This window comes from Halobacillus litoralis, from assembly GCF_009856415.1.
Lineage (GTDB): Bacteria > Bacillota > Bacilli > Bacillales > Halobacillaceae > Halobacillus > Halobacillus litoralis_C.
In genome coordinates this window covers 575,998-633,668 of the sequence record NZ_WMEZ01000001.1, presented here as the reverse complement: position 1 = coordinate 633,668, position 57,671 = coordinate 575,998, and the positions used below count along the sequence as shown (strand labels likewise).

At 42.7% G+C, this 57,671-nt stretch carries 64 protein-coding genes and 1 other RNA gene (2 of these 65 only partly in view); 7 read left to right on the top strand and 58 right to left on the bottom strand.

What is annotated here, in order from left to right; all coding sequences use genetic code 11:
- On the top strand, positions 1-201 hold the 3' portion of the coding sequence (locus tag GLV98_RS03445) for a ribonuclease HI family protein (RefSeq protein WP_160912113.1). The gene continues 207 nt to the left of window position 1, outside the view; the window shows 201 of its 408 coding nt (coding positions 208-408); its start codon lies beyond the left edge, outside the window; its stop codon occupies positions 199-201.
- A gap of 10 nt (positions 202-211) precedes the next feature.
- Here the strand turns inward: GLV98_RS03445 and GLV98_RS03440 are convergent, their stop codons facing one another.
- From GLV98_RS03440 to GLV98_RS03425, 4 genes are all read right to left on the bottom strand, one after another.
- Positions 212-499: a DUF6123 family protein gene (locus tag GLV98_RS03440; protein ID WP_160912111.1), complete on the bottom strand. Its 288-nt coding sequence runs from the start codon at positions 497-499 to the stop codon at positions 212-214.
- Between the two features lie 156 nt (positions 500-655).
- The gene (locus tag GLV98_RS03435; protein WP_160912109.1) at positions 656-829 is read right to left on the bottom strand and encodes a hypothetical protein; all 174 of its coding nucleotides are present in this window, start codon (positions 827-829) and stop codon (positions 656-658) included.
- A gap of 90 nt (positions 830-919) precedes the next feature.
- Positions 920-1,429, bottom strand: coding sequence for an isoprenylcysteine carboxyl methyltransferase family protein (locus GLV98_RS03430; RefSeq protein WP_160912107.1), 510 nt, complete (start codon positions 1,427-1,429; stop codon positions 920-922).
- A 1-nt stretch (position 1,430) separates the two neighbouring features.
- Positions 1,431-2,510: a type III polyketide synthase gene (locus GLV98_RS03425; RefSeq protein ID WP_160912105.1), complete on the bottom strand. Its 1,080-nt coding sequence runs from the start codon at positions 2,508-2,510 to the stop codon at positions 1,431-1,433.
- 112 nt (positions 2,511-2,622) lie between these two features.
- Here GLV98_RS03425 and GLV98_RS03420 point away from each other — a divergent pair, with 112 nt between their 5' ends.
- Positions 2,623-3,036 (top strand): chemotaxis protein CheX, encoded by a 414-nt coding sequence (locus GLV98_RS03420; RefSeq protein ID WP_160912103.1) that lies wholly within the window; start codon positions 2,623-2,625, stop codon positions 3,034-3,036.
- Positions 3,037-3,166: 130 nt separating this feature from the next.
- Here GLV98_RS03420 and GLV98_RS03415 read toward each other — a convergent pair whose 3' ends face one another.
- Positions 3,167-3,934, bottom strand: a complete 768-nt coding sequence (locus tag GLV98_RS03415; RefSeq protein ID WP_160912101.1) for an SDR family NAD(P)-dependent oxidoreductase — start codon at positions 3,932-3,934, stop codon at positions 3,167-3,169.
- Between the two features lie 124 nt (positions 3,935-4,058).
- Here GLV98_RS03415 and GLV98_RS03410 point away from each other — a divergent pair, with 124 nt between their 5' ends.
- Positions 4,059-4,613 (top strand): hypothetical protein, encoded by a 555-nt coding sequence (locus GLV98_RS03410; RefSeq protein ID WP_160912099.1) that lies wholly within the window; start codon positions 4,059-4,061, stop codon positions 4,611-4,613.
- A gap of 41 nt (positions 4,614-4,654) precedes the next feature.
- Here the strand turns inward: GLV98_RS03410 and GLV98_RS03405 are convergent, their stop codons facing one another.
- The 7 genes from GLV98_RS03405 to GLV98_RS03375 form a co-directional block, all read right to left on the bottom strand.
- Entirely contained in the window at positions 4,655-6,121 is a 1,467-nt protein-coding gene (locus GLV98_RS03405; RefSeq protein ID WP_160912944.1) for a carboxypeptidase M32, read from the bottom strand.
- 72 nt (positions 6,122-6,193) lie between these two features.
- Positions 6,194-7,363: a THUMP domain-containing class I SAM-dependent RNA methyltransferase gene (locus GLV98_RS03400; protein WP_160912097.1), complete on the bottom strand. Its 1,170-nt coding sequence runs from the start codon at positions 7,361-7,363 to the stop codon at positions 6,194-6,196.
- A 141-nt stretch (positions 7,364-7,504) separates the two neighbouring features.
- Positions 7,505-7,879: RNase P RNA component class B (gene rnpB, locus GLV98_RS03395), an RNA gene on the bottom strand.
- Positions 7,880-7,974: 95 nt separating this feature from the next.
- Positions 7,975-8,283, bottom strand: a complete 309-nt coding sequence (gene gpsB / locus GLV98_RS03390; RefSeq protein WP_160912095.1) for a cell division regulator GpsB — start codon at positions 8,281-8,283, stop codon at positions 7,975-7,977.
- Positions 8,284-8,360: 77 nt separating this feature from the next.
- On the bottom strand, positions 8,361-8,924 hold the full coding sequence (locus GLV98_RS03385) for an SLOG family protein (protein ID WP_160912093.1): 564 nt from the start codon (positions 8,922-8,924) through the stop codon (positions 8,361-8,363).
- An 88-nt stretch (positions 8,925-9,012) separates the two neighbouring features.
- The gene (locus GLV98_RS03380; protein WP_237417023.1) at positions 9,013-9,699 is read right to left on the bottom strand and encodes a spore coat protein; all 687 of its coding nucleotides are present in this window, start codon (positions 9,697-9,699) and stop codon (positions 9,013-9,015) included.
- A gap of 266 nt (positions 9,700-9,965) precedes the next feature.
- Entirely contained in the window at positions 9,966-10,376 is a 411-nt protein-coding gene (locus GLV98_RS03375) for a cytidine deaminase (protein ID WP_160912091.1), read from the bottom strand.
- A 173-nt stretch (positions 10,377-10,549) separates the two neighbouring features.
- On the opposite strand from GLV98_RS03375, the gene GLV98_RS03370 reads away from it, so the two are divergent.
- Entirely contained in the window at positions 10,550-13,597 is a 3,048-nt protein-coding gene (locus GLV98_RS03370; RefSeq protein WP_160912089.1) for an efflux RND transporter permease subunit, read from the top strand.
- Between the two features lie 63 nt (positions 13,598-13,660).
- Here GLV98_RS03370 and GLV98_RS03365 read toward each other — a convergent pair whose 3' ends face one another.
- Both GLV98_RS03365 and GLV98_RS03360 read right to left on the bottom strand, forming a co-directional pair.
- Positions 13,661-14,032, bottom strand: coding sequence for a YppE family protein (locus tag GLV98_RS03365; RefSeq protein WP_160912087.1), 372 nt, complete (start codon positions 14,030-14,032; stop codon positions 13,661-13,663).
- Positions 14,033-14,088: 56 nt separating this feature from the next.
- Positions 14,089-14,355, bottom strand: a complete 267-nt coding sequence (locus tag GLV98_RS03360; protein ID WP_160912085.1) for a hypothetical protein — start codon at positions 14,353-14,355, stop codon at positions 14,089-14,091.
- 579 nt (positions 14,356-14,934) lie between these two features.
- Between GLV98_RS03360 and recU the strand changes: the two genes are divergently transcribed.
- Positions 14,935-15,525 carry a Holliday junction resolvase RecU gene (gene recU, locus GLV98_RS03355; RefSeq protein WP_160912083.1) on the top strand — a complete coding sequence of 197 codons (591 nt, stop codon included), beginning with the start codon at positions 14,935-14,937 and terminating at the stop codon, positions 15,523-15,525.
- A gap of 16 nt (positions 15,526-15,541) precedes the next feature.
- A complete protein-coding gene (locus GLV98_RS03350; protein WP_160912081.1) occupies positions 15,542-18,226 on the top strand; it encodes a PBP1A family penicillin-binding protein in 2,685 nt (894 codons plus the stop codon).
- 37 nt (positions 18,227-18,263) lie between these two features.
- Here GLV98_RS03350 and nth read toward each other — a convergent pair whose 3' ends face one another.
- The 16 genes from nth to GLV98_RS03270 all read right to left on the bottom strand — a co-directional run bounded on the left by nth (position 18,264) and on the right by GLV98_RS03270 (position 32,811).
- A complete protein-coding gene (nth, locus tag GLV98_RS03345; protein WP_160912078.1) occupies positions 18,264-18,923 on the bottom strand; it encodes an endonuclease III in 660 nt (219 codons plus the stop codon).
- A gap of 8 nt (positions 18,924-18,931) precedes the next feature.
- The gene (locus GLV98_RS03340) at positions 18,932-19,627 is read right to left on the bottom strand and encodes a DnaD domain-containing protein (RefSeq protein ID WP_160912076.1); all 696 of its coding nucleotides are present in this window, start codon (positions 19,625-19,627) and stop codon (positions 18,932-18,934) included.
- A gap of 93 nt (positions 19,628-19,720) precedes the next feature.
- Positions 19,721-21,013, bottom strand: coding sequence for an asparagine--tRNA ligase (gene asnS, locus GLV98_RS03335; RefSeq protein WP_160912074.1), 1,293 nt, complete (start codon positions 21,011-21,013; stop codon positions 19,721-19,723).
- A gap of 18 nt (positions 21,014-21,031) precedes the next feature.
- On the bottom strand, positions 21,032-22,216 hold the full coding sequence (locus GLV98_RS03330) for a pyridoxal phosphate-dependent aminotransferase (protein ID WP_160912072.1): 1,185 nt from the start codon (positions 22,214-22,216) through the stop codon (positions 21,032-21,034).
- A gap of 15 nt (positions 22,217-22,231) precedes the next feature.
- The gene (locus tag GLV98_RS03325; protein WP_160912070.1) at positions 22,232-22,759 is read right to left on the bottom strand and encodes a DUF5590 domain-containing protein; all 528 of its coding nucleotides are present in this window, start codon (positions 22,757-22,759) and stop codon (positions 22,232-22,234) included.
- Positions 22,722-22,892, bottom strand: coding sequence for a YpmA family protein (locus GLV98_RS03320; protein WP_089652552.1), 171 nt, complete (start codon positions 22,890-22,892; stop codon positions 22,722-22,724). Before GLV98_RS03320 ends, GLV98_RS03325 begins: the two co-directional genes overlap by 38 nt.
- Before the next feature lie 69 nt (positions 22,893-22,961).
- Positions 22,962-25,766 (bottom strand): ATP-dependent DNA helicase DinG, encoded by a 2,805-nt coding sequence (gene dinG, locus GLV98_RS03315; protein ID WP_160912068.1) that lies wholly within the window; start codon positions 25,764-25,766, stop codon positions 22,962-22,964.
- A gap of 83 nt (positions 25,767-25,849) precedes the next feature.
- Positions 25,850-26,239 (bottom strand): aspartate 1-decarboxylase, encoded by a 390-nt coding sequence (gene panD / locus GLV98_RS03310; RefSeq protein ID WP_160912066.1) that lies wholly within the window; start codon positions 26,237-26,239, stop codon positions 25,850-25,852.
- Between the two features lie 21 nt (positions 26,240-26,260).
- On the bottom strand, positions 26,261-27,127 hold the full coding sequence (panC, locus tag GLV98_RS03305) for a pantoate--beta-alanine ligase (RefSeq protein WP_160912064.1): 867 nt from the start codon (positions 27,125-27,127) through the stop codon (positions 26,261-26,263).
- Between the two features lie 8 nt (positions 27,128-27,135).
- The gene (panB, locus tag GLV98_RS03300; protein ID WP_160912062.1) at positions 27,136-27,957 is read right to left on the bottom strand and encodes a 3-methyl-2-oxobutanoate hydroxymethyltransferase; all 822 of its coding nucleotides are present in this window, start codon (positions 27,955-27,957) and stop codon (positions 27,136-27,138) included.
- Entirely contained in the window at positions 27,950-28,942 is a 993-nt protein-coding gene (locus tag GLV98_RS03295; protein ID WP_160912059.1) for a biotin--[acetyl-CoA-carboxylase] ligase, read from the bottom strand. Before GLV98_RS03295 ends, panB begins: the two co-directional genes overlap by 8 nt.
- Positions 28,918-30,120, bottom strand: coding sequence for a CCA tRNA nucleotidyltransferase (locus GLV98_RS03290; protein ID WP_160912057.1), 1,203 nt, complete (start codon positions 30,118-30,120; stop codon positions 28,918-28,920). The genes GLV98_RS03295 and GLV98_RS03290 overlap by 25 nt, the downstream gene beginning before the upstream one ends.
- Positions 30,113-31,240 carry an N-acetyl-alpha-D-glucosaminyl L-malate synthase BshA gene (gene bshA, locus GLV98_RS03285; protein WP_202409884.1) on the bottom strand — a complete coding sequence of 376 codons (1,128 nt, stop codon included), beginning with the start codon at positions 31,238-31,240 and terminating at the stop codon, positions 30,113-30,115. The genes GLV98_RS03290 and bshA overlap by 8 nt, the downstream gene beginning before the upstream one ends.
- A gap of 16 nt (positions 31,241-31,256) precedes the next feature.
- Entirely contained in the window at positions 31,257-31,661 is a 405-nt protein-coding gene (locus GLV98_RS03280; RefSeq protein ID WP_160912055.1) for a methylglyoxal synthase, read from the bottom strand.
- 15 nt (positions 31,662-31,676) lie between these two features.
- Positions 31,677-32,477 (bottom strand): 4-hydroxy-tetrahydrodipicolinate reductase, encoded by an 801-nt coding sequence (dapB, locus tag GLV98_RS03275; RefSeq protein WP_160912053.1) that lies wholly within the window; start codon positions 32,475-32,477, stop codon positions 31,677-31,679.
- Positions 32,470-32,811, bottom strand: coding sequence for a nucleotide pyrophosphohydrolase (locus GLV98_RS03270; protein ID WP_160912050.1), 342 nt, complete (start codon positions 32,809-32,811; stop codon positions 32,470-32,472). The genes dapB and GLV98_RS03270 overlap by 8 nt, the downstream gene beginning before the upstream one ends.
- Before the next feature lie 341 nt (positions 32,812-33,152).
- Here GLV98_RS03270 and GLV98_RS03265 point away from each other — a divergent pair, with 341 nt between their 5' ends.
- A complete protein-coding gene (locus tag GLV98_RS03265; RefSeq protein WP_160912048.1) occupies positions 33,153-34,025 on the top strand; it encodes a YitT family protein in 873 nt (290 codons plus the stop codon).
- A 59-nt stretch (positions 34,026-34,084) separates the two neighbouring features.
- Here the strand turns inward: GLV98_RS03265 and GLV98_RS03260 are convergent, their stop codons facing one another.
- The 28 genes from GLV98_RS03260 to GLV98_RS03125 form a co-directional block, all read right to left on the bottom strand.
- A complete protein-coding gene (locus GLV98_RS03260) occupies positions 34,085-34,759 on the bottom strand; it encodes a zinc metallopeptidase (protein ID WP_160912046.1) in 675 nt (224 codons plus the stop codon).
- A 63-nt stretch (positions 34,760-34,822) separates the two neighbouring features.
- Complete coding sequence (locus GLV98_RS03255; protein WP_160912044.1) at positions 34,823-35,524, bottom strand: hypothetical protein; 702 nt, start codon at positions 35,522-35,524, stop codon at positions 34,823-34,825.
- A gap of 54 nt (positions 35,525-35,578) precedes the next feature.
- Positions 35,579-36,154 (bottom strand): DUF1405 domain-containing protein, encoded by a 576-nt coding sequence (locus GLV98_RS03250; protein WP_423785002.1) that lies wholly within the window; start codon positions 36,152-36,154, stop codon positions 35,579-35,581.
- An 81-nt stretch (positions 36,155-36,235) separates the two neighbouring features.
- The gene (locus GLV98_RS03245; protein ID WP_337193703.1) at positions 36,236-37,213 is read right to left on the bottom strand and encodes a menaquinol-cytochrome c reductase cytochrome b/c subunit; all 978 of its coding nucleotides are present in this window, start codon (positions 37,211-37,213) and stop codon (positions 36,236-36,238) included.
- A gap of 28 nt (positions 37,214-37,241) precedes the next feature.
- Positions 37,242-37,916, bottom strand: coding sequence for a menaquinol-cytochrome c reductase cytochrome b subunit (gene qcrB, locus GLV98_RS03240; protein ID WP_035504929.1), 675 nt, complete (start codon positions 37,914-37,916; stop codon positions 37,242-37,244).
- Positions 37,917-37,919: 3 nt separating this feature from the next.
- Entirely contained in the window at positions 37,920-38,429 is a 510-nt protein-coding gene (locus tag GLV98_RS03235; protein ID WP_160912040.1) for a ubiquinol-cytochrome c reductase iron-sulfur subunit, read from the bottom strand.
- A gap of 133 nt (positions 38,430-38,562) precedes the next feature.
- Positions 38,563-39,018, bottom strand: coding sequence for a YpiF family protein (locus GLV98_RS03230; RefSeq protein WP_160912038.1), 456 nt, complete (start codon positions 39,016-39,018; stop codon positions 38,563-38,565).
- 106 nt (positions 39,019-39,124) lie between these two features.
- Positions 39,125-39,685 (bottom strand): ReoY family proteolytic degradation factor, encoded by a 561-nt coding sequence (locus tag GLV98_RS03225; RefSeq protein ID WP_089652570.1) that lies wholly within the window; start codon positions 39,683-39,685, stop codon positions 39,125-39,127.
- A gap of 32 nt (positions 39,686-39,717) precedes the next feature.
- The gene (locus tag GLV98_RS03220; protein WP_160912036.1) at positions 39,718-40,971 is read right to left on the bottom strand and encodes a tetratricopeptide repeat protein; all 1,254 of its coding nucleotides are present in this window, start codon (positions 40,969-40,971) and stop codon (positions 39,718-39,720) included.
- 17 nt (positions 40,972-40,988) lie between these two features.
- A complete protein-coding gene (locus GLV98_RS03215; RefSeq protein ID WP_160912033.1) occupies positions 40,989-41,861 on the bottom strand; it encodes a hypothetical protein in 873 nt (290 codons plus the stop codon).
- A gap of 65 nt (positions 41,862-41,926) precedes the next feature.
- A complete protein-coding gene (aroA, locus tag GLV98_RS03210; RefSeq protein WP_160912031.1) occupies positions 41,927-43,216 on the bottom strand; it encodes a 3-phosphoshikimate 1-carboxyvinyltransferase in 1,290 nt (429 codons plus the stop codon).
- 12 nt (positions 43,217-43,228) lie between these two features.
- Positions 43,229-44,329 (bottom strand): prephenate dehydrogenase, encoded by a 1,101-nt coding sequence (locus tag GLV98_RS03205; protein WP_160912029.1) that lies wholly within the window; start codon positions 44,327-44,329, stop codon positions 43,229-43,231.
- The gene (gene hisC, locus GLV98_RS03200) at positions 44,326-45,423 is read right to left on the bottom strand and encodes a histidinol-phosphate transaminase (RefSeq protein ID WP_160912027.1); all 1,098 of its coding nucleotides are present in this window, start codon (positions 45,421-45,423) and stop codon (positions 44,326-44,328) included. The genes GLV98_RS03205 and hisC overlap by 4 nt, the downstream gene beginning before the upstream one ends.
- A 13-nt stretch (positions 45,424-45,436) precedes the next feature.
- Positions 45,437-45,799: a chorismate mutase gene (gene aroH / locus GLV98_RS03195; RefSeq protein ID WP_160912938.1), complete on the bottom strand. Its 363-nt coding sequence runs from the start codon at positions 45,797-45,799 to the stop codon at positions 45,437-45,439.
- Positions 45,799-46,878, bottom strand: a complete 1,080-nt coding sequence (gene aroB, locus GLV98_RS03190) for a 3-dehydroquinate synthase (protein WP_160912025.1) — start codon at positions 46,876-46,878, stop codon at positions 45,799-45,801. Before aroB ends, aroH begins: the two co-directional genes overlap by 1 nt.
- Positions 46,878-48,047 (bottom strand): chorismate synthase, encoded by a 1,170-nt coding sequence (gene aroC / locus GLV98_RS03185; RefSeq protein WP_160912022.1) that lies wholly within the window; start codon positions 48,045-48,047, stop codon positions 46,878-46,880. Before aroC ends, aroB begins: the two co-directional genes overlap by 1 nt.
- A gap of 117 nt (positions 48,048-48,164) precedes the next feature.
- Positions 48,165-48,965 (bottom strand): CheR family methyltransferase, encoded by an 801-nt coding sequence (locus GLV98_RS03180; RefSeq protein ID WP_160912020.1) that lies wholly within the window; start codon positions 48,963-48,965, stop codon positions 48,165-48,167.
- A 378-nt stretch (positions 48,966-49,343) separates the two neighbouring features.
- Complete coding sequence (ndk, locus tag GLV98_RS03175) at positions 49,344-49,790, bottom strand: nucleoside-diphosphate kinase (protein ID WP_160912018.1); 447 nt, start codon at positions 49,788-49,790, stop codon at positions 49,344-49,346.
- Between the two features lie 91 nt (positions 49,791-49,881).
- The gene (hepT, locus tag GLV98_RS03170) at positions 49,882-50,853 is read right to left on the bottom strand and encodes a heptaprenyl diphosphate synthase component II (protein ID WP_160912016.1); all 972 of its coding nucleotides are present in this window, start codon (positions 50,851-50,853) and stop codon (positions 49,882-49,884) included.
- A 16-nt stretch (positions 50,854-50,869) separates the two neighbouring features.
- Complete coding sequence (gene menG, locus GLV98_RS03165) at positions 50,870-51,577, bottom strand: demethylmenaquinone methyltransferase (RefSeq protein ID WP_160912014.1); 708 nt, start codon at positions 51,575-51,577, stop codon at positions 50,870-50,872.
- A 2-nt stretch (positions 51,578-51,579) separates the two neighbouring features.
- Complete coding sequence (locus GLV98_RS03160) at positions 51,580-52,383, bottom strand: heptaprenyl diphosphate synthase component 1 (protein WP_160912012.1); 804 nt, start codon at positions 52,381-52,383, stop codon at positions 51,580-51,582.
- Between the two features lie 91 nt (positions 52,384-52,474).
- Positions 52,475-52,699, bottom strand: a complete 225-nt coding sequence (mtrB, locus tag GLV98_RS03155; protein WP_089652583.1) for a trp RNA-binding attenuation protein MtrB — start codon at positions 52,697-52,699, stop codon at positions 52,475-52,477.
- A 183-nt stretch (positions 52,700-52,882) separates the two neighbouring features.
- Positions 52,883-53,155, bottom strand: coding sequence for an HU family DNA-binding protein (locus GLV98_RS03150; protein WP_008638574.1), 273 nt, complete (start codon positions 53,153-53,155; stop codon positions 52,883-52,885).
- A gap of 511 nt (positions 53,156-53,666) precedes the next feature.
- Positions 53,667-55,145, bottom strand: a complete 1,479-nt coding sequence (spoIVA, locus tag GLV98_RS03145; protein WP_160912010.1) for a stage IV sporulation protein A — start codon at positions 55,143-55,145, stop codon at positions 53,667-53,669.
- A gap of 244 nt (positions 55,146-55,389) precedes the next feature.
- Complete coding sequence (locus tag GLV98_RS03140; RefSeq protein WP_160912008.1) at positions 55,390-56,118, bottom strand: hypothetical protein; 729 nt, start codon at positions 56,116-56,118, stop codon at positions 55,390-55,392.
- 17 nt (positions 56,119-56,135) lie between these two features.
- Positions 56,136-56,333 (bottom strand): DUF2768 family protein, encoded by a 198-nt coding sequence (locus GLV98_RS03135; protein ID WP_160912006.1) that lies wholly within the window; start codon positions 56,331-56,333, stop codon positions 56,136-56,138.
- Positions 56,334-56,867: 534 nt separating this feature from the next.
- Complete coding sequence (locus tag GLV98_RS03130; RefSeq protein WP_089652586.1) at positions 56,868-57,125, bottom strand: stage VI sporulation protein F; 258 nt, start codon at positions 57,123-57,125, stop codon at positions 56,868-56,870.
- 61 nt (positions 57,126-57,186) lie between these two features.
- Positions 57,187-57,671 carry the final stretch of an NAD(P)H-dependent glycerol-3-phosphate dehydrogenase gene (locus tag GLV98_RS03125; RefSeq protein ID WP_160912004.1) on the bottom strand. The gene runs 556 nt beyond the window's last position, so only the last 485 of its 1,041 coding nucleotides appear in the window; its start codon lies off the right edge, out of view — the gene reads right to left on this strand; its stop codon occupies positions 57,187-57,189.

The following is a 57,671-nucleotide window of genomic DNA, read 5'->3' as shown; positions in this document are numbered from 1 at the left end:
GATTCAAAAATCGCCGTAGATACCATGGATAAACGATACACGAAAAATGAGAAATTCCTTCCATTGTTTGAAAAGATCATGAACCTTGAAGAGAACTTTTCCTATGTTTTTTATAAATGGATACCTGACAAACAAAATAAGAATGCAGATCGCCTGGCAAGAGAGTGTCTGCAAACGAAACAAAACCCAGATCAGCAATGATCTGGGTTTTCTATTCGTATGTGGTCCTGGCAATGGAAAGCTGCTTTTCGATGGATTCATAGGCCTTTCTTTTACTAGTGATGGATGAGTTTGAAATAAGTTCTAAAATACTAATGAAAAAACTGGGATCAAAAGACTGTTGAATTTTCAAAGTCATATTTACAGCTATAATGGTTTTCCACTCCGGAGCATTAGAAGAGTTATTTCCAAAATATATAAATTGTACGTCTTCATCACTCAATTTGAATCCCTTACTCCAAAGATCTTCTAAGAAGTAAGCTAACGTGTTTCTATCCATAATACTCTCCTAACCTTTTCCGTCATGTCTATGTATTTTCGACATTTTTCTATATCATAACAAAAAAATTGAGGTTATCGGCACTACGACCTGAATTTTTCACGAAAATTTTGTCCTCTTAACAAGAATTCCAAACATGAGAAAAGCCAGGTGCATTCACCTGGCTGAAATGGTCCGTTCGTATCTATTTTTATGGTAGAAATGAGAACTTTGGTTTTTCATTCTGAACACATTCATGACGGTTTGAGCAGGTACGCTTCCCAACTTAGCTAATACGAAAATCATCAGACTACTGTAAACGGCGACCGTTAACAATATGAAAATCACCATTTTGTTCTCACCTTTCTAATTGAAAATGAATTTCATTTCTAAATAGAATATTAACAGACATCCAAGAAATGAGCAATGTTTTTGAAACATTTATATTCTTTCTTGTAATGCCCTTTCCTCCGCAGGAATTCTCACTGTGAGGACAAGCAAATGTAGGAAAGGGAAAATCAGTGCCGTTAAATACGCATGAAACAATACAGGAATGACCATCAACTCAAAGAAGACGATCACATAATTTGGGTGTTTCACAAACCGGTAGATCCCTTTTCGGATAGGTTCTTCATCGGGTAATACGAGAATCCTCGTATTCCATCGTTTTCCTAATGTCCGAATGCAGGCGATTCTGAGAACCTGCAACACGAAAAATCCTGCCAGCGCCACTGAAAAAAATGGTTGCTGAACATATGGAGTCCACACAAACTCTGCAATGATACATACAAAAAATGAGCTGTGCAAAAGAATGAATAGGAAATAGTGTCCTTGCCCCCATTCTTTCGCTCCCCTTTCCACCATCCACTTACGATTCCGATTAGCTAGAGCAAGTTCGCCCAGCCGCTGAAAGATTAAAAAAGCTAAAATCATCCATAAAAAGATTTCCATTCTATTCCCACTCCAAACTTACAATTTCTGAACTAAACCCAGGTCCAAGGGAAGTCATAATCGATTTCGTCCCTTTTTCATGTTGCGTCTTTAAGACTTCATGCAATACGAAATGTACAGTTGGGGAAGACATATTCCCATGAGAGGACAACACCTTTCTTGGGATCTCTAAAGCATCCTCCTTCAAATTGAATACTTCCTCGTAAGCTTCCAACACTTTTCTACCACCAGGATGAGCGACTATAAAAGGCAGGTCTTTAATCAGCCATCCATTACTGCGTACGATTTCTTCTGCATGTACACTCCAAAATTCCTTGACTAACCGAGGGATGCTTTTATTGAAAATTACTTCAAAACCTGTATCTACAACCCTCCACCCCATGACGTCTGTACTGTGGGCTTTTGTTCTAGAACTTGAATTGATGATTTTCGGAAGGGGGTGTTTCTTTTTCTTCAATAAGGAGGATTCATTCCCCGCCACTAAAACAGCGGAAGCTCCGTCACCAAATAAAGCTGTCCCGACGAAATTGCTCACTCTGGCATCCTCGGCTTGAAAGGTCAAGCTGCAAAGTTCTGCGCAAATGACAAGCACATTTTGATCAGGGTGGCCTAGAAGCCATTCATAAGCCTTTGCGACACCGCTTGTTCCTCCTGCACATCCTAGTCCGAACAAGGGGGTTCGTTTCGTTTCTTCTCTGAAACCGAGTTCATTCATAATATAAGCATCAAGGGTAGGGGTGGAAATGCCCGTGGAAGAAACAAAAATAAGATGATCAATGTCTTCTGTAGAAAATTCATCTCCAGGTTGGTTCGATAAACAAGCACGAATCGCTTGTAAACTGTAATCTAAAGCTTTGGTATGGTATAGATGGTTCCTCTCTTCTAGTCCATGATTTTCTTTAAACCACTCTAATGGAGCAGCGAATTGTCGCTCTTTAATATCGGCGTGTTCAAAAATAGGCATCAACCGTTTTTTCTCGTGATCTTTTAGAGGGAACAATTCATAAACGAGCTTTTGAACATCCGATTGATTACAGGAATAGTCAGCACATTGAATGCCTGAAGAAAGTATGTATGGCATTTTCATCCTCCTTTTTTTTACTATGTACAAAAAAAGAAGAAATTATGTCTGTAAATGACCATCACGGTATGATAGCCCCGTGTCAAATGGATCTATTTTTGAGGAGAATCGTATGTCTTTATATCATTCTATTCCTACCGTTCTGAATGGGGGTATTCATACAGTACACCGCATTATGCCATTTGAATTAACAACCGAACAGCCTTCCCTTCTAAATGAAACCCACTTGAATGATGAGCTTCGGTCTCTAATTAGAATAACCGGTGACCTTACAGGAAAGCTATTGATCGAGAGAAGTGAAGCGAGTTTCAGCATAGTAGGAGAAAAGATATATGGGCTCTCCCTGGAAGGTGAAATGCTTTCCTCTTTTACTGGAGAGCTCGGGAATATGATTGCAGGAAATCTTGCCACCATTGTATCTGAGCATGACCTGACTATTGAGATCACTACGCCGTCAGTCATTGGAGGTCTAAGAAAGATGGAAGGTTTCAATAGAGGATTTATTGTCCCTTTAAGCATTGAATAGGAATATCAACTTTCACTCATTTTAATGATCGAAGAAAAACAAAAGATTACATAAAAAAGCGCCATATTCTTATGGCGCTTTTGCTATATCACGCTATGGAAGATTTCACATTAGTGAATGGAAACTTCGATTAAAACCCGTAAATGGTCATGCCTCCATCGACAAACAGCGTCTGCCCTGTCATATAATTTCCAGCGTCTGAAGCTAAAAACACAGCGGCACCACTCAATTCCTCTAATTTGCCAATCCTGTTCAGCGGTGTTCGTTCAAGAATCTCCTGCACATAGGATTCATCCTGCAAAAGTCTTTCTGTGAGTGAGGTTGGGAAATACCAGGGACCAATCGCATTGACATTGATATTATATTTCCCCCATTCTAGAGCAAGGTTTTTTGTCATTTGGATCAACGCGCTTTTGGTCATGGCATAAACAACTCCCGTACGTAAAGCTGTGTGACCTCCGACGGAAGAGATGTTGATGATTTTTCCCTTCTTGGAGGATTTCATTACTTGGCCCACATATTGAGAGAGAAAGAAAGCACTGCGCATATTTGTGGATATGATCTGATCCCACTCTTCCTCTGTTACACGTTCTGCTTCACTTCTAATGTTCATCCCTGCGTTATTGACCCAAATATCAAGCTCCCGCCCATTCCGAACGCGCTCAACTTCCTGGATGATTTCCTTATAATCGTTAATATCCTTACAAATGATCGATGCTTGTTGTCCAAGATCTTCCACTTCTTTTTTTGTTTGTTCCAGGTCCTTCATGTTTCTTGCGATCACAATCACATCCGCGCCGGATTCTGCAAAAGCCAGGGTGATGGCTTTACCTATACCTTTCGTTCCTCCTGTAATGACAGCGAGTTTTCTTTCTAGTCTAAAGTCTGGTAGATGCATCGCTAAAGCCCCCATTAATAGTGTTGAATTTTCAGTATAGTATAACATTTTTGCAATTTCTTTACATGTGGGAAAGCCTGACATAGAATGAAAATCGTGAATAGAAAAAAAGGGGGTTGTCTGTATGAAAAAATGGTTGTTAGCTTTAGGTCTTTCCGGGGCACTCGTTTTAGCAGGATGTAATGGTGACACGGAAGAAGGCACAAACGCAGACACAGAAAACCAGACAGAAGACACGTCGGAAAATCAAGAAAATGATGAACAAAAGGTGAAGAAAGAATTGCTCAGTGCTCAAATGGCTCTGACGAACACATTCAAACCATATCAACAGCAAATTTCTGCTTACAAAGCAGCCGTCTCAGCTGAAGAACCTGATGCAGAAGCCATTCAATCTGCAGCTGAAGAAGCAAAGACAGCAGCAAGCGAAGCTGCTTCCATGGTCGACGATTACACAATTGAAGCCGATCTACCTGAAGATGTGATGACAAAATTCGAAGAAACACTCCCTTCCCTTCAAGCCTATTATGAAGGTGTTGAGAAAGCATTAAATGAAAACATGGAAAATGCAGACTTTACGGCAGCTGAAGAGAAATTCACAGAATTCAACGATCAATTCAATGAAATCCTTAAAGAAGCTGGCTTCCCAGCAACTCCAGATCTGATGGAAGAAATGTCTTAAATAACACAAAGCCCGGCTTATCCAGCCGGGCTTTTTTCATGTTAAAACTGATAGATTTTTTTATATTTATTTGTTAAATAATCTATAAGATGATCAGGATTCAATCCTTCACCAGTAATGTCATTTAAGATTTGCAGCGGTTTTTTCATTTTTCCATACTGATGAACGTTTTCCGTCAGCCATTCCTTGATTTTATGGAAATCGCCTTCTTCAATAGAACGATCCACATCGATTTCTTCTCTCATTTTAGAGTTCAACTGGGCGGCATACATATATCCTAATGCATAGGATGGAAAGTAGCCGAAATCACCACCGGACCAGTGAATATCCTGAAGGACTCCTTCAGAATCATTTTCAGGGGTGGTTCCCAGGTAATCTTCCATCTTCTGATTCCACAGTTCAGGGAGATCCTTCACTTCAATTTCACCAGCAATCAATGCTTTTTCCAGCTCATAGCGAACCATAATGTGCAAGCAATACGTCAACTCGTCCGCTTCAATTCGAATCAGGGATGGTTTTACTTCATTGACAGCCGGATAAAACTTCTCCAAAGATAAGTTTTGGAAGTGCCCAGGAGCATAGTTTTTGAACAACTCATAATGATTTCTCCAAAAGCCTTCACTACGAGCTATAAAGTTCTCCCAAAACAGGGATTGTGATTCATGGATACCCATGCTCGTCCCGTCAGCAAGAGGTGTAAAAGCAAGCTTTGGGTCGATGTTCTGTTCATAAAGGGCATGTCCACCTTCGTGAATCGTTCCAAAAACAGCTGTCCGGAAATCTTTTTCGTCGTATTTCGTTGTAACCCTGACATCATTGGTATTTAGTCCGATGGCAAAAGGGTGCACCGTCTCATCTAACCGGCCCGCTTCAAAATCATAACCCATGCGCTCCAAGATCACTTCGCTAAACTCAGCCTGGCGCTCTTTAGAAAAATGGCCCTGCAGGACGGTCGGATCGGGTTGATTAGGGGCTTCTTTGATTTGTTTGAGAAGGTCAGTTAGAGCTTTTCTGACCTTTGGAAACACTTTATCCAGCACTTCCACAGTCACACCGGGCTCATAATTATTCAACAAAGCATCATAGCGGTGATCTCCATATCCCCAGTAATCCGCGAATTTGCGGTTGTATTCAACCAGCTTTTCTAAATAAGGGCGGAAACTTTCAAAGTCATTGTTACTTTTAGCTTCTCCCCACATGGATTCAGCTTGGGTTTGGAGCGTCACATAAGCTCTATACTCATTGGCAGGGATTTTTGCTGTTTTATCGTACGTCTCTTCCGCTTCTTCTACCGCTCTTTTCAGAATGGGGTCTTGAGCCTTGTTTTTCAACTTATCGATATATCCACGCATTTCATCTGATGTTTGTATTTCATGGACTTTTTGAGACATGACCCCAATTACTTCCGAGCGCCCTTCGATTCCTTTTCGTGGTGCTTTTGTTCTCATATCCCAAGCCATCAGCCCAATGGCTTCCCCATAAGCCGATTGTTCTTTTAAGAGATCCATAAATTTCTGTTCAGTTGTTTTACTCAAATTTACCTCTCCCCTTCACCTAAATGAATAACTTTATCAAACGAATCAAAAACCGAATCCTTTGCCATTGTCAGGCTTCGATTTTGGTTTCCTTCCGAAATACTGATAATAATCCGTTTTAATAAAGCCATTGAAGAGCTTCCGTTTTTTAGTGGCAGGCTTTCCGTAAAGTTTCTCAAATCCTTCGTGAGAAGTAAGAATGTACACACTCCAGGATGGGTGATCACGCATGATCGTACCAAGATTGCGGTACATCTCTTCCACTTCTTCCCGCTCACCCATACGCTCTCCATAAGGAGGATTAGACACAAGGTAGCCATTCTCCTGCTTCGGTTTGAAATCACTCATCTGCATTTGTTTCCAAGTGATTAGTTCTCCAAGTCCTGCTTCCATCGCATTTTTTCTCGCGATCTCAATTAAGTCAGGATCAATATCTGAGCCGAAAATTTGAAGTGGTTGATCATAATTCGCTGCATCTTCCGCTTCTTGAAAAGCATCATCCCAAACCTTTTGTGGAATGAAACTCCAATTCTCAGAAGCGAATTCCCTGTTAAAACCTGGGGCGATGTTCTGACCAATTAATGCCGCTTCAATTGCAATTGTGCCTGAGCCACAAAAAGGATCTACAAACGGTTGGTCAGGGGTCCAATTTGTAATTTGTACGAGTGCTGCGGCCAATGTCTCTTTTAATGGCGCTTCCCCTTGGCCTACGCGGTATCCCCGTTTATGCAAGCCACTTCCTGATGTATCAATTGTCAGTAACGCCTCGTCCTTATGAATGGCCACTTCCACCCGATAAAAGGCCCCGGTTTCTTTCAACCATGAATCAATGCCATGTTTAACTTTCAAACGTTCTACAATCGCTTTCTTAACAATCGATTGACAATCCGGAACACTGTATAGTTTCGATTTCACTGATTTACCGACAACAGGAAACTCCCCGTCTTCTTCTATAAAAGTTTCCCACGGCAATGCCTTCGTGTTTTCGAAAAGCTCATCAAATGATGTGGCTTTGAACTTTCCAACCAACAATTTGACACGATCCGCTGTTCGAAGCCAGAGATTGGCTCTCGGTATCGCTGAAACGTCCGCTTCAAAAACAACTCTTCCGTTTTCAATCTGTATGTCTTCATATCCTAAGGCTTTAACTTCTTTCCCAACTATAGCTTCAAGTCCCATAGCTGCCGTTGCAATCAACGTAACTTTATTCGACATGATGAACCTCCTTCATATGTAGCATGAACAAACAAGAACGTTTTCCTTCACTAATACATGTTATACAAAAGAAAAAACCCTTCCAAAAAGCATAAGGCTTTCCAGAAGGGTGTCATCTGTATCATTAGCGACCTTTGAATACTCTGTAAGCCATGTTCTGTGCCATTGTACTGCAAACGGTGGTCAACCTCGTACTCCGGTGGCAATCATCTATCTGCCGTAAAACGGCCTCTTCTCTGGTTCAATTCCCATTGAAAAGTGCCCCTACCTATATTTGGGTTGCTCGCTCGTGGGGTTTACCTCGTTCCACCCGAAGTATTTCTACTCCGGCTCCGTCACTGTGGCACTTTCAAGGTAGTCATTCCATATCAAAGACTTAGGAATTTTCCCTGCCGTAAGTTCTAAAGAACTCCCTTGACTTATGGTTTCGTCAAGCACGAACACTACAAGCATCGCAGCTTGTGCGAGCATGGACTTTCCTCTGTATAGAAACCTATACAGCGATTACCCGAGTATTCAAATGAGCATTATCATTTGTCATTGCGTCTCTTAAGACGTGCTAAACCATTATAACAGACACTTACTCGCTTGTCATTGGAAAAAAATGAATACTAGTCAGCGTATTTATTACCAAAAACAGCCTTCTCTAAGTTTGACACACGTTTTAAGATATCATAATTCACTTGATGGTTATTCGTTGATGGTTGCCTTTGTCTCTGTGCGGTTTCCCTTGATGACATTTTTTTCAACCGATCATTTTCCTGCTGCAGACGTTCAATTTCCTGTTGGAAACGGTCATAATCCTGAATGATCAAATCCAGATACTCATCTACTTCTTCCTGGTTATACCCTCTCATAGACGTTTTAAAGTCTTTCTCAAGTATATCCTTTCCGCTTAAATGATACTCTTCTAAGTTCATTTTTTTCACCTCTGTTTCACACATTATATCCATTTTTTCAAAAGGTCACGAAAATGTCAATTTCAAATCTGGAACATTTACTGACTCCAGAAATCCGGATCTGCCATCCGAAGCTCTTCTACCGTCTCTTCAAGGTCTAACGGAGTAATATAGACGATTTCATAATCCCCTTGATTTTGAGCCTTTTTCGCTCCTCTTAAGAAATATTGTGGACTACCCTCTGTATCTTCATCAAACAGTACGAGACACCCATCCGAGTGATCGATCAGAAATTGATCTTTTGCTTTGAATTGGTATGGACCTTCATATCCTTTATTATAGATTGGCTGGTAGAAATCGGCGGTCATTGTTACTTCCTCATAAACAAGCTTAAGATCTTCAGGCCAGCGCTCTTCCTGGTTTTCAAAAGGCGGAAGAACGCCTAGTTTCACATCATACTGTTCCTTTAAATCAAGGACAACTTCAGCCGTCCATATCTCGACTCCCATTTGTCCGGAAATGAGCACCCATTGTAACCCTTCTTCTATGTAGGAACGTAACCTTTTTTTTATGGTTTCTTTCACAAATTCTACTTTCGGATCATTATGCTTGAAAATACCCATTTCCATCGGTTTGTAACCCGTAACAACAATGGTTTTCAATGTTCTTCCTCCTTACCCTTCCTTCATTTTAATATGTTTCCTAGAAAAAAGAAAATAAGCCACAGTTTCGTGGCTTATTTCATCTTATCTATGATCCTGAGCCCATCATTGGCATTTGGCCTTGACCCATCATCGGCATTTGACCCTGACCTGCCATTGGCATTTGGCCTTGGCCCATCATCGGCATTTGGCCCTGACCTGTCATTGGCATTTGTCCTTGGCCCATCATCGGCATTTGTCCTTGACCCATCATTGGCATCTGACCATCACCCATCATCGGCATTTGACCCTGACCCATCATCGGCATTTGACCCTGACCCATCATCGGCATTTGACCCTGACCCATCATTGGCATCTGGCCGTCGCCCATCATCGGCATTTGACCCTGGCCCATCATATCTTCTGTCTCTTCCATATCCTCTTCATTCATCATCGGCATTTGTCCTTGGCCCATAGGCATTTGTCCCATGTCTTGAGGATTCATATAATCCATCCAGTTATAGTCTGGTGAAGACCCTTGAGGAAAAGCGAAGTCTTGAGTTCGGAAGTTGTTTTGCTCAGAAACCATATATGGGAAATAGTGGTTGTTATTCAACGTGTGATTGTTTCGCACGAGAATGTGCGTAGGGTGAATGTAATCTTGGTTTTCACAGAAGTAGTTATCCACTACACAATTTTGGACAGGACAGACGATCGGTCTACGGTTTCCGGCTGGAGAAGACATCGGAGACATAGGTCCACAGCCGCAAGAGTCCTGCATAGAATGTTGATGCATTGTGCTTTCACTCCTTGTTCTTTTTATTCCTTATCAGCGTATGTCACAAAGAGCGTGAATGTACTAGGCGATATCATCATATCCTTTACTTTCTTAATGGCAGATACCCATCATTTGAATAGACATTTGTTAATTACCTGTAGAAGCATCCTTTTTTTTAAAGCATTTGGACTAAAGGGGTAGGGTTAGAACAAGTTCTCATCCTAATACTTGATTTCTTCAAATGGATAAATAAAAAAAGGATGAGAGTCTCATCCTTTTCCTGCCTACTTCGCATCATCTTCTGATAAATCAGCAGATGAAAACGAGAATGGAAGAATTTCTTCCATAGTAAATGTTTTTGTATCCCCGTGCAGATTTGTAGTATGAATTTTAACATTGGACTGGAAAAATTCACTCATGACTTGGCGGCAAGATCCACATGGTGGAACCGGTCTTTTCGTGTCAGCGACAACCGCCAGTTCCTTGAATTTATCATGTCCATCAGAAACGGCTTTAAAAATAGCCACTCTTTCAGCACAACAGGTAACCGGATAGGCGGCATTTTCGATATTGCATCCCGTATATAGGGTTCCATCTTCTGTGACTAGAGCAGCACCTACGGGGAATTTCGAATAAGGTACATAAGCTTTTTCCCTTATCTTTTTAGCTTCATTGATTAGTTGGTTTGATTCCATTTACATCCCTCCCTACTCATGGGAAGGTCATTATATATGAATATTGGCAAAATGTAAAGCGGTTTCATGTTCGCTTTGCTTTAGCACATCGGAGGAGCATTTAATTGACACATGTGTCGGAAAAAAGTTTATACTGAAAGAGCATAAAAATCATATGGGTCAGGAGGAACAAAATGAAATCAATTTTAAATTACAACAAAATCATTTGGATTTTTATTTTGTTATTGATTTTCACAGGTATTTTCACCTATCTACAGCTACCAAAAAGGGAAATTCCTGAAATTAATGTAAATGTCTCATCTATTTCCACGGTTTATCCGGGAGCAACACCTCAAGAAGTGGAACGGACAATCATCAACCCCTTAGAGGAAGAGCTTTTGAACACAGAAGGGATTGATGAGATCACGTCTGCATCCACAACCGGGTTCGGTACAGTGACCGCTACTCTATCCGGGGATGTAGACGTAGACACAACCAATGCTAAGATCAGGCAGGCCGTATCAGATGTATCCAGGTCTTTTCCAGACGAAGTCCAATCCCCTGATGTGAACACGGACATGACCATGTCAGCTGTTGCTTCCTATCACCTTTACAGTGATGAGCGAGCTGAATTATATAACTTAAGGGATGAATTAAATGAATGGAAAGCAGAACTAACCCAGACACCTGGTGTCGATTCCATTTTAATTAAAGGCTTACCTGATCAAAAGGTTTCCGTCAGTTTGGATAATGATCAATTGAATGAGTTGCAAATTTCTCCGTCTTCCGTCATCCGTTCTTTGAATGAAGAATTAGGTCCTTCACCAATTGGTACGGAACAAAGAGATGGCACCATCCATCAACTCATCTTTGAAAAATATTCAGATATCGAAGAATTGGAAAGTTTATTTGTTGGAAATAGCTCGGAAGGAGAGCCAGTCACTCTCGCTGACATTGGGTCGATTGAAATGACAAACCAAGAAGTCGAAGACCTGATTACGTTTAAAGACCAGGCTGCTCTATCCCTCACCGTACTTACTGAAGAAGGGGTAAACATTAGTGCCCTGCAAGAAGAATTGACAGACAAGGTTAATGTTTTGTCAGAACAGTTACCTGCAGATATTAAGGTCGATCGATTTTATACACAAAGTACGGTTATTGATGAAGTCTTTTCGAACCTGATCACTTCCTTTGCTATTTCGTTTCTTGCTGTCATCATCATTATGGTATTGGGTCTTCCATTGTCGTCAGCGATTCTCGTTGCTTTATCGATCCCAATATCCATTCTTATCGGTTTAATCCCGCTTCCTTATGTTGGAGTCGATTTGAACCAGATTTCAGTCATCGGAATGATTATAGCCATCGGTATATTGGTAGACGACGCTATTGTTGTTAATGACAATATTCAAAGGAGGTTCCAACTCGGAGATGGCCCGATGGAAGGTACCCTCCGAGGTGTGAAGGAAGTCGGCAAGTCCATCATCACTTCTACACTCATGATTATTTTCAGTTTCTTGCCTTTAACATTTCTGTCGGGATCGAACGGGGATTTCATTAGAGCCCTACCATCGGTCTTAATCTTTACGGTGTTGGCATCCACCATCATTGCACTGACCTTCATCCCTACCGTTCAATATGCAAGGAAAAAGCGGAGGAAGCAATCTAAAAAAGCAAAATCGGGACTTCTCGGTGGTTTGTTTGATCGATTAGAACGTATCTACGCTGACAGGGTTCTTCCTACCACTACGAAGAAGCCACTCGTCACATCTTTGATTGGCCTTATTGTGTGTGCTCTATTAGCCACCCTGGCCATTCGGATTCCGTTTGAATTCTTCCCTGCCGCTGATCGTCCTGAAGTCACCATTTCTGTTGAGAATTCTCAAGGGACAACGATTCAGGAAACAGAACAAAGGTTGCAGGAATTAACTGACTTCTTAGAGGAATCTGAAGATAACATTACTGAAACAGCCATTTATTCAGGTAGTGGCCTTCCTAACTTATTCAGTTCAGGATTGCAGCGTTCAGGTGAGAATACAGGTCAAGTTCTCGTCCGGGTGGACAGAGACCAGACGAGTGCTAGTGATTTTATTGAGGAATGGGAGGAGCCTTTAAGGGAAGAGTTCCCAGAAAGTGAAATTTTCCTTGAAACCATTGTTTCGGGTCCACCACCTTCCCCACCTGTCCAGTTACAGATCCAAGGTCCTGAGATTGAAACATTGATTTCAGAGGCAGAGAAAGCAAAAGATCAGTTAAGTGAGCTGGAAGGTGCTGAGATAGCTACACTCAATGCCGAGACACAGCCCTTCACGGAATACAGCGCTGATCGTACATTGCTTGCGGAAAATAACATTGCGATCAACCAAATCACATCACAACTTCAACTGGCAAATATCGGAATACCTTTGGGCACTTTTGACAATGGTGTGGAACGATTACCGATCGAGATCATGGTTGACGACGGTGTAGAGGATGGTGTAGCCCTTTCAGAGCTGAATGTTGTCAGTCAGCAGGCGAGTCAAGGCGGCGGCCCCCCAGAAATTCTTACGCTTGATGAAATTATCACGACAGACTCAACCGAACGGATTGGTGTGATTCCACACTTGGATGGAGATCGGACGATCACAGTGGAAGCATACCCTGAAGAGGGAATGGAAAGCAGCTTCTCTCAAAAATCATCGGAAGTCATAAACGTAATTAAAAATGACCTTCCAGAAGGTTATACGCTTGTAGAAAGCGGTGAAACCGATGCACGGTCCGAGTTCTTTGTAGAAGTAACCAAACTGTTTGTCATCGTTTTGTTCTTAATCTATCTGACGATTGCGATCCAGTTCAATTCCCTGCTTATGCCTTTACTGATCACAGGAACCGTATTCTTAGCCGTGACAGGTGCCATTATAGGACTTTTCGTTTCAGGGGAACCGCTCAGTTTCTTAGCAGTATTAGGCATCGTCTCCCTTTCAGGTATTGTTGTAAGGAATTCCGTAATTCTTGTCGAGTTTATTGAGCAAAACCGTGAACGTTATAGCAGTAATGTAGAAGCCGTTATAGAAGCAGGCAGGGCAAGGATCCGTCCAATCGTCCTGACGTCGTTAACATCGATTGCAGCCCTTGCACCGATCATTTATACAGGAGATGTGCTGTTCAAGCCTTTGGCGGTATCGATCGTATCCGGACTCGCTTTTTCAACAGTACTCACGCTTTTACTTGTTCCATCGTTTTATTTGTTAATATCAAAAAAATAACAATTGACGGATATAATATTAAAGGATATCCCTAAAGACTTAATCCAAATGAAAAAAGCTCCCTTATGAGGAGCTTTTTTCATTTTGTTCTATATCGTCAAGGACCATATCCAAAACATAATGAGAGGACTGATACAATTCTTTGAACCTTTTACGATGGACATCCAGATAATAACTATGGAGGATGATCATTTCAATATTTTCATGTGTTGATTTAACTTGGTTTGGATGCACATTCGTCTTTCGGTCTTTCACGAAAGCTTCTGCTTCCTTAACCCATTCGTTGGTCAATCGGAACATCGGATCTGTTTCCTTTTTAACCTGATTGAAAAAGTCATAGTTTTTTTTATCTACAGGACCTTCCGTATTTAAAAAGCGTTGATGGCGTTCATCAATTAAACGCTTCAATTCGTTCGTATTGGCTTTTAAATTCATAAATTCCCACACCTTTCCTCCTTCATAATATCATGAGGGAACAAAGGGTATCAAAATCAACCTACGGAACGACGCCTGGCTTGTTGAGCAACTTTCCCCATATATTCAAACCGACGTTCTCTTTTCATCTTCCTTAATTCATCTCGGAGGCCGAAGACTTCATTCTTCAATTCATCGATTTCTTTACGGTGGGAGACGGCCATATTGAACACGATTTCATCTGCTTTGATTGACAACCTGCGCTCAAGTAAGGAGAATTTCTCCTGTAAGTGCGAGAGCTGCTCCTCAAATTCATACGGTGTGATGACACTATTTTTCTTCATACACTACTCCCCCTTTTATTGGTGTTTTACAATTTCTCTAATGGATGCATAACTCCTCTACGGATGACAAGACTAGAACTAAAGCAACAAAACAAGTCAAACCAGACTTTAATCTTCGACATAAAAGGAGAAAAGCATATGGCTAAGAAAAAAGAACAGAAAAATAAGAAACCGACACCGGCAAAAACGGACAATCCTAAATTAGCTGGTGAGAACCGCCCTTCTACGTGATTGTACAGAAGCTGTTGCTATTTTTTATAGCAGCAGCTTTTTTTATAACACGTATGAAAATGCGGAAAAGACTGCATCTTTCTTGCATTTCTTAATTACATGTAAAGAGAACCATTCACTCCCTAAACGAGACAAAAAACAACTTCCTTTCTCGAAAGAATATGATTAGGGTTTTGAATGGAACATGGAAGGGAAGATAGTCATGGCGGTTTCCTTATATGTGTCAATCGTGTGAACAGGTGAAACTTTCCTTTCTTTCAAACGTCTAAATAAAATGAGTCGCATGTATATATTCTTGGACATGAAAATTTGGTATGATACTCTCATGGCTATGGGGAGGGATTGGTTGTGAATTATCCCAATGGGAGACGTGGTTCCAAGACAAACTTAGCTCCTAAAGGAAAAACAAAACCTGATTTCAGTAACAGGGGAATGTCACTGGAAGAAGACATTAATGTAACAAACGAATATTATTTGCAAGCAGGAGTTGCGGTGGTTCATAAAAAACCTACGCCTGTGCAAATTGTACAAGTGGATTATCCGAAGCGCAGCGCCGCCGTCATTAAAGAAGCCTATTTCAAACAAGCTTCAACGACTGACTTTAATGGAGTTTATCGTGGGAAGTACATCGATTTTGAGGCAAAAGAAACGAAAAACAAAACTTCTTTTCCATTAAGTAATGTCCACCAACACCAGATTGACCATATGAGGGCTGTCCAAGCCCATGGTGGAATTAGCTTTATGCTCATAAAGTTTACACCTTTGGACGAGACGTACCTCCTTCCATCCTCATCAATCTTCACCTATTGGGAAAATCAGTGGAATGGTGGAAGGAAATCGATTCCTTATCCTTATATTAAGGAAGAAGGAATCCATATCCCTTTTCATTATCAGGCAAGGGTTCATTATGCCACTGCCATCGATAAGCTTTATTTCTGAAATGGAGGAAATGTAAATGGCCAACGATAGCCAGTCACGTACAGCAAGAAGAAAACAGATGAAATCGTCGAAAAAAGGAAAAAGCACTTCAAAATTCAAAAGGATTTTTATGACCCTTTTAACCATCGGGGTCGTACTGATGTTAGGAGTTGGAGCTTTATTTGCCTATTATGTCGCTACAGCTCCAAGTTTAGATGAATCGAAATTATCCGATCCATTCTCTTCCAAAGTTTACGACAAAAACGGGGACCTGTTTGCTGATTTAGCCGGTGATGAACGTCGTACGAAAATCACGTATAACGACATCCCTCCTGTTCTTGAAGACGCCGTATTAGCCACAGAAGATGTACGCTTTTTTGATCATATCGGAATTGACTTCCGAAGAATCGGTGGCGCGGTCCTGGCCAACATTACTGGCGGGTTCGGTGCTGAAGGAGCCAGTACAATCACGCAGCAAGTCGTCAAAGAATCATTCTTAACGAAAGATAAAACCATAAAGCGTAAAGTTCAAGAACAGTACTTGGCTATAAAGTTAGACCAGGAATATTCCAAGGAAAAGATTTTGGAGATGTACTTAAATAAGATTTACTACGGTGCAGGTGCTTACGGTGTTGCTGAAGCTGCGGAAACTTACTTCGGTAAAAAAGAACTCAGTGAGTTAACACTTCCCGAAGCCGCCCTTTTAGCAGGCCTGCCACAAAGGCCTAGTGGTTATATGCCATTTGAAAATCCAGATTTAGCGAAGGATCGAATGAACACGGTCCTTAGTTTGATGGTGCAACACGGGAAAATAACAGAAGCAGAAGCTGAAGAAGCACGACAAGTGAAAATCGAAGACATGCTGATTGAAAGACAACCTGAAAAAGAAGCACCATTCCAAGCGTTCATCGATGAAGTCGAGCGAGAAATTAAAGAGAAAATGGACGGTTCAGATATTTACAAAGATGGGCTGAAAATTTATACTACGCTCGACCCTAAAGCACAGGAACAAGTTCAACAGCTCTTAAGCAATGAGGGTCCTACCCCTTGGCCGGATGAGAAATTAATGGCTGGAGTTGCTGTAACCGATACACAGACAGGTGCCATCCGAGCGATTGGCGGAGGCCGAAACTATCAAAAAGGTCAATTCAATACGGCTACACAAATCAATCGTCAACCAGGCTCTACATTCAAACCAATCACTGCTTATGGCCCAGCCATACAATATAATAAAATGTCCACCTATCATCAGATTAAAGATGAAAAAACTGAATTTGATGTTAATGACGGTTGGACACCAAGCAACTTTGATAATGAGTTCAGAGGATGGGTCTCAGCAAGATACGCATTAAGCCGTTCATTAAATATCCCAACCATTAAATTGATGGAAGAAGTAGGGATCGATAAAGCGGAAGAGTTCGCAAGTGGACTAGGTTTTAAAGTCCCTGAAAATGGTTTTATGCTTTCAGATGCCATTGGAGGCGGAGTGGGAACAAACCCTAAAGAAATGGCGGCTGCCTACGCTGCCTTTGGTAATGAAGGCGTATATAATGAACCGCATACTGTAACAAAAGTCGAAGTACCCGGTGAAGGAACGATTGACCTGACTCCTGAGCCTAAGTCTGCGATGAACAGTTACACAGCATTCATGATCTCTAACATGCTTCAAACGACTATGAGTGAAGGTACAGGAACGGCTGCCAATGTGCCTGGTGTACCTGACGCAGGAAAAACCGGAACGACAAACCGTGGAGATTCGGCATCAGACTCCTGGTTCAATGGGTACACAACGAACTATTCCATATCCATTTGGTCTGGTTACGATGGAGAAGATCCAATGTCGCAGGCGGCAAAAAATATACCCAAACAGATTTACAAGCCTCTGATGAATCAATTATCGCAAGGAATAGATACAGCCGACTTTACTAAACCGGATTCCGTAGCTTGGGTAGATGTAGAAAAAGGTTCAAGACCTGCACGTTTACCTAGTGAATATACTCCTTCGGACCGGATTGTGACAGAACTGTTCCATGTAGATAATCAGCCATCTAAAGTATCAGAAACGTATCAGCAGCTGGATCCCGTCCAATCATTGGCAGGTAAATTTAATGAAGAAACCTCCAGCATCGATCTTTCTTGGTCCTACGGAAATACAGATGGAGTTAGTTTCCGTATTGCTGCCTCCATTGATGGTGGAGAAATGAGAGAATTGACAACAACGAAAGAAACAAGTGTCGAGATTACGAACGTGGATCCGGGTGCTTCCTACGAATTTGCTGTAGTGGTCATCAGTGATGACGATAATACGGCAAATAGTGATCCGGCTACTGTCAAGGTTCAAGCCCCAGGTTCTCTTGAACAGGAAACTCCTGATGAATCCGAAGACGGAGAAAATCAGGAAGACGAAGGAGAGAACACTGAAGATGAAGGTGCTCCTGAAGAGAATGAAGACGGAGACGGGCAAGGAAATAATGACAGGAACGGAAACAATAACGGAGATGGTCAAGGAAATAATGATCAGGGTAATGGCCAAGATGGTGGCCAAGGTCAAAATGGTGGCCAAGGTCAAGGCGATGGCCAAGGCGACGAATCCGACAATAATGACAGTGAAAATGAAGAACAAAATCAAGGTGATGATTCTGATTCAGGCGGTGACAGTGGTTCCGATGAAGAACAACCGCCAGCTGAAGACGATCAGGAAAATCAAGAAGATGCAGCCTAAACAAAAATACCCTCTCGAATATTCGAGAGGGTATTTTTTATGATGTTTTCTCTTTCTTTTTCATTCTTTTCTGCCCTTCTCTGCACAAAAATAATAAAGGACACTCTTCACAATTCGGCCGTTGAGCTTTACAGTGATAGCGTCCGAAAAAGATCATACGATGATGAGTCACACTCCACTCTTCTACCGGGATTTTCCTCATCAACGTCTTTTCGACTTCCAAAACAGAATCTTTCCAACGACAAAATGCGAGACGTTTGGAAACACGCTCCACGTGCGTATCCACCGCTATGGCAGGTTCATCGAAAGCTACGGAAGCTACGACGTTTGCTGTTTTCCTACCTACACCAGCTAAGCTCTCCAGCTCTTTTTTTGTCGGGGGCACTTCCCCATTAAATTTCTCTACAAGCGTTTGGGAAAGTTTTTTTATATTCTTTGCCTTGTTCCTGTATAAGCCGATTCGTTTGATATCATCCTGAAGCTCTTCCAAAGGCACAGCGATATAATCCTCGGGCTTTTTATATTTCTCAAAAAGTTGAGGGGTCACCTTGTTCACTAATGCATCAGTCGCTTGTGCAGATAGAACGACGGCAACAAGGAGTTCAAAAGGATTGCTGTGCGTTAATTCGCACTCGGCCTCAGGAAACATTTCCTCAAACGTATCTAAACAATGACGGATTTGCTGTTTGTTCAACATCGTGTGTTTTAAGAATCCTCCTCCAGCCAGTTATAGTAAAGGGAGATATCCCGCTTTTTATTTTCCTGCTTTTGGGTTTTAGGCGCCTGTTGTCCTTGTCGGAACTGCTTGCCCTGTTCCCGGGCTTGTTCCACCGTTTTGACACCTTTACGCTTCCACTCCCTCAGGATGCGATCAATGTACTTGAAGTTCAATTTGCTCATTAATACAGCTTCTCTTAACGCGGCCTTAATCAATGCTGGAGATTGCTCTTCCTCATCCAACCATATATTTATGGTTTCAATTTCAAATGGAGACAGAGGTCTCCCGAATTCTTGTTCAAACAATGGGAAAATATTTTCATCATACGACCGGTCATTCGTTTGTGACTTGGGTGTGACAGCAAACAGCTTTTCCCATAAAGGTTCCAGAGAGTAATATTCATTAAGGACACGGGCTTCATTTTGATTTTGTTCAATGGTCAACATTCTTTTTTGGATCAAGCTTCGGAGCACTCGTGAACATTCTTGAGCCGTAATAGAAAGATGGGCTGCCAGTTGTTCAGGTGTAGGAAAACCGTTTCCTTCTGTGCGAAAACGGTGGATTTGTAAAAGTACGACCACTTCTGTTTCATTCAACTTCAGCTGATGGAAACTTTCAAGCAGTTTCGTTGGAACGACCATTTGGTTATCCATGATGTTCTGAAAGCTTTGGTATTTAGCCAAATTAATCCCTCCATTCATTATCTTCATGGAATGAAAAACACCGATAAGCCACTAGGCGTTAAATCGGTGTTCGTTCATCCACATGATTAGTGATCACGGGTAAAGGCGATTCAATAGACGAGGGAATGGAATCGTTTCGCGAACGTGCTCGACGCCGGAAATCCAAGCGACGGTACGTTCAAGTCCCAGTCCGAAGCCAGAATGTGGAACACTACCGTACTCACGTAATTGTAAATACCATTTGTACGCATCCCCTGTGAGATCATGTTCTTCATACCTCTGCTGCATTAACTCTAGATCATCAATTCTTTGAGATCCACCGATAATTTCACCGTATCCTTCAGGAGCGATCAAGTCGGCACATAGAACCACTTCCGGGCGCTCTGGGTCTGGCTTCATATAGAATGCTTTGATTTCAGCAGGATAATTCGTTATGAAAACAGGCTTATCATAGCTTTCTGCAATAGCTGTTTCATGTGGGGCACCAAAATCTTCTCCCCATTCGATATCATCAAACCCTTTATCTTTCAAAAGTTGGATGGCATCGTCATAACTAATGCGTGGGAATGGAGCTTGGATTTTTTCAAGTTTCTCTGTATCACGGCCTAGTGCATCAAGTTCAATCTTACAGTTTTTAAGCACCGATTGAACGACATGAGAAACATACTGTTCCTGTACTTGAAGACTGTCTTCATGGTCCATGAAGGCCATTTCAGGCTCAATCATCCAGAATTCAATCAAATGACGACGGGTCTTTGATTTCTCAGCGCGGAACGTTGGGCCGAAACTGAAAACACGTCCAAAAGCCATCGCAGCTGCTTCCATGTAGAGCTGACCACTTTGAGACAAGTAAGCATCTTCATCAAAATATTTCGTATGGAAGAGTTCTGTCGTTCCTTCCGCTGATGATCCCGTAAGAATAGGTGGATCGATTTTGACATACCCATTGTCATTGAAAAATTCGTATGTGGAACGAATGATTTCATTTCGTACTTTCATGACGGCATGTTGACGCTTAGAACGTAACCACAAATGGCGATGATCCATCAGGAACTCTGGACCGTGTTCCTTTGGTGTGATCGGATAGTCGACCGCTTCATGAATCACTTCAAAATCCTTCACTTGCATTTCATATCCAAGTGGAGAACGAGTATCTTCCACGATCACACCTGTGACATATAGGGAAGACTCCTGTGTTAAAGCTTTCGCATCTTGGAACTTATCTTCACCGATTTCTGCTTTAACGACGATCCCTTGCATAAATCCTGTTCCATCACGAAGTTGCAAGAAGGCAATTTTACCACTGGAGCGTTTATTACTAAGCCAAGCACCTAACGTCACTTCTTCTCCTACATATTTTGATACTTCAGATATCGTTGTTTTCACACTAAAACCTCCAAAAGCTTAAGATTGATGTTTGTTTACAAAACGTTCGATTCGATCAGCTGCTTTTTCAAGCTGATCCAAAGATGTCGCATAGGACAGACGCACATTATCCGGACTACCGAATCCAGATCCCGGGACGAGCGCAACTTTTTCTTCATCCAAAAGAGCTTTCACCCATGCATCCACGTCCTCAAAGCCACCCTGCTCAACCGCTTCTTTCACATTCGGGAAAAGGTAGAACGCGCCGGATGGTTTCGCACAGTTTACACCAGGAATTTGAACCAGTCGCTTGTGAAGGACATCCAGACGCTCTTTGAACGCCTCTTTCATTTCGTCTACTTTTTCTTCAGAAGCCGTATAAGCAGCGAGTGCCGCGTACTGGGCAATAGTCGTCGGGTTTGATGTCGAATGGGAAGCCATATTGGACATCGCTTTAATGACGGTTTTATTTCCGGCTGCAAAACCGATCCTCCACCCTGTCATGGAATGGGATTTGGAAACCCCGTTGATAATGATCGTCTGATCATAAAGTTCTTGTGACAGCTGTGCTACGGAAACATGTTTTTCATCTGTATAGATCAATTTTTCGTAAATTTCATCCGATACAATGAGGACGTCATGCTCAAGGCACACTTCTCCAAGTGCCTTTAATTCTGATTCTGAATACATCATACCTGTCGGGTTACTTGGTGAATTAATGATCACGGCTTTCGTTTTAGGGGTGATGGCTTCTTTCAGTTGCTCTGGTGTAAGCTTAAAATTATTGGATTCCTCCGCTGATACAATGACAGGCGTACCTTCAGCAAGTTTAATTTGTTCTGGATAACTGACCCAGTATGGAGCAGGAACGATGACTTCATCCCCCTCATTCAAAAGGACCTGGAACAATGTGAACAACGCATGTTTTGCACCTGTGGTTACGATGATTTGTTCATTGGTATAGGTTAGGCCCTGGTCCCGTTTCAGCTTCGCAGTAATGCTGTTCTTCAGCTCAGGAACTCCACCAGCTGGTGTGTATTTCGTCATTCCTTCATCCATCGCACGCTTGGCAGCATCCAAGATATAAGATGGTGTATTGAAGTCAGGCTCGCCTGCTCCCAATCCAATCACATCATGGCCTTCCGCCTTCAATGCTTTCGCTTTGGCTGTGATCGCCAATGTTGTTGATGGTGTTAAAGCTTGCACACGTTGTGCTAATTCCATAAACGTTCACTCCTTCTACTCATTCTGTCTGAAAGCAAAACGCTGATCAAACGCTTCACCCTGCAATGTGAAATAATCCAATACGTAACGGTTCTGTTCATCGATATAAGTCAATTGAAAGACAGGTTCGTTTTCCTCAAAACCATATTGTATATCTTTGAATGTACAATTGGAGCAAGTATTCTCCCACCGGGAGCGCATTTCCTCCGATGACAGTACGTCTTCCCTAGAAACTTCATCAAGGATCGTTTTTTCCTTTATGTCTATGAATAGAATAGATGCTTCATTGGATTCCTTAGTTCCTTGGACGATATGAAATTCTCTTTGGCCATGGTATGTAGATACATGGTCGATCCTGGTAAGGCCCCCTTGTTCTTGAGCGATCGCTTCAGCTTGAGGGTGACCTTCTTTCCGGTCCTGATTCACATCTATATAGACCCATAGAAAAAGGATAAAAGCCAGAATGAACAGGGTTCCTGCTATCGCAAGGCTCCACTTCAACCAACTAGGTACGGTAAATGGTGAAGACTGCGGTCTCAGCATCGTCATCATCCAGTGCCAACCCAAACATCAAATTATTTTCTTTCAGCGTACGGTTCAATGTATCGACGATTTTATAAAGATCATCAGACTTTTGGATTCTGACTGTCGATAACGTTTCAATCTTATTTTCCATCGGTAAAAACCTCCATTTGCGGGTTCCGCTTTTTATTATAACAGGTTCGTCTAGTCCAATGCGCTAGAGTCAAAGCCATTTCTCGATCTTATTGATCAACTGACGGGTAGACTCATAAGATACAGGGACTTCCGGCAAAGAATTGAGGAAGTATTTCCCATATCGCGCCTCCATCAACCGTTGATCACATATAAAAACGACTCCTCGATCGGAGCTGCTCCTTATAAGCCTTCCGAAACCTTGTTTGAACCGAATGATGGCATGAGGAAGGGATTTCTCCATAAAAGAATTTTTCCCTTCATTTTGCATTCTTTCGTTTCTCATTGATTGAATAGGCTGATCTGGTGGTTGAAAAGGTAAACGGACCATCATCAAACAGGAGAGATCCTCTCCAGGTATGTCCACACCTTCCCAGAAGGAACTCGTCCCCAAAAGAATTGCCTGATCGAACGCTTGAAAGTTTTTTTTCAGTCGATCTCTACTTCCACTTGATACCCCTTGTGCGAATACCATGAACTCTTCTGGATCAATAAACTCTTTAAGAAGTGTGTAGGTTTGACGAAGCATTTCATAAGAAGTAAACAATATGAGCATTCTTCCCTTCGTCACTTCGGCAACGGAATAAATCGCTTCGCTAAGCGCTTCAACAAACGAGTCGGGATCATTTTTTATATTGGGAAAATCATTCGGAACCATAAGCTGAACCTGCTCCTTGAACTGATAAGGAGATGGAATAATAGCTTCAATGGCGTTGGTAAAGTTTTCCAACCCCAAAGATTTTCGAATGTACCCGAAAGAACCATCTGTAGATAAGGTGGCACTCGTCAAAATAGCACTGCCCTTTCTTCTGAAAAGCCGTTGTTCGAGAAGGTGCGCGACATCATAGGGCTCACTGAATAAGTAGATTGCGTTTACGGCGCCTTCTCCTTCAATTTCTACCCACTTCACTTCTTCTTCTCTTGTAAAATCAAAGTAATGAATGAGCTGAGAGCGGATCTGGTGGCAAACATCGATTTGATTGTTCAACCGAGAGAGAAGAATGGGAATACTGTAGTCTTCTCTAACCGCAAGCTGCATTTTCAACTGTTCCTCCATTTTTCCCATGTGGACAATCAACCTTTTTATCATCGCTAAGAAACGATGGGACATCTCTTTGGCCGTGTCTATAAACGAAGGCATCTCTCCAGGTTTTAAAAGAAGCTGGGTACGGCCAATGTCACTTTTCCCTTTCCCTAACCTTTTCTGCTGTTTTTTGACACTTTGATAGATATAACGTGAAAAATGACTCAGCTCTTCCTTCGCTTCGTCAATCGATTGTTGTCCTCTGATCAGGTTCGAATAAAAATCTTCCTGTAAAGACCATTCTTTATAAAGGTTCTTATGAAAGATCTCTCCAAATTGAGTCAAATGACGTTGAAGTTCACGGTAATTCATTCGCACGCCAAAGTACCGACTTGCTACTGCCTCCAAATGATGAGCTTCATCGATAATTACATGCTCATAATCCGGAAGGACCGATTCTTCCTTCATGATATCCATACAAAGAAGTGCATGGTTGGTAATCACAAGGTCCGCTTGAGCCGCTTTCTCCTGGGCCCATTGGAAAAAGCTGTCGTCCGTGAAACCGAGCCTTACGGTTTTGCTAGACTGTTCCGAGGATACTTTGTGCCAAAATTGTCTGCCATTAGAAGGAAGTTGGATTTCATCCACATCCCCGGTACGCGTTTGAGTCAACCATACGAGAATCATCGCCTTTGTCAGTGCAATATCATAATTATCCTGGTACGACCTCTCAAGCTCATAATGGAAGTGAATCAAGCTAATATAATGCGATTTCCCTTTATACAGTACTGCTTTAATCGGGCGCGGGAACATCCGCTCGACTTTAGGGATTTCTTCCTCTAGTAATTGTTTTTGCAGACTCGTTGTATGTGTAGATACGACGACACGTTTACCATGATCCATCGCTTGAAATGCTGCGGATAGGAGGTAAGCGACAGACTTTCCTGTTCCGGCACCTGCTTCTACTATTGCATGTTTGTTCTCTTCAAGAGCTTGCTTGACCTTTGCCGTCATATCCTGCTGTCCTTTGCGGATTTCATAATGAGGAAGCAGGCTTCCAAGGCCGTTTTCCCCTTCAAAAACTTGTGTTTTCCACTTATCGAACGGTGGAAGTTGTACAGATTTAGAAGAACGGTCAGGCACTTGTTTCCGTACGGCGATTCCGTGCTTCAGCATCACATCGGATTCACTACCGCTGCCATACCGCTTTTCCTCCAAATATTTAAGGAAGAACTCTCGAAAATCACTTTTCAATTTCCCTTCGATCTTTAGCAGATGATGGATCGTACGCTCTGGGAGACGCTGAAGTTCTTTCAATAAATAAAGAAGTAAATCAGCGGTCACTTGAGCGTCTGATAAAGCTCGGTGTGGTCGATCATGACCCATCTCTAAAAGTTCTGCTAGCTGCCCCAGCTTGAAAGTAGGAGAAGTCGGCATAAGAATGCGTGCGAATTCAACGGTATCAATAATAGGATTATGTAAAGGTTGATATCCGCATCGTGCTAGTTCGTCATTCAGAAATCCAAGATCGAACTCGATGTTATGCGCCACGATATAAGCATGCTGAAACAGAGGATAGACATCCCCTACAATTTCAGAAAAAAGCGGTGCATCTAAAACATCGTCATTTTCAATCCCGGTTAATGACCGGATAAACGGAGGGATCTCTTTCTCTGGATAAACAAGGGAAGAAAACTCTTCCACGATTGTCCCATCTTCCTCCATGACGACGACACCGATTTCAATGATTCGATCCCCTTTTGAAGCCGCATTTCCTGTTGTCTCTAAATCCACAATTGCAAATCTTTTCATGTTCATCCCTACTTTCACAACAAAAAGGAAGGACCTTGCCTAAGAACGTGGCATAGATCCTTTCTTCACTCGCTAGTCACTTCTTATAATGGCAATGCTTGTAAAGGTGGTTCTTCCTCGATGATTTGCTCAACCCTATTGTTCTCATCCATGAGGGCAATCTTTGGACGAAACTCTTCCAGCTCTTCTTCATCAAGCATCGCATAGGAAACGATAATGACAATATCATCAGGCTGAACACAGCGGGCCGCTGCACCATTCAGGCAGACCACACCACTCCCACGCTTACCAGCAATAACATAGGTTTCTAGACGTTCACCATTATTATTGTTCACAATCTGCACTTTTTCATGGGGAAGTATACCGACTTGATCAAGCAGATCCTGATCGATCGTGACACTTCCAACATAGTTCAAATTCGCTTCCGTTACGCGTGCCCGGTGTATTTTTGCTTTCATCATTGTACGTAACATATGAAATGGCCTCCTTGACGATCACCCATAAATGACAAGTCCTTCATGATCGAAGACGACATTGTCAATCAACCTCACATTATCATAGAATACAGCCGCTGCGAGAATCACAGGACGATCGATCTTCTCTATAAATTCTAACTCAGGATAAGATAATAATTCAATATAATCTATCTTACCATGAGTTTTCTGTTCAAGAAACTTCACTGTCGCCTCAATGATCATTTCTTTGGAGTTTTGCCCTTCCATAACAAGTTTCCTGCCATACTGCAGCGCTTCCTGTATGGACGGAGCCTCTTTTCGTTCCTCATCAGACAGTCGGACATTTCTACTGCTTTTAGCAAGACCGTCTTCCTCCCTAACCGTAGGAACAGCGATGAGATTGACAGGCATATTATAGTCTTTGATCAAGGCATCTACGACAGCTACTTGTTGGGCATCCTTCATTCCGAAGTAGACGTTGTCAGGCCTCGTAATATTGAATAGCTTTGTAAGGACCGTAACCACTCCATCAAAGTGACCCGGACGGCTCTTCCCGCACAAGACATTTGTCCGATTGGTGACCGTCATATTCACGGATAATGGCTGCGGATACATGGTTTCATTGGTAGGAAGAAAAACAAGATCAACGCCGTTTTCTTTTGCTACATGACGATCATGGTCCTCATCGCGAGGATATGTATCCAAATCTTCCCCTTTCCCAAACTGAAGCGGGTTAACGAAAATGCTGAGAATCACCTTATCATTTTCTTTCTTTGCTTCTTTGATCAGGCGGATATGACCCTCATGAAGGTAGCCCATCGTAGGGACGAAGCCAATACTCTCCCCATTTTTCGTCCACTCTGAAACTAATGTGTTCACTTGATCTATTTCTCTTAATACTTTCATTTTACACCTTACTCCTCTGGCAGTTCATTAAGGTTCATCGTAAATGTATGGGATTCTTCAGGAAATGCCTTCATCTTCACTTCTTTCACATAAGATTGTACCGCTTCTCCTAGAAGATGGTTGCTGTCAATATATGGCTTGACGAACTTCGGTAATCGATCGACCCCATATTTTAGTATATCGTGGTAAACGAGAACCTGGCCATCGCACTCTGCCCCGGCACCAATCCCGATTGTTGGGATGGACAAGAGGTTCGTAATTTTCTCTGCTAACTGCCTAGGAACACACTCTAGAACAAGAGCCATAGCACCAGCCGCTTCGATTTCAAGCGCTTCTTCGATGAGTCGTTCGGCTGATCCCTGATCTTTCCCCTGAACCTTGTAACCCCCGAGAACATTGACCGATTGCGGAGTCAAACCGATATGACCGACCACAGGTATCCCGGCATGTACGAGCTTTTTCATCACTTCAGAAACCTCGCCGCTGCCTTCAAGCTTCAATGCCTGAGCTCCTGTTTCCTGATAAAGTCTACGTGCATTTATCAACGTATCCTCTGTGGAAATATGATAGGACATGAAGGGCATATCAATGACTTTAAATGTGTCAGGTGCACCACGATGGACCGCTTTTCCATGGTGGATCATATCCTCCATGGTCACCGGAATCGTTGAGTCATAGCCAAGTACCGTCATACCCAAGCTGTCTCCGATGAGAATCATATCGACATTCGCTTCTTCTGACATTTTCGCTGATGGATAATCATAACTTGTGATCATGACGATTTTGTCTTTGTCATCTTTCATACGCAGGAACTGTGCCTTATTACGCATGATATCCTCCCTCTCCCCAGTGAATTTCCGCTGAATATAGTTTCTCTTCTTCTCCATCTTTCCTTCTTGCGCGTAAGGCTCCATCTGGCTCAATCCCTACAAGGGTCGCCTGCCACGTTTTCTTCATTGTAGAAATGGTCACTTCTTCTCCGATTTTGTACCCGAAGTGCTCCCAATCCTTCTTAATGGATGCAAATCCTTGTGCCTCAAACCGTTCATACGTATCTTCAAAAAGACGTAGGATGTGTTGAACCGTTTGTTGAATATTCCAATGTTGATTGGATTCGATTTTAAGTGAAGATGCTTTGTACTTAATATCTTCGGGGATTTCACGATCTTCCTGATTTACGTTCATCCCCATACCCAGCACAATATATTGAATCGTATCCTGTTCCGCTTGCATTTCGGTTAGAATTCCTGATATCTTCTTATGATTAATTAATAAATCATTCGGCCATTTGATTTGTGGAGCCAACGCAGACCTTTCTGCAATCATCCTTGCTAATACGGTTGCTGCCAGGAGAGTGATTTGAGGCGCTTGCACCGGAGGAAGATTTGGGCGTAAGAGGATACTCATCCATATCCCCTTTCCTTTGGGTGAATCCCAATTTCTCGACATTCTCCCTTTCCCTTTCACTTGCTCATCTGCAATGACTACAGTTCCATGCGGTTTCCCCTGTTTGGCAAGCTGATGCACAATTTCCTGGGTGGATTCTACCTGGTCGTAATGATTCAATTCATGACCGATCCATTTTGTATCCAATCCCCATCTGAGAGTGTTCTCACTGATCTTATCGGGAGAAGACAAAATTTTATAACCTTTACGTTGGACGGCTTCAATTTCATATCCGTCCTTTTTTAATTCGTTCATATGCTTCCAGACGGCTGTCCTTGATATTCCCAACTGGTCGGAAAGTTCCTGGCCTGAAATATGACCTTCTACGTTATTGAGTAACTCGATTAGTTCCTTGCGGGTGGATTCCATTCCCTCACCCACTCCTTTATAATTTCATAATCATTTTCTATTTTCCCTGTGACTACATGGTGTTCAATTTTGCTCATCCATTCTGAGATCCAAGGACCTTTAGGCAGGTCTGACAACAACTGTAAAAGGTCACTTGCCTGAAAAGAAAGCTCCTTCTTTTCTTGGATAGGAAGCTGTTGTTTCCTCCTAGTCAATGCCTCGTTCAAATCCTCTTCTTCTGAATCTAAAGCGGATGACAACCTTGAGAATGATGGGAAAAGTTCTTCGTCTAATTGATAAACAAGCCACGCATTCACTTTCTTGTCTTTTTTATATCTTTTATAGGCAAGCAACAACTGCTCTGTCTTTTTCTTTGTATCCTTGGAAAGTTTCCATAACTTCATGAAATCTTCTGCTGATATCTGTGGATATTGCGATACATAATAGGCAATGATTTCATGCCAACCATATAAAGAGGATTCCGGCACATTCTTGTGGATGTCCAAATCTTTAAGGATTGGCAAATGATTCTTCAGCCCTGTGGTGTGCAGAAGCTCTACACCTAGGGCATAATCAGGCCCTCTGAAAATTTTCTCCGTTTCCACGGCAACCCTCTCAACGGAAATGTGTTCCAGTAAATGAGACAGTTGATTCAATGCTTCTTCGGTCTTCTTTTCAATCTGGAACGATAATTGGCTGGCAAACCTGACCGCTCTCATCATTCGTAAAGGGTCTTCTTCAAAACGCTCCTCTGGCATACCCACCGCCTCAATGCTCTGGTTTCGAATAGCATCGTGTCCGTTGTATGGATCTATAAGCTTGCCGCTCCTGCTCATAGCGATGGCATTGATTGTAAAATCTCTTCGCGCCAAATCAAGGTTGATATCCCGGACAAAAGTTACCTCATCCGGGTGACGGTAGTCTTCATAGCCTTCCTCTACGCGGTACGTCGTCACTTCATATGAAATGGAGCGATGGCGGACGATTACCGTCCCATGCTCAATTCCTACAGGGATTACTTTTTCAAAGATTTCCTGAATCTGTTCAGGCGTTTCTGATGTAGCTATATCAATATCATTGACAGGCCTTCCGCTTAAGTAATCACGAACAGCACCACCGACGATATAAGCTTCGCCCCCAGCTTCCTCAATCTTTTGAATCACTTCAAAGGCGGGTTTGAATACTTCGAGATTACTCATGATCCAACACCTGTTCATATAGAGATTCGTACTGTCTAAGAATTGTGCTCGTTGCAAACTTATCATGAACGACTCTTTTCGATTGTTCTGCCATCGTTTGATGTAGATCCTTATCCTCTAATACTTTTCTCGCAAAGTAAGAAATCTGTTCGACATTTCCAAGTTCTGCGATAAAACCGGTTTCCCCATGATCGATCACTTCTGGTATTCCACCGATATTTGTTCCGATACAAGGCACGCCGCATGCCATAGCTTCAAGGAGGACAAGTCCAAAGCTTTCTTTTTCAGATAACAATAATTTCAAATCTGAAATCGAAAGTAGTTCGCTGACATTTTCTTGTTTTCCTAAAAATAGGACACGATCTTCTAACCCTAGTTGCTGGACAAGTTGATGACATTCGGAATATTCCGGACCGTCTCCGACGAGGAGCAACTTCGCCGGCATTTGCTCTGCGACAGCTGCAAAGGTTTTGATGACATCCGTCACTCTTTTTACTCTACGGAAATTAGAAATATGGATAAGGACCGCATCTTCCTCCTGGATTCCATAATGTTCTTTCAGACGCTGGTCATCTCTACGATAATACTCCCGTTCATCTACAAAATTATAGATGACGTCAATGGACCTGTCTGTATGTAACATTTCTTTTGTCTGGTCAACAAGGCTTTGCGAGACAGCCGTGACTCTGTCCGACTGTTCGATGCCGAAACGAATCATTTGTTTAAGGCTGGAGTCTATGCCCAGGACCGTAATATCTGTTCCATGGAGCGTCGTAATAATTTTCACATCACGTTCACACATTTGTTTGGCTAAAATCGCACAAATCGCATGGGGCATCGCATAATGGACATGAAGGATATCCAGTTCCTCTCGATTGATTACATCTGCCATCTTAGCTGCGAGAGCTAAGTCATAGGGGGGATGCTGGAAGACTGGATAATTGCTGACTTCCACTTCATGATAATAAATATTCGGATATACACGGTTCAGACGGAAGGGAACTTGAGACGCCACAAAATGGATTTCATGACCTTTCTCTGCCAGCAACTTCCCAAGCTCTGTAGCAATGACACCTGATCCCCCTACGGTGGGGTAACAAGTGATACCTATTTTAGCCATAATTCGATCACTCCTGTTATCTGTTCATTTCAATGATGCCTTTCCAATCGAAGTCTTCATGATCCAAAGCTTGTATCATGATCTCCGCCATCGCTTGGTTTGTCGCTACAGGGATTTGATGGACATCACATAACCTGAGCAATGCACTAATATCAGGTTCATGCGGTTGCGCTGTTAGCGGATCACGGAAAAAGACAACCATATGCATCTCTTCACTGGCAATTTTCGCCCCAATTTGTTGATCGCCGCCTAGCGGTCCGGATTGAAACCTTGTCACTTTCAACTCTGCTTCGTCTGCAATTCTCATCCCTGTTGTACCTGTAGCAAATAATTGGTGCTTCGATAGAATGGAATGGAATTTTTTCGCAAAGCGGATAATATCTTCTTTCTTCTTATCGTGCGCAATCAATGCAATATTCATTGTAACCTCTCCCTGTTAGTCAAGTATGTGTTCAAGACCATATACGAGGACGTCAAGTTCCATCACACGTTCTGCAGCAAGTTTTACCCCACTCATGAAGGATTCACGATGAATGGAGTCATGTTTCACGGTCAGTGTCTCGCCATGTCCACCGAAAATGACTTCCTGGTGAGCCACAAGCCCTGGAAGTCTCATGCTGTGAATTTTCATTCCATCAACATCAGCCCCGCGTGCACCCTCAAGTGTCTCTGTTTCTGATTCGTGTCCTTGTTTGTGAGGGTCGCGTACCTCTTTAATCAATTCAGCGGTTTTAAGCGCTGTACCGGAAGGAGCATCAAGTTTTTGATCGTGATGCTTTTCAATGATTTCCACATCAGGAAAATGCTTGGCTGCCCACTTTGAAAATTGCATCATGAGAACAGCCCCAATTGCGAAGTTAGGAGCAATGATCGTCCCGACCCCTCTTTCCGATGCGAGGTTCGTCAACTCGGATAATTCATCCTCTGAAAATCCTGTGGTACCGACGACGGGCCTGATTCCGTTTTCAATCGCAAGCTTTGTATGTTTGTACCCATTCTCAGGTGTCGTTAGATCAATGAGAACATCAGCTTCCACTTCACTCAGACAGGTGGCAGCATCTGTATAGATGACCGCGTCCATATCAGGAAAACCATCCAGCTCTTTCACACTCTGTCCTTCATGCTTTCGATCAATACAAGCCACAAGTGAAAGAGTGGATTGATTATGGATCATTTTTAGTGCTTCCTTGCCCATTTTACCACGCGGGCCTGCGACAATCACTTTAATATTACTCACCTTTTGTACCTCCTTCTTTCCGTGTCCAGCGATCTTTATCTCTCGTCTCAATTTTACTCATGGATTGCTCAAAAGCATCAGAGAGGTCAATATCCAGTGAATTTGCAAAACAAGTAAGTACGAAAATAACATCCCCAAGCTCCTCTTCGAGTGCTTTATCTTCTTCCGTACCCTTTTTTGGCTTTTCGCCGTACCGATGGTTGATTTCTCTTGCCATCTCTCCGACTTCTTCTGTCAAACGTGCCTGAAGACTAAGAGGAGAAAAGTACCCTTCTTTAAATTGCGATATGTAATCATCCACTCTTTGTTGGATATCTTTTGTCGTATAATTCATTAAAAACCCTCGCTTTTTTAAGGACTCTCTCTAAATGTTAGCCAAAAGGGCGCCATTTGACAAATTTTTTAGTTTGAGACGATAAATTTATTGTTTCTTATTTATAAGCTCCCGCTTCTGGATGACTCCGACTTGTTAGAGGTTCTACCAGGACGACTCCGCATTTGAACACTTTCCATGGGCGGGCGATGAGACTCCCCAGGATGCGCCTTGCGAGTCTCATCCAAGCCAAACGTCCCATTATATCCTGATCCGGGCGCCTAGTAAGAATGATGTTATTGCCGCAATCGCTTGAATTATCTATAATTGAAGTCGTGTGAACAATTTTTGGAGGTGTACATATGAAAATCTTTGGATTACGTGTGAAAAATATCATATGGATCTTAATTGGATCCGCCATCTTTTCTTTCGGACTCGTTCATTTCAACATTCAAAATGAATTAGGGGAAGGTGGGTTTACTGGAATTACCTTACTACTTTTATACCTGTTCGAATGGGATCCTGCCATTATGAATATTGTGCTCAATATTCCGGTCCTCATCATCGGGTGGAAGATTCTTGGTCGCATCACGTTCTTTTATTCCTTAATCGGCATCCTTGCCGTGTCCGTTTTCATTTCAGTTTCTCAAAACTATATGATTGAATTCAACCTGTCCGATGACCTTACATTGGCTGCACTATTCGCTGGTGTGTTCATAGGCGTAGGACTAGGCATCATTTTCAGGTACGGCGGGACGACAGGCGGAGTCGATATTATCGCACGTCTTGTCAATAAATATCTTGGCTGGAGTATGGGAAGAGCTATGTTCCTCTTTGATGCCCTTGTCATTTTTGTATCGATTATCACATACCTCGAATACACAAGAGGAATGTACACATTAGTAGCCGTTTTTGTCGGGGCAAGAGTCATAGACTTCATACAAGAAGGAGCTTACGCTGCGAGAGGGACAACAATCATCTCTGAAAAAAGTGAAGAAATCTCAAGGCGCGTGATGGAAGAAATGGATCGAGGGGTTACCGTGCTCGAAGGAAGAGGATCCTTTTCTGGTACGAAGAGGGATGTGCTCTATTGCGTGATCGGTAAAAATGAAATTGTTCGACTCAAGTCAATAATCGACCATATTGATCCTCATGCATTTGTTGCTGTTAGTCATGTCCATGATGTGATGGGCGAAGGGTTCACCCTTGATGAGAACAAAAATCCTATCGACTAAATTTTTAAAATGGAACATATCAAAAAAACCGATCCTTATAAAGGATCGGTTTTTCTTACTTATTCTTCATTCATGCCCACGAACATGAATACAAAACGTAGCAATTCAGCAAGTGCAACGAGAGCAGCAGCCACGTAAGTCATAGCGGCAGCGTTCAACACTTTCTTCGTTTTGCGCTCTTCATCATTACGGATGACTCCAGTTGATACCAACTGGCTCATCGCTCGGTTTGAGGCATCGAATTCAACAGGCAAAGTAATCAACTGGAACAACACAGCCGCCGCGAAGAATACAATTCCTGCGAGAGCAAGACCGGTCATTCCTAGAAGAAATCCACCGATAATAAGGAAGATGGAAATGTTAGAACCGAAACTGGCCACGGGGACAAGTGCACTTCGGAAACGTAAAAACGCATAATCTTGTGCATCTTGAATCGCGTGACCGACTTCGTGTGCGGCAACAGCAGCTCCTGCTGTTGAACGACCATGGTAGATATCTGTTGAAAGACGAATCACTTTAGAACGTGGGTCATAATGATCAGTTAAATGTCCGCGTACTTCCTCTACCGCGACATTGTATAATCCATTGTCATCAAGAATTTTTCTAGCTACTTCGGCTCCTGACATGGCTGAGGATGTCGGAACTTTTGAATATTTTTTGTAGGTGCTTTTAACCTTGGATTGCGCCCACAGTGGAATAATCAATATCAGCGCAAAGTAAATAATAAAACTCATCTTTCATTCCTCCATATTGGATGTGAGTATATAGGTCAATTTTAGTCAAAAAATCATAAAAAATCAACTATGACCACTCTTCATTGTGTGTCTATTTTTCGAACTTTCTCTATAATTGATCGCCCCGACATAAAGCAAGGTCACTAATATCGCCCCACCTATGAAAATGGCTGTCAATAGGAAGGTACTCCAGTCTTGCTGGGACTTTTCTTTGACGAGTTCTAAAATCTTTCCGCTGAAATGTTCACGACCCGCATGTGTCTCCATCACTGATAATTCCTGCAGCAATTGGTCTGCTTCGTTCACTCTTGCCTTATTTACATAATTGAGCACAACGGGACGTATCAAGTTCCATTCCTCTTCAATGTCCTCAAGAGGAACGGAAGAAACAGTACGATCTGATAAATGCTCAAGCTTCTCTGCTAGGATAGGGTATGGATGATCAGAAGAAGTAACTTCTAGAAAAGTAAGGAGACCCTCTTTCCATATAGTTTCATCGGGCTCATCTGTTGAATTATAGATATCCAGGTGCGTCCATGTTTCTTTATGGGGATCGGGTAGGGTTTGGACATATTGTTCCATTTCTGCATAAGTACTATTCCAAAGCCGCTCAGCAAGATCAAACTTTCCATCAGCAGCTAACTTTCGGTATTGGGATGCAAAAGATTCCCAATCAGGGGGGGCCTCCGACCATGAATGAACAAGGCCAGATGGTATGAGTGTGAAAATAAGGGAACAAATAAACAACAACATGGCACGTCCCATTTCACTTCTCCCCTCTCACAAGTATTATTTCATTTTATGAGAAGGAAAGGAATTTTAGACCGGGGATTTTCTTCTTACAGTTAAGACATAAGCAAAAAGGATACACCCGATACTAAGCCAAAATGTAAAATATCCGATCTCGTCCATATATTCAACAATGGCTGGATATACAGGCATTTGACCAAAAACATAATCAATCACATCATTGTGAAGCGTCCATATAGCAGCAACAACGATATGTCTCATTTCTATTTTATAAAAAGGAGCATACAGAACCCCTTGTACAGCCATGGCTCCATGTGAAAAAACTAACATAAAACCTGTCCATGGAAGTGACCCATATTCTAATAAAGTCAATCCGTTCATAACGACCGCCCATACTCCATATTTTAAAAGGGTAATGATGGCAAGCGCTTCTATGTAAGGAATATTTCTTCCAAATATATAAAATCCAAGGAATATGGTGAAAAACAAACTGGCTGTCGGGCTGTCTGGAACAAACAACAGAAAGATGGGTTCGGTTACCGACAGCTGAGGTTCATACCATATGTATCCGTAAATGGTTCCAAATAAATTAATGAAAAAAAGCATGATTAAAAATGATCGGTTCGTCAACAAGTAGGTGATCATTTGTTTCATGTTACCTCTAACCTCCGATACAAATGTAGCCGCGCTTTTTAAAAGCGCGGCTACATTGAATTAAGTATCTAATTACTCTTCAGATCCTTCGCCAGAAGAACCTTCCTCGGATCCTTCTTCAGATCCTTCACCAGAAGAGCCTTCCTCAGATCCTTCTTCAGAACCTTCACCAGAAGAGCCTTCCTCAGATCCTTCTTCAGAACCTTCACCAGAAGAGCCTTCTTCAGATCCTCCTTCGGATCCTTCTCCGGAAGATTCTCCGCCTTCACCACCAGCTTCACCGCCGCCAGCTTGAACGACGAATTCAGCAAGTTGCTGAAGCTCTTCATCACTTCCGCCAAAAATACCAGCAGGCATCTCACCGACACCATTTACAGCTATATCTTTGACTTGATCGACTGTCAGTTCAGCATCAATCAAGGATGGATAGTTTCCTTGTCCTTGCAGAGCATCCCCGTGACAGCTCAAACAGTTCGCTTCATAAATCGCATAACCGGGATGATCTTTATTAATTGTTGATTCAACCGCTTCTACGTTGACTCCGTACTTCTCTGCACGCATTTCATAATCAGCATGAGAAACAGATTCATAAGTCAACCAGAATGTTGCGATAAAACCTAAAAGCATCAATCCAACAGCAATCGGACGCTTATGAGGGCGTCGTTCTGGACCACGATCCAGGAATGGCGCCAGCAGCAAAGCACCGAAGGCTAAACCTGGCATAACAATGGCACCGAGAACGATGTAATCTCCACCTGCGAATTGATATTTTAAGAATTGATACAAGAATAAGAAATACCAGTCCGGCAATGGAATGTAACCTGCATTGTTCGGATCCGCCTGTTGCTCGAGTGGTGATGGGTGAGCAGCAGTCAAGATAAGGAATCCAATCAAGAAGACAGATCCTACGAGCCACTCCTTCAACAAGAAGTTAGGCCAGAAGGCTTCTGTACGGCCTGGGTATTCCGAATAGTCTTTTGGTAAGTTGGCTTTTCGTTCAGCCGTGATCCGTGAATCACCGACGAACTTCATCCCTTTTCCCCTATGCACAGCTTTCCCTCCTTTTTAACGATACATTTTATAGTGGTCCGGAAATTCCTTGCTTACGGATTAAAATGAAGTGGAACGCCATTAACCCGAAAAGTGCAGCCGGCAAGAAGAATACGTGAATAGCAAAGAAACGTGTAAGCGTTTGAGCACCAACGATCGATGGATCTCCGGCGAGCAGCGTTCGAATTTGGTCGCCGATGAATGGTGTTGCTGCAGCGATTTCAAGACCGACCTGAGTCGCAAAGTAAGCCTTGTTATCCCATGGTAGCAGGTATCCTGTGAAGCCAAGCCCTAACATGACGAAGAACAAGAGTACACCAATGACCCAGTTCAACTCACGAGGTTTTTTATAAGCTCCTTGGAAGAATACCCGTAGCGTATGTAAGAATAACATGACGATGACGAGACTCGCTCCCCAGTGGTGCATACCACGGACGATTTGACCGTAAGCAACCTCTCGTTGCAAGTAATAAACAGATTTCCAAGCGTTTTCAATGTCCGGCACATAATACATGGTCAGGAACATCCCGGACAAGATTTGAATGACTGTTACAAAGAAAGTCAATCCACCAAAACAATACACAAATGCTGAAAAGTGGTGTGCTGGGTTTACGTGTTCAGGAACTTCGTGATCTGCGATATCACGCCAAAGCGGGGTAATATCTACACGCTCGTCCACCCAGTCGTAAATTTTTTGAAGCATGTATTATGCCCCCCCTCCTGAATCTTTCGTTTCACCTAAGTAAAGCATACCTTCTTCAACTTTAAACTCGAAACGAGGCAGTGGCGCCGTCGGTGGAGTTCCTGGCACGTTGGTTCCGTCTTTCGTGTAACGGCCAGCGTGACAAGGACAGAAGAATTGGTTCGGGTACTCCTCATTGGAAGCCCAGTCGACCGTACATCCCAAGTGAGTACAAATCGGTGATAGTGCTACAATTTCATCATTCTCGTTTCTGTACACCCATGCCGTTTTCTGAACTTCTGATTCATACCAAGCATCCACTTGATCGATCGTCCATTCAAAACGTTGTGGTTCATTGGTAATTTCATCAACAGAAGCTACGGAGACGAAATCTCCACCCTCTTTCGTTTTCAATACAGGATCGATTGCAAAACGAACCATCGGTGCAAGCATTCCGGCTGCCATGAAACCGCCTACACCAGTGAGTGTGTAGTTGAGAAATTGGCGTCGGGATACTCGTTTTTTATCGCTCATTCTTTTCCCCCCTCTATGCTGTAATCCATGCGACATGGATTGATTACACACAGTTTACTAGGACATTACCATGATAGCGCAATCTCAAGGCGCGGTCAATAAATTATCAAACCTTGTCGGAACTTTTATCCAGTCACCAATAGGCCTGGATCAATTCACTGATCTGGTGGGCTTGTTCACGAACGAACGATTGTGTTTCCGTAGACTGGATATCGCCAGAACCCATGCCAGGTACCCACAGCACATGGCCTTCCAGTTCTCCTTCGTATTTTTTCCATTTGCTGTCGAAAGTAAAGAGGAAAATGTGATGGAACGGCTGCTCTTTGAACTTATGAATCCAACGATTGATCCTCTCTTTTTCGTCAGCTTGTGATCCTTCAAGATAATGATAATCCGGCGCTAGGAAGATCCTTCCCTTGTATTCTTTTTCAATCAGGTTCGTAAACACTTGGTTCAACTCCCGCTGGAAGGCTTGCTTCACCATGTGTTGGTCGTTCCCTGGATCAAATGGAATCAATGGAATGATTACGGTATCAATATACTGTTTTTCCGGTATGTATTGCGTAGTATCTGCTTTTGTCCATCTCATAATTCATTTCATCCTTTATCTATGTATCATTTTCTCTTTATTTTACTATATTTAAACAAAAATGAAAGCCGTGATCTTCTCGTTTGAAGATCACGGCTTTCTTATTTCATAAAAATGCATTCAAATCCTGTTTGACTTTCTCAAGCTTTCCACACAATGCTTTGAATTCATCACGCTCTCCATTGATCAGAGCTTCGTCAATGCGATCTTCTATGCTTTTCTGCCTGTGTTGCAAAAGACTGACCGACAATAGGCGTTCCGCTTCATTTTTATCTCTGTCATTTAAGTAGTAGTCTTTTGGAAGATAAGGATTTTCCTCGAGTACGAGAGCATATTTCGAGCATTGCTGTGCATTCTCAAAGTTCATTTGTATATAGACAGGTTCTCCTTGATTCATCCTTAGATCATGGAACGACTTCTCGGCATCATTCGTCATAACCTGGCCTTTATAAAAACGGAAAGGTGGGTCAGAAACACCCTGGGCACTGATTTCCATGCCACGTGGACAAAACTTCACTTCCTGGACAAAATGGACACTTGACAAAAGAGATTCATGGTTCATTAAATAATTCAGAATCCAAACACTCTCTCGCTTTTTCAACTGAAAGTGATTCAAAAACCAGCGGACAAAGTCTTTTTTCTCATCCACAGAGATTGGTGTTTGCATATGGGCGCCCCTCCTGCGCTTAATTAATCAGCTCATTGTTCTTTCAGCCGCTCAACGAAGTCCTCAACTTCTGTATCTGTAGGGTCGATCGCCAGGTATTCTTCAAAAATCTGTCGTGCTTCAGACATCCTTCCTTCTTCTACAAGAAAGTATCCGTAATATTTCAAGAAATCCGTATCTTCTTTCAAGGAAGGATACGCTTGTTGATACTGCTCATAAGCCTCCTTAAACTTCTCTTCTTCTTCGTAGGCCTGAGCGAGTTCCCACAAGTAATTCGGGTCTTCCTCCCCGAGGGAGATCAACTCGTTGATCAGATCGATGATCTTTTCATTCATATCATCAGCCTTATAATTTTCAATCAGGAATAGAACCGCTTCTTTATATCCAGGGTCCAAAGCAACCGCTTCTCTCATCCACTTGTAACCATCTTCTTTGTTGCCCTGTCTATGAGATAACGTACCGGCAAGATGATAGAGTTCCTTGTTGAATTCATCTTTTGCAAGTCCTTGCTTAGCCATTTCTAATGCTTCCTTCGGCATACCCTCCGAATCATAAGCCTGAGCCAAGTGTGGATAAACCGATTGGAAATAAGGGTCCTTTTCAATCAACTCTTCCCATACATGGATGGCAATGTCATTACGGTTTGCCTGGAACGCTACGAAACCATAACGAAACATGACATCAGGATTATCTTCTTCGACTTTTTGGAAATACTCAAGGGCTTGTTCGAATTCTCCATTAGCTGCATAAGCTTCAGCCAATCTTGTAGCAACTTCAATATCACCAATGACCGGCTGATGGTGCATCGCATTCTCATAATAAGGGATACTCTTCGAATATTCCCCATTCGAGAAGGCGAGCTCACCTAACGCAAAATCAATAATGGCTGAATTCGGCTCCACTTGTTTAGCCATCAATAGTTTTTGTTCAGCTACTTCATAAAGTCCTTGCGCCTGATAAAGATCCGCAAGCTGCACGAGCGCTTGCAAATAGTCTTCATCTTCCGGCCCAAATTGGTCAAGCAGTTCAATCGCTTCGTCATCTTCATCAAGATCAATGTGAATCTCTGCCATCATGACTTTTAGTTCTTGTTCTTTAGGGTAGCGTTGAATCAGTTCGTGCAACACCATCTTCGCTTCTTCGAGCATCCCCCATTGCATGTATAGTTCTGCAATCGTGAACCTCTCTTCTTCATCTGCTTCTGGTAAATATTGTGTTAGAGTTTTTATAGCATCTTCCGTCTTGTGGGCTTCCATTTGACGGATGGCTTTTTGAATTTCCTCCATGATGACATCCTTTCCGCTTAAACAAAATGCTTGTGAATCTTCACTTGTATGTGGGATCCAGGCGTTTCATCGATGACCTTCTGGTTCACCTGTTTCACCTGTCCATTCATAACCGTTACATTCGGAACAGAATCATGATATCTAAAATCCTCCGCCTCTTCAAACGTTCGGCCTTCTGAAAAGCGATAGAGATTATAGTCCGCATGCCCTCCAGGGACGATTCCGCCTTTATGAGGATAGATCCCGCTATCTTTTAAATTTTTCAATGAGAGTATCTCATCATCCTGTACGTCTGTTAGCTTTATGATACCATACTGTTCGCAAAGTGAAGACCACAATTCTGCATAGTTGTTCGACGTATTCTCTGTATCTTTGACGAACATTGTCAACGGCATTCGTTTATAAGCCTGCGCCTGAGCTACCCATTCCCAACAAACTTCCGTAAGTTCTCTTGCGGACTGCACTTCCACACATAAAAAGGGGCTTCCTTTTCTAGCAAAGAAACGGACCATTTCAGGCCGCAGCATCTTTGCCGGCACAACAGGTATGACCATATAATCGAGAGGCAGTGATTGGCATCGATTCAAAAATTGGTCATATTGATTTCGGTAGTGACGTAAACTAGTCACTAGGTGTTGTGTGAGTAACAAGGTACACCCTCTTTTTATGTAGCGATTCCCTGTGTCGGTTACCGAGGGTGAAAAAGCAAGCGGCTCTTTACGATCCATCATCACATGCCCTGGACTGACGCGAAATCCATCCACCACCATCAACGTATAAGGTTCTTTTCCGGTTCGATCTCTGACGAACTTCTCTTCCTTAACTGTGCATTCACTGAAACAGGGACCTTCGTCATTTTCAACATTCCCTTGAAACCAATAAGCTCCCATACGACGAAACCTCCAAGTAGGCTTTTTATATCGTATGAGAGCTTTACATAAACTATGAAGTTAATTTAGTTCAAGACTTGATTTAAATCTGTGAAAAATGATGGATACGAGATGTTGATACAATCTTTGTTCTTGACGATGACTTCTCCCTCACAAATTAAGGATGCGATTGCCCCCATCATCCCTATACGGTGATCTCCATAAGAATCGATGGATCCCCCTTTTAAAAGTGAACCACCTTGGATAATCATTCCATCCTCTTGTGCCTGGACATCTGCGCCTAGAGAAGTGAGTGTTTCAACGACCGCTTCAATTCGATCCGTTTCCTTGAAACGCAGTTCCTCCGCATCTTTAATAATCGTTTTTCCTTCTGCTTGCGTCGCTGCCAGAGCAAGGATCGGGATTTCATCAATCACATTCGGGATCAGATCCTCTTCTAACGTCGTTCCTTTCAGTCGGCTGTGACGAACGACGATGTCCCCAACGGGCTCACTTCCAATATGCGTATGTACCTGGACTTCTATATTGGCGCCCATATCTTTCAGAGCTTTTACAATCCCGTCACGCGTCGGATTAAGCCCGACATCCCGAATCACCAATTCACTACCAGGAACAATGGATGCGGCCACTAGGAAAAAGGCTGCCGAAGAAATGTCTCCGGGGACTTTAATATCAGATGCGCTAGGCTTTTGTCCACCCTTTATTTTGATAGATCTGCCTTCCACTTCTACATCCACTCCGAATTCAGGAAGAAGCATTTCTGTATGATTTCTGGTTTCCCCAAGCTCTATCACTTCTGTTTCACCATCTGCCAACATACCTGCTAATAGTAAAGCAGACTTTACTTGAGCACTTTTCACTGTCAGTTCATGACGTGATCCTTCAAGCTTTTTGCCACGGAAGGCAAGTGGCAGCAAGGAGTCATCTTCACGACCTCGGATGTCCGCTCCCATCAATCTAAGAGGTTTGATGACACGGTCCATAGGGCGTTTGGACAAAGACTCGTCTCCGAAGGCTGTCGTAAACAGAGGAAGGCCTGCAAGAACTCCGCTCATTAACCGTGCCGTTGTCCCTGAATTCCCGAAATTGATCGGTTGGGATGGCTCTCGCAGATGGGAAATTCCTTTTCCATGTACCGTGATCTTCGTCCCATCTTGCACGATCTCCACGCCCATGAGGCGAAAGGCTTCGACGGTTCGCAAGCAATCTTCACCGGTAAGAAAATTCGTAATGACAGAAGTTCCTTGCGCCAATGCTGAGAAAATGACGGACCGGTGGGAAATGGATTTATCTCCGGGAACAGATAATTCCCCATACAGTCGCTTATCTGTTGGTTTCAACTCAATACTTGACATAGGAATCCTCCTCTATTGTTGGATCATTACTTCATATTGGTAGTGATCTAAGATTTCTTTACTCTTCCATTGTTCTGCACTTGTAGCAAAGCTGATTCTCAGCACTCCCGTAATCCCTTCTCGAATTTCAAGGATTTGGATGTTTTTAATGCTGATCGCCTCTTCCGCCAGGATTCCGATCACATCACGGATCGCACCTGGTTGGTCATGGATATCTACGTAGATGTCATAGAAGGAAGGGATGGCTCCTTTGTCTTTTGTTGGTAAGCCGTCTCTGTACAATTTAGCATCAGATAGATACTTGTATGTCTTCTCTTTCTCCCCTTGGGAAAGATAGGTTCTTATCCTTTCCATCTCACCAATCCAGTCATCGAGCATGGAAATGAGGAGTGTTTTATTTTGAAAGAAGATATCCTGCCACAATTTCGGGTTGCTCGAGGCGATTCTAGTAATATCTTTGAAGCCCCCGGCTGCCATCTGCTTAATATATGGATGTGTGCCTTCCCACTCTTTTGCCTGATGGACGAGAGAAGAAGCGATCAGATGAGGAAAATGAGAGATGACCGCGGTCATCTCATCATGTTCTTTCGTCGTGAATGTCACAAAACGTGCCTTCGTTTCTGATAACAACTCTTTAATCACGTCCGCTTCTTTCTCATCGGCATGAACAGATGGAGTCAACACATAAATCGCATTCTCAAACAGGTGGGGCTTGGCGGCCGTATAGCCATGTTTGTGCGAACCGGCCATCGGATGTCCTCCTACGAAGGAGAGGAAAGGATGGGATAATCGGTTCGCTGCTTCAAGCACTTGGTTTTTCACAGAAGATACGTCTGTCACAAGTAACGGTTTTTTCAAGTCCATGGATTCGAGTCTATGGATGTAATCGATGGTAATAGAAATCGGGGTAGCTAAAATGCAGATATCTGCTTCCTGCGCCGCTTCTTCAAAATGGAAAGAGGCTTGATCGATCACCCCTTGCTTCAAAGCCATGTTAAGTGTTTCATCATCCCCGTCCATTCCAATGATAAATACATCCTCTTTCTTAGAGACGTTCATAGCTATAGAACCACCGATGAGCCCTAAACCAACGATGAGTATTTTCTGCTTCATTGTTCACCGATAGAAGCAAGTTTTTGTTTCATCGCTTCCTGAATCTCCTGCATATCTTCTTCTTTCCCGATCGTCAAACGGATGGTGTTCGGCAAACCTAGCGCTTCCCCAGAGCGTACGATAAACCCTTTTGTTAACAAGTATTCGAACATTTCATCTCCACTACAAGGCAAGTGGATCAAAAGGAAATTCGCCTGGGTATCGAAATAACCCAACCCATGATCATCACAGAACTGCATCAAAGCTTTTTTATTTTTCCGGTTTTCATCAACCGTCTCTTTAATAAACTTCTGATCATCCAAGGCTAAGAGAGCAGCCGCTTGCGCAACCGTTGAAGTATTGAAAGGCTCGCGGGAAGGCTCAAGAATCTGAATGACCTCTGGGTGTCCCACACCATAGCCGATTCGTAAACCTGCTAAACCGTATGCTTTAGAGAAAGTGCGAAGGACCATCAGGTTTGGATAGTGGTTCAACGCTTCTATGGAATCAAAGGCATCCTCCGCTTCCAAGTATTCGTAATATGCTTCATCAATAACAACAAGAACGTGATCAGGCGTCCGTTCCAGAACCGACTGCAATGTCGTTTGGTCAATATGGACACCTGTCGGATTATTGGGCGTGCAAATCCATAGGACACGTGTTTGCTCATCGATATTTTGAAGCATGCCTTCTAAATCATGGTGACCATCGATCAGTGGGACTTCTCTGACTTCCGCACCTTCAATCAAAGCATTATGGCGATACTGCGGGAACGTCGGTGTCGCCATAACTGTGTTGGCACCCGGCTCAAGGAATGTACGGCAAATGATTTGAACCACTTCATCTGAACCATTTCCGAAAATCAACTGGTTCTCTTCCACACCGACGAAACGGGCGACTTTCTTTCTGATTTCTGCGCCATATCCATCAGGGTAAATTTCTAAATTCGAGATCAACTTCGGCAATTCTTTCTCAACCACAGGAGAGAAACCGAATGGATTTTCATTGGAAGCAAGTTTAACGATTCGATCCAAACCGAATTCCTTCTTCACTTCCTCAATACCTTTCCCTGGCTTGTATGGTTTCATATTCTTTAGAATGTCTTTGGCTTTCATTGGGATACTCCTCTCAACTCTTTAGATCTGGTCTCAGTTGTTTTGCATCATTATGATAGATATGCTGAATATCTTTTTGGGAAATTTCCGTTTGTACGGTCACCATGACCCTGATACACTTCTCAAGACTACCAGGCACAGGAATTTCCCGCATGCACATGACCGGGACATACGTCCATCCGTCTATTTTCCTCAGGGACTTTGCAGGAAAAGCATCATTCAGATCCTCCGTCACTGTAAAATAGACCGAAACAACATCCGTTGCTTTAATATAATTAGAAGCTATGACATCTCGAAGCAATTGATAGGATTGTTCTACAATTTCATCATGTTCATTTCTTTCAACCGTTGTCGCTCCCCTTACACCTCGAATCATCATTCTCCACTCACCTCGTTTATTAAAAGAGACATCTGTTCTAGTAGTTGCTCCTCCTCGACTTCCACAACATAAGGGTCACTCAGTTCATGAAGTAGGACGAAATTAATTTTCCGCCGGAGGGTTTTCTTATCAAACATCATTCTTTCCAACATTCGTTCAGGACGGATCCTGGTTAAAACGGAAATTGGATAATGATTTTGATCCAACCATTCCTTATAGGCTTTGATAGGAAGCTGCGCGCCTTTAATATCGTTACTCACCTTCATCATAAATAACAGACCTACGGCCACAGCTTCCCCATGGGTGATTTCACCGTAACCAAGCTCAGCTTCAATGGCATGAGCAAGGGTATGACCTAAATTCAAGTACTTCCTGATTCCGGCTTCTCTTTCATCCTTTTCTACGATCGAAGCCTTCACCTGGATCCCTTTCATTAAATCATTCTCTAACTGGTCCACAGAAAGTTCAGAAAGATTTGCTTTTAACAGGCGCCGGGTCCATTCATCATCACTTAGAAAAGCATGCTTGATCACTTCCCCATACCCAGAACGGATTTCACTCTCCGGCAACGTTTGGATCGTTTCGATATCGTAAATGACTTTCACAGGGTGATAAAAGGAACCAATCAAGTTCTTTCCTTCAGAGTGATTGATGGCTACTTTTCCGCCTACACTGCTATCATGAGCCAGGATTGTCGTGGGCATTTGGATGTAATCAATACCGCGTAAGTACGTGGATGCTACAAATCCTGCCAAATCCCCGACCATCCCTCCACCGAGGGCGATGATGAGAGATTTGCGATCCAATTTCAGCTCTACACATCTGTCAAGAAGTTCTTCATACCTGCCCATGCTTTTCGAAGACTCTCCTGCAGGAACGACTGCAGTAAATACAGAAGCTGCCTCTGATAAGCTTCCTTTCACATCTTGCAAGTAATGATCCTTAACCGTACTGTCTGTAATGACTAATATAGAAGTGTAATCGGATGAGATGAACTCACTCAAATTATGCCGCAGACCATCTCCAATCAAAACTTCATAGTCATGACTACTTGATCGGACCGTAACAGAAGCCATTAAAATTCACGTACTTCCTTGCGGTAGTCATCGACAGCACGTTTCAGACGAGGGAAGTAGTCGGCTGGAAATTCATCTGTAATGGCTTGAGCCAGCTCAAAAGCTACGATATGCTCCATGACGACAGAAGCTGCCGGGACGGCGCAGGAATCGGAGCGTTCAATACTTGCGTTAAACGGTTCTTTGGTTTCGATATCGACACTCTGTAAAGGCTTGTACAAGGTCGGGATTGGCTTCATGACCCCTTTAACGACAATCGGCATGCCCGTGGTCATTCCACCTTCAAAGCCTCCGAGGCGATTGGTACGACGGTAGTAACCTCGTTCCTCGCTCCATAAAATCTCATCATGAACTTCGCTTCCGTTTCTACGAGCGGCTTCAAAACCGATCCCGAATTCGACCCCTTTATAGGCGTTAATACTCATCACAGATCCAGCGATTTTCGCATCCAGTTTTCGATCATACTGAACATAAGAACCGATTCCAGGTGGCATTCCTTCTACATAAACCTCAGTTACCCCACCAATGGAGTCTCCTTCTTTCTTCGCTTCATCAATCGCATGCATCATTTTCTCTGCCGCTTTTTCGTCGAAAGTACGGACGGGCGATGCCTCTGAAATTTCTCTCCGTTGTTGCAATGTCAGGTTTTCGTCAACATCTGATACAATGCCTGCGATTTCACGCACATATCCGGTCACTTCAATGCCAAGTTCTTTTAAAAGCACCTTGGCAACGGCGCCTGCCCCAACACGAGCTGCTGTTTCCCTTGCTGACGAACGTTCGAGCACGTTCCTCATATCTCGATGACCGTACTTCATTCCGCCATTCAAATCCGCATGACCCGGACGAGGTTTCGTCACTGTTCGACGAATCTTCTGTGTGTCCTCCGGTAGAGGATCTTCACCCATAATGTCCGTCCAGTGTTTAAAGTCATCATTATTTACGACGAGAGTGATGGGGGAGCCAAGAGTATATCCATGACGAACCCCACTCGTAATTTCTACTAAGTCTTTTTCGATTTGCATACGTTTCCCACGCCCGTATCCGCCTTGGCGTCTGATCAATGATTCATTTATTTGCTCTCTCAATAAAGGAAGATGAGAGGGAATTCCCTCGATAATTGTAGTCAGTTGCTTTCCATGTGATTCACCAGCGGTCAAGTAGCGCATAAACGTACCTCCTATGTATTCATCCCCTTAAAGGGGGTGTTCTAAATTTTAGATACTACTATATCATATGGATGTAGGTTTGTGTCGTTAAAATATCGGAATTTTTATAAAATAAGATTAGAAAGCGTTTCCCGTCTCTTTTTTTTGCCATTTTCTATAAAAAAACGTGTCATAAACTTCAAATCCATGCGTTTGTGGTGAAATAATCTGCTCTGTGCTTCCGACAAAGAAGATTCCCCCATCTACTAGGGAGTTGTTGAAGTTTTTGTAGATTTTCTGTTTCGCTTCTTCCGTAAAATAGATCATCACATTCCGGCAAACAATCAGATCAAAACCCTTTTGATACCGATCAGCTAAGAGATTGTGCTTTTTAAAGGTGACACTTTTTCTGATATCATCACGAACTCTATAGAAGCTGCCTTCTTTCCTAAAGTACTTTCTAAGTATATCTGGTGCCACTTCTTTCAAAGACCTTTCGTGGTACAGTCCTTCTTCTGCTTTTTTTAAGGCATTGAGATCAAGGTCTGTGGCTAGAATTTCTACTTGATCAAGAGGCATGTAACGATTCAATATCATAGCCAACGTGTACGGTTCTTCACCTGTGGAGCAAGCAGCACTCCATATACGCAACTTTTGTTTTTGTTGATGTAGATATGGAATGACCTTATGTTCGAGAACTTCAAACCTCTTTCTGTTCCTATAAAATTCAGAAACATTAATGGTCATACGATCCAATAATTCATCCAGTAAAAAAGCATCCTTTTCCAGAGCATTAAAATAACTATTGAAGTCATGATGACCGCGCTTCTCCCTTAAAGAAGTCAGTCGCCGCTTCATTTGGGCTTCCTTGTACTGTGATAAATCGACACCTGTTTTTCTATGGACTTTATCTATGAAATGTATGTAATCTTGACTCATCCCCAAAACTCCCTCTGCTTATTCCATTTAAGCGTACTCCAGCTTCCTCAGGTTGTAAACGAGTAAACCCCCATGATTAAACAAAAGCTCCCTATTCTTGATGACTCCGTTTCGAGATGTTTGTAGAAGTTTAAGGGCTCCGGGAAAAGGTTCGCTTCCGCCCTTTGCCATACAAGTTAAAAGGGGTTCGTTTCTCACCTTCATGGAATGGGGATTGGAAAGCTGCGAGACTCTCGCGGGAATGGATTGGCTTTAGCTGGACAGACCCAGCAGAGCTTTAGCTCGAGGAATCTCTCCGTCATCCCCACAGGAAAGCAAGTAGCTGTTTTCTTATGTTTATGAAATAAAAAAAGCCACCTTTGGAAGGTGGCTTTTTCATTAGTAGATCCAGTTAAGTGAATCTTTTTCGTAATCGACGAGTTCTTTTTCATCAAAGAACAAACCGATTTCTCTTTCAGCACTTTCTTTCGAATCAGAGCCATGGATGACGTTTTTCCCAACTGTTACACCATAATCACCACGGATGGTTCCTGGAGCAGCCTCAGAAGGCTTTGTAGCTCCCATCATTGTACGTGCCGTTGCAATGACATCTTCGCCTTCCCAAACCATTGCGAAGACAGGACCTGATGTAATGAAGTCTACAAGCTCACCGAAGAATGGTTTTTCCTTATGTTCTCCATAATGCTCTTCGGCAAGTTCTGTAGGAATAGCCATTAACTTGGCCCCTGCCAATTTAAATCCTTTACGTTCAAATCTTGCTGTAATGTCACCGATCAAATTGCGTTGTACACCATCTGGCTTAACCATCAAAAAAGTCTTTTCCATGACAAACACCTCATCTTATGTATAGTGTGAAAGCGCTTTTAATAAGTGCCATAAAAAAGTCTATCAAACAAAGGCAAGAAAGGCAATAGATTTATGCCCTTCTTTTACCAATATACTTTGCAATCCCTTTCAAGGTCTGTTTTGCACGGTTCGCCGGTAGCTTGTTCAAGGATTGATAAGCTTTTTTCAAATAGCGATCGCTCAGTTCTAATGATCGTTCAATCGAACCATTAGACTGTACTTTCTTGATCAAGTGCTGAAGTTGATCAGGTGTCAGCTCCTCTTTCTTTTGGAAAACAACATCCAATTCCTTCTTGAACTCTTTCTCTTCCATAGAAAAAAGTACAGGTAGAGTAATGTTCCCTTGTAGAAGATCACTGCCTGCGGGTTTCCCTAATTCCTTCTCAGATGCTGTAAAATCCAGTACATCATCGATGATTTGATAAGACATGCCGACATAGTACCCATACTGATAAAGGGCACGCTCATGGGCAGGATCTGCATTTGCAGCTATAGCACCGAGCCTGCAGCTGGCAGCGATGAGCAAGGCGGTTTTCCTTTTGATCCGTCTAAGATAAGTGCGTAGGTTTTGTTCGATATTATATTTATCCCGAATCTGTTCAATTTCCCCTAAGCATAATTCAACCATCGTGCCGGCAAGAATTTGATGAGCACGTGGGTTTTCAAGCACGGATAAATTCTCTAGTGACCTCGCAAATATATAGTCTCCTGTGTACATAGCTATCCGATTATCCCATCTTGATTTGATCGTAGGTGCCCCTCGCCTCAGCTCAGCTTCATCGATGACATCATCATGGACAAGTGATGCGGTATGTATAAGTTCCAAAGAGACGGCGACGGCTTTCATTCGTTCGATATCATAATCCCCGAATTTACCGCCTAGCAAGACAAAGACAGGACGGATGCGCTTCCCTCCTGCTTGCAACAATTGGCTGGATGCTTCCCTGAGTACTGGATTGTCCGATTTAATCGTGTCGTTTACAGCCTCTTCGATCACTGCTAAATCATTTTTAAGAAAAGAGTAAATCATTGCTAGTTTCATGGCATTTCATCCTTAGTTATTGCTTTTCCCCCATATGCATGGCTGCAACGCCGCCCGTATAGGATTTTACAGTTACATTTTTGAACCCTACTTCTTCAAACATGGTTTTCAATTCCTTTTTACCAGGAAAATCTTTGGCTGATTCATGAAGCCAGCTGTATTCCTGATAACTTTTGGCGAAAAGCTTACCGAATACAGGCATGATTTTACCGAAATAGAAATAATAGAGCTTTTTGAAGACTGGATTGGTCGGTTGTGATGTTTCCAAACAGACCACTTTACCTCCAGGCTTTACAACACGGTACATTTCTTTTAATACTTGTCGATAATCCGGTACATTTCGTAATCCGAAGCCAATCGTGACAAAGTCGAACTGGTGATCTTCATAAGGCAAGTTCATGGCATTTCCATGCTGGAATTCGACTTGTTTGACTCTACCATCAAGCTTTTTCTTAATTCCGACCGATAACATGTTTTCACTGAAGTCAAGGCCGATGACTTTTCCCTCAGTACCGACTTCCTTTGCTAATGCCATCGTCCAGTCACCCGTACCACAGCACACATCAAGCGCATGGTCACCCTTTTTAACATTCATTCGTTTCATAACATCATTACGCCATAACCGGTGCTGCTGAAAGGAAATAATTGAATTCATGCTGTCGTATCGTTCATAAATTTTTTCAAATACGTGATGTACTCGTTCTTCTTTTGATTGTGGTTCCATGTTCACCCTTCTTCCGCTATCTGTCTATGGTTGAATTGATGATGAATGGCCGCGTTCATGTAAGATTTCAGCCAGTTGAAATGGACGGGAAGCTGGGTGATTGTAGCTTCTAAACGATGCATATGGCTTTGTAGCATTTGTTCAATGTTCACCAAAACTTGACCACTGTTTCCAAGCAATGCCGGCCGCTTGATAAGCGCATCGATGAGCGGGGAAAAATTCCCTTCCTGATAGCTGCGCTTTTCTTCCAGCAATTTTTTAGCTAATAACCATTCACCCGCCATATCATTAATGGCTGTCTTCTGGACATACGAAGCAACCCTTTGAATGAGAAGCGACTCGATTTTTTTCAACCCTTCTAAAAATTCTTGGAAGGACTCCACATCTTTATAATAAAGTTCCATCTTCAATTCGTTGATTTCCTTGATTGCGCCCGCAAGCGTATGAATCATAGGAATATCGTCAAGTTGGGAGAGCAGATAATAATAGAGGCCGCTATAATAATCGCCGGCAAGTACCGTCAATTGTCGGCTGCGAACGATGTCGCGATCATCGTCTTCATCTGATAAGGTAACGAGGTCATGTGTATCAAGAGCAATCTGAACAAGCATCGTTGTAATGATATACTGCTCTTTTTTTACTTCCGTCAAATTCGTGTGATCCATGATCGAAGAAAGGATCACAAGCTTGTCTTCATCTATTGTCGGCTCAGGGATAAAACGTACCAAATAAGGGTGGCGAACTTTCGATGCAATTTTTCGTTTGAGTTGTTTGATGTCATTATCTGAAGAATTCAACTTGATCACCTTGTCCCTTCCTGAACACTATTAAACCATTCCCATTATAGCATATTTGACCTTTTACTGTTTACTATGTATACGTTCGCAGAGCGAATGGTCACTCTGCATCATTCGTCATTTCCCCATGGCTTGTTTGAATCACAGCTTTTCCACGTACTTTCACAGCAGAAGTATGCTCGGTAAATTGAGCGATCATTACTTCCCCACTGTCAAGCTTTTCGGAGTGGTGGAAACGCGTATCCGTACCGCGGGTCAAACCGATGACATTCACGCCATCTTCAAGGGCTTTTATGACGAAGAAATCATTATTGGATGTAGTCATAAGGATCGCCTCCTTCTAGTATCATTACTATCTCTTACAAAGGGGACTTTTGTCAAAACATCCACCTTGTTTAACACTTCAAATCAAAGGCCTCATCATCATTATGACCTCATTGCAGTTTTTTAATAAAAATAAAAAGAAAAAGGGTGCACATGCACCCTTTTTCGAAGCCCTATGTAGCTATTATTTTACCGCATCTTTAAGGGCTTTACCAGGTTTGAAAGCTGGTACTTTGCTTGCGGAGATTTCGATTTCTTCTCCAGTTTGTGGGTTACGGCCTTTACGTGCCGCGCGCTCACGTACTTCGAAGTTACCGAATCCAATTAATTGGACTTTATCACCGTCTTTAAGTGAATCCATGATAGATTCGAATACAGAATCCACAGCTTGTGTAGCATCTTTCTTAGAAAGATCAGCTTTTTCAGATACAGCGTTGATTAGATCTGTTTTATTCATGCCATTCACCTCCTCCCAAGAAGGTTTAACTCATTCAAGTGGTTTCATCCACTTCAAATGTTTATTTAGGTGCCATCTTTTGATGACAAGCCTTATAATAAACGAGTTTAAAGCGAAATTCAATAGACAATCGTGTTAAAAACGCGTAACAACGCGACTTCCGAGCTGAATTACGCTTCATTTCTGGTGTAACCTGCCATAATCTTCTTCCAGTGGTAAACCATCTAAAACATTGATATGACGGGGTTTTCACAACTTTATTGATCTTCACATAGGTAATTACGACATCCACCTTGAAAAATCCTTTAAACTTCATAATTTTTTTCTTAAAAACATTGAAAAATAAGCATTTCTGGTGTTTTTGAGCACAAAAATGGAAGGTAACGCCCTTTTTCTCAGATGAAAAATATAACCCACATTTATACTCATTCAGTTCTTTTCAAGCTTCTTTGCCGAAGAAATAGCACGCGGCTTTTAAAAAACAAAATTAAAAACGGCTCACACGGAGCCGTTATAAAATGATTGCGATCATACCACCAGATCCCTCGTTGATGATACGCTCGAGCGTTTCCTGTAATTTGTATCTTGCATTTTCCGGCATGAGTGCCAGTTTAGCCTGGATGCCTTCACGGACGATCGAACTCAAAGATCTGCCAAAGATATCTGAATTCCAAATGGATAGTGGATCTTCCTCAAAGTCCTGCATGAGATACCTCACGAGCTCTTCGCTTTGTTTTTCTGTCCCGATGATCGGTGAAAACTCTGATTGGACATCCACTTTAACCATATGGATCGACGGTGCGACAGCTTTCAGCCTTACACCGAACCTCGAGCCTTGTCTGATGATTTCAGGTTCATCAAGCGTCATATCTTCTAAAGTCGGTGCAGCGATTCCATACCCCGTTTGTTTGACCATCTGTAAGGCATCCGCCACTTGGTCATATTCTCTCTTCGCATGTGAGAAATCCTGCATGATCTCAAGCAAATGATCTTTTCCTCGGATTTCCTCTCCGACAATTTCCTTTAATACATGATCATACAAATGTTCCGGCGCTTGAAGATCGATTTCAGCAATCCCTTCCCCGAGGTCCATCCCTGATATATGAGCACCTGTAATGTACTCGTATTGATCGAAGTTTCCTACGACCGTATCCACATCCCGTAATCGCTTGATATCCTTGACCGTATCTTCAATCGCCGATTGAAGGTTGTTCCTCAACCAGTGGCGGGAATCAAGAACCATCACCCAGCTTGGTAAATTCACATTCACTTCAAGCACTGGGAATTCGAATAATGCTTCACGCAGAACACTTTGCACATCGTTCTCCCGCATGCTTTCTACGGATAATGCGAGGACGGGGATATCGTATTTTTCGGACAGGTTCGCCCTCAATTTTTCCGTATTCGGATGGTGAGGCTGTGCGGAGTTTACAATCATGATGAAAGGTTTTCCGACTTCCCTCAACTCTTCTACGATTTTCTCTTCGGCTTCCACGTAATCTGCCCGTGCGATTTCACCGATGGTCCCGTCTGTAGTCACGACGATCCCAATGGTCGAATGCTCCTGGATTACTTTCTGCGTACCGATTTCCGCTGCTTCATGAAAAGGGATCGCCTCTTCATACCAAGGTGTATGAATCATTCTTGGTCCGTGCTCATCTTCATACCCGACCGCTCCATTCACGGCATAACCGACACAATCGACCATGCGGACGCGGATGTCAAGGTGATCATCAATATTGATGTTTGCCGCCGTATTAGGGACAAACTTAGGTTCTGTTGTCATAATCGTCTTCCCAGCTGCGCTTTGAGGCAATTCATCTAATGCACGCTCACGCTCCGATTCTTCCTCCATATTGGGTAAAACAACGAGCTCCATGAATTTTTTTATGAATGTTGATTTTCCTGTACGAACAGCCCCGACGACTCCTAAATAAATATCTCCATTTGTCCGTTTGGAAATATCACTGAAGATATCAACCTTTTCCAAAGGATCCCCTCCCAAATAAAATTTCACCTTCATACAAGCCTAGACAATCTAATTCTATGACGTTGTCCTAGTGAAATATGCAAGAAATTATAAGTACGGAAACTCATCCTGGACGAACAATCATAGATGATTCGCATAAACAGGAGAAGAGAAACGCTGGATAGGAAGGATATGCTCAAGTTTAGTTTATGCTCACTTAAAATCTATGAAAAAAACCGTTCCTCTATGCAGGAACGGTTCACAATCATGTCGATGACTGAGCATTTGAAAACACTGGCTCACCATTTTCTACTGTATAGGTTGTCGAATATGCAGGGACAAATGGGGTATGATCCGTCAGTAAGTAACGGATATCTTCCCCTTGCTCGTAACTGTGGTCTTCATTTCTAAGATAAGTGTATAGATCTTTACGGTAATCAATATACACTTTTCCTTGTTCATCTAAGAAAACAGGCAGTTTTTGTTCAGAGTAAGGGCTGTTGACCATTGGCGGCTCGTCCATTCCAATTTTCTCATGATCCAGTTCATACACCCCTGGAGCTACGAAATCACCGAAGGGTGGGTATTTGTTATTATCACGGTAAAACTTCACTTTGACCTGCAAAGAGCGCACCTCTTCCGTTGTACGAAGGTCCAGCACTTTCACGGTCGGATCTGTTTCGGGATGGATGATGACATATTGATAATGGCCTCCGTTTTCAAAGGAAGTCCCAGGTAAATCACTCAGAAGATTCATTTCCTTCAACTTACTGAATTCAATCGGATATTTTTGAAAGATCGGCGTGTCCTGGTCCTTTGTTTTAATAGGCAGGAGACCGCTCTTCTTCTCCTGATACTCATCAACAGCATTCTGAACCATCTCAAGCTGCTGATCATTCGGCACCTGATTCTTCGCCAAGTTGCTCTGTGGATATAAACATCCGGTAAGCAACAATGCCGTCAAGGGCAATAATATGAATACCAAGCGTTTCATGTTGTTTTTCCCTCCTGTTATGCCGTCGGTCCGCTCAGGACGATATAAAGAATGATGATTCCTCCGAAAATCATAAACAAATAAGCGAAAACAGCGATCATTATAGATAGAAAACCCTTTAATTTATACCTGCTTACATAAATTAAACCAACAGCCAGGAACAATGAAATAATCCCTGCGAAGGATATGTACATTTTGAGCATTGATTCTGACACAGCTCTTCCTCCTTCAAGCACACTTTGCTGTTGGTATTATACCACAAGTCTCCATAAACGGACAGATGAGAAAACAGAGTCTATCAGTCTTTCAATCCATTCTTACAGCCTTTTTCAGAATGTCTCCGTTCACCATTGATAGATGGTGATTAGTTATTAAAGCAAATGACAGGATTGTTGAAGACTTGATTTCGAGATGTCTGTATGACTAGTGGCTGCGGGAAAAGGTCCGCTTTTCATGGGGCGGGCGATGAAGCTGGACGAGTGGCTTCCCAACCACCCCTACCTCCCAATACAGCAAACGAGCCCCGGTTATCTTTAAACGGAATCTTACACAAAGGGGTGCCTATATGAAATGAACATTGAGATTTATGGGGACATTCAATTGGAAAAAAAGCACAAAAAAATCCGGGGCAAACGGTTTGCCCCGGTTGACTAAACAATCCCCTGACCAGCTCATGCGTAATGATTGCTGCGTAATATCTTATGCATACGAATGAAGGACCGCCTCCTCAGGCGCCTATTGGTTCGTAATCATTTTAAAAACTTGCCTAAGGTATTCATATCCAAAGGCATGTTTTGTTTCGTGATTGCTTCAACGATTTTATCTTCCTTCGATTTTGACACATTCTTATTAGCAACCTTTGCGAGCTGGCGAACAAGACGTCTGACCGTCTTTTCATCACTGAAATCAGCATTCTGTACAGAATTCGCCACTTTGAAGACATCTTCTGGGTCGATGTTTGCCTTTTTCTTCAGATGATCAAAAATATTCTTTTGAAAATCATTCATGAACAATTGACCTCCTCGTGCGTTAGGTTCTGTGTAGTATATGCACGGGAGTCGATATGTGTCAGTCATTCATTTTTTCATCAAGAATATTTGTCAAATCCTCCATTTCATGACGACGAATCCTTGTCATCAATTCATCGACGACATCTCTTGGATCAGCCGATTCAAATAGAATCCTGTAGATCCCTGAAGTGATCGGCATTTCCACCCCTTGCTCTTGTGCAAGTTGAAAAGCGGCCTTTGTCGTCCTAACTCCTTCAACGACCATTCCCATTTGATCCAAAACCTCGTCCAATGGGTATCCTTGTCCAAGCTTATTCCCAGCCCTCCAATTTCGGCTGTGGGAGCTCGTACAAGTTACGATAAGGTCTCCAATTCCTGTCAAGCCGGAGAAGGTGAGCGGGTTCGCTCCCATGGAAGTTCCAAGACGGGCGATCTCTGCAAGTCCTCTTGTAATCAAAGCTGCTTTAGCATTATCTCCGTAACCAAGGCCATCAGAAATACCAGCACCAAGGGCAATTATATTTTTCAATGCGCCTCCAAGTT

Coding starts and splice junctions, on each gene's coding strand:
- GLV98_RS03370 (WP_160912089.1), top strand. CDS start 10,550: ATGAAATCAATTTTAAATTACAACAAAATCATTTGGATTTTTATTTTG.
- GLV98_RS03430 (WP_160912107.1), bottom strand. CDS start 1,429: ATGGAAATCTTTTTATGGATGATTTTAGCTTTTTTAATCTTTCAGCGG.
- GLV98_RS03380 (WP_237417023.1), bottom strand. CDS start 9,699: ATGCATCAACATTCTATGCAGGACTCTTGCGGCTGTGGACCTATGTCT.
- GLV98_RS03425 (WP_160912105.1), bottom strand. CDS start 2,510: ATGCCATACATACTTTCTTCAGGCATTCAATGTGCTGACTATTCCTGT.
- GLV98_RS03280 (WP_160912055.1), bottom strand. CDS start 31,661: ATGAATATTGCATTGATTGCGCACGATAAGAAGAAAGAAGATATTATC.
- GLV98_RS03415 (WP_160912101.1), bottom strand. CDS start 3,934: ATGCATCTACCAGACTTTAGACTAGAAAGAAAACTCGCTGTCATTACA.
- GLV98_RS03375 (WP_160912091.1), bottom strand. CDS start 10,376: ATGGAATCAAACCAACTAATCAATGAAGCTAAAAAGATAAGGGAAAAA.
- menG (WP_160912014.1), bottom strand. CDS start 51,577: ATGGAACCACAATCAAAAGAAGAACGAGTACATCACGTATTTGAAAAA.
- aroB (WP_160912025.1), bottom strand. CDS start 46,878: ATGGCTTCTGTTACGGTCCGATCAAGTAGTCATGACTATGAAGTTTTG.
- GLV98_RS03365 (WP_160912087.1), bottom strand. CDS start 14,032: ATGAATTTAAAAGCCAATACGAACGAATTGAAGCGTTTAATTGATGAA.
- GLV98_RS03180 (WP_160912020.1), bottom strand. CDS start 48,965: ATGAGTCAAGATTACATACATTTCATAGATAAAGTCCATAGAAAAACA.
- GLV98_RS03410 (WP_160912099.1), top strand. CDS start 4,059: ATGAAAAAATGGTTGTTAGCTTTAGGTCTTTCCGGGGCACTCGTTTTA.
- GLV98_RS03225 (WP_089652570.1), bottom strand. CDS start 39,685: ATGCAAACACCAATCTCTGTGGATGAGAAAAAAGACTTTGTCCGCTGG.
- GLV98_RS03230 (WP_160912038.1), bottom strand. CDS start 39,018: ATGAGATGGACAAAAGCAGATACTACGCAATACATACCGGAAAAACAG.
- panD (WP_160912066.1), bottom strand. CDS start 26,239: ATGTTACGTACAATGATGAAAGCAAAAATACACCGGGCACGCGTAACG.
- hisC (WP_160912027.1), bottom strand. CDS start 45,423: ATGAAAGCCAAAGACATTCTAAAGAATATGAAACCATACAAGCCAGGG.
- GLV98_RS03205 (WP_160912029.1), bottom strand. CDS start 44,329: ATGAAGCAGAAAATACTCATCGTTGGTTTAGGGCTCATCGGTGGTTCT.
- GLV98_RS03440 (WP_160912111.1), bottom strand. CDS start 499: ATGGATAGAAACACGTTAGCTTACTTCTTAGAAGATCTTTGGAGTAAG.
- GLV98_RS03250 (WP_423785002.1), bottom strand. CDS start 36,154: ATGATCACCTACTTGTTGACGAACCGATCATTTTTAATCATGCTTTTT.
- GLV98_RS03130 (WP_089652586.1), bottom strand. CDS start 57,125: ATGAATGATTTTCAAAAGAATATTTTTGATCATCTGAAGAAAAAGGCA.
- GLV98_RS03330 (WP_160912072.1), bottom strand. CDS start 22,216: ATGGAATTAGCACAACGTGTGCAAGCTTTAACACCATCAACAACATTG.
- GLV98_RS03360 (WP_160912085.1), bottom strand. CDS start 14,355: ATGAAGAAAAATAGTGTCATCACACCGTATGAATTTGAGGAGCAGCTC.
- GLV98_RS03295 (WP_160912059.1), bottom strand. CDS start 28,942: ATGGAATCCACCCGCAAGGAACTAATCGAGTTACTCAATAACGTAGAA.
- aroH (WP_160912938.1), bottom strand. CDS start 45,799: ATGATTCGAGGTGTAAGGGGAGCGACAACGGTTGAAAGAAATGAACAT.
- aroC (WP_160912022.1), bottom strand. CDS start 48,047: ATGCGCTACTTGACCGCTGGTGAATCACATGGAAAGCAACTGACTACA.
- GLV98_RS03220 (WP_160912036.1), bottom strand. CDS start 40,971: ATGGAGGAAATTCAAAAAGCCATCCGTCAAATGGAAGCCCACAAGACG.
- qcrB (WP_035504929.1), bottom strand. CDS start 37,916: ATGCTTCAAAAAATTTACGACTGGGTGGACGAGCGTGTAGATATTACC.
- panC (WP_160912064.1), bottom strand. CDS start 27,127: ATGAAAGTATTAAGAGAAATAGATCAAGTGAACACATTAGTTTCAGAG.
- nth (WP_160912078.1), bottom strand. CDS start 18,923: ATGTTGAACAAACAGCAAATCCGTCATTGTTTAGATACGTTTGAGGAA.
- GLV98_RS03405 (WP_160912944.1), bottom strand. CDS start 6,121: ATGGATCTCTTAAAAGAACAATCGGCTTATGGGGAAGCCATTGGGCTG.
- GLV98_RS03270 (WP_160912050.1), bottom strand. CDS start 32,811: ATGAATTATACGACAAAAGATATCCAACAAAGAGTGGATGATTACATA.
- GLV98_RS03265 (WP_160912048.1), top strand. CDS start 33,153: ATGAAAATCTTTGGATTACGTGTGAAAAATATCATATGGATCTTAATT.
- GLV98_RS03235 (WP_160912040.1), bottom strand. CDS start 38,429: ATGAGCGATAAAAAACGAGTATCCCGACGCCAATTTCTCAACTACACA.
- GLV98_RS03260 (WP_160912046.1), bottom strand. CDS start 34,759: ATGAGTTTTATTATTTACTTTGCGCTGATATTGATTATTCCACTGTGG.
- GLV98_RS03400 (WP_160912097.1), bottom strand. CDS start 7,363: ATGTCGAATAAAGTTACGTTGATTGCAACGGCAGCTATGGGACTTGAA.
- GLV98_RS03140 (WP_160912008.1), bottom strand. CDS start 56,118: ATGAAACGCTTGGTATTCATATTATTGCCCTTGACGGCATTGTTGCTT.
- aroA (WP_160912031.1), bottom strand. CDS start 43,216: ATGTCAAGTATTGAGTTGAAACCAACAGATAAGCGACTGTATGGGGAA.
- gpsB (WP_160912095.1), bottom strand. CDS start 8,283: ATGAACTTAGAAGAGTATCATTTAAGCGGAAAGGATATACTTGAGAAA.
- GLV98_RS03290 (WP_160912057.1), bottom strand. CDS start 30,120: ATGAGTAATCTCGAAGTATTCAAACCCGCCTTTGAAGTGATTCAAAAG.
- GLV98_RS03150 (WP_008638574.1), bottom strand. CDS start 53,155: ATGAATAAAACAGATCTAATCAACGCTGTATCTGAAAAAGCTGATCTT.
- hepT (WP_160912016.1), bottom strand. CDS start 50,853: ATGAAACTAGCAATGATTTACTCTTTTCTTAAAAATGATTTAGCAGTG.
- GLV98_RS03325 (WP_160912070.1), bottom strand. CDS start 22,759: ATGCTGAGACCGCAGTCTTCACCATTTACCGTACCTAGTTGGTTGAAG.
- GLV98_RS03320 (WP_089652552.1), bottom strand. CDS start 22,892: ATGGAAAATAAGATTGAAACGTTATCGACAGTCAGAATCCAAAAGTCT.
- dinG (WP_160912068.1), bottom strand. CDS start 25,766: ATGAAAAGATTTGCAATTGTGGATTTAGAGACAACAGGAAATGCGGCT.
- GLV98_RS03435 (WP_160912109.1), bottom strand. CDS start 829: ATGGTGATTTTCATATTGTTAACGGTCGCCGTTTACAGTAGTCTGATG.
- ndk (WP_160912018.1), bottom strand. CDS start 49,790: ATGGAAAAGACTTTTTTGATGGTTAAGCCAGATGGTGTACAACGCAAT.
- GLV98_RS03255 (WP_160912044.1), bottom strand. CDS start 35,524: ATGGGACGTGCCATGTTGTTGTTTATTTGTTCCCTTATTTTCACACTC.
- GLV98_RS03215 (WP_160912033.1), bottom strand. CDS start 41,861: ATGGGAGCTTATTGGTTTCAAGGGAATGTTGAAAATGACGAAGGTCCC.
- mtrB (WP_089652583.1), bottom strand. CDS start 52,699: ATGACTACATCCAATAATGATTTCTTCGTCATAAAAGCCCTTGAAGAT.
- GLV98_RS03350 (WP_160912081.1), top strand. CDS start 15,542: ATGGCCAACGATAGCCAGTCACGTACAGCAAGAAGAAAACAGATGAAA.
- GLV98_RS03420 (WP_160912103.1), top strand. CDS start 2,623: ATGTCTTTATATCATTCTATTCCTACCGTTCTGAATGGGGGTATTCAT.
- bshA (WP_202409884.1), bottom strand. CDS start 31,240: ATGGCTAAAATAGGTATCACTTGTTACCCCACCGTAGGGGGATCAGGT.
- panB (WP_160912062.1), bottom strand. CDS start 27,957: ATGCGTAATAAGGCACAGTTCCTGCGTATGAAAGATGACAAAGACAAA.